50 protein-coding genes and 2 tRNA genes (2 of these 52 only partly in view) are annotated in these 56,599 nt (G+C 71.1%); 27 read left to right on the top strand and 25 right to left on the bottom strand.

Annotated features, from left to right (window positions below; translation table 11 throughout):
* The 3 genes from CW359_RS12150 to CW359_RS12140 all read left to right on the top strand — a co-directional run.
* Positions 1 to 1,452, top strand: the 3' portion of a protein-coding gene (locus tag CW359_RS12150; RefSeq protein WP_157968526.1) for a rhamnogalacturonan lyase family protein. 447 nt of this gene lie to the left of the window's left edge; only the last 1,452 of its 1,899 coding nucleotides appear in the window; its start codon lies beyond the left edge, outside the window; its stop codon occupies positions 1,450 to 1,452.
* Positions 1,449 to 2,174: a DUF6250 domain-containing protein gene (locus CW359_RS12145; protein ID WP_105969875.1), complete on the top strand. Its 726-nt coding sequence runs from the start codon at positions 1,449 to 1,451 to the stop codon at positions 2,172 to 2,174. The genes CW359_RS12150 and CW359_RS12145 overlap by 4 nt, the downstream gene beginning before the upstream one ends.
* Before the next feature lie 122 nt (positions 2,175 to 2,296).
* Positions 2,297 to 3,082, top strand: a complete 786-nt coding sequence (locus tag CW359_RS12140; RefSeq protein ID WP_105969874.1) for an SGNH/GDSL hydrolase family protein — start codon at positions 2,297 to 2,299, stop codon at positions 3,080 to 3,082.
* Between the two features lie 118 nt (positions 3,083 to 3,200).
* Here the strand turns inward: CW359_RS12140 and CW359_RS12135 are convergent, their stop codons facing one another.
* Entirely contained in the window at positions 3,201 to 3,815 is a 615-nt protein-coding gene (locus CW359_RS12135) for a TetR/AcrR family transcriptional regulator (protein WP_198655187.1), read from the bottom strand.
* Between the two features lie 87 nt (positions 3,816 to 3,902).
* Positions 3,903 to 5,093: a glutamate dehydrogenase gene (locus CW359_RS12130; protein WP_105969872.1), complete on the bottom strand. Its 1,191-nt coding sequence runs from the start codon at positions 5,091 to 5,093 to the stop codon at positions 3,903 to 3,905.
* A 240-nt stretch (positions 5,094 to 5,333) separates the two neighbouring features.
* Here CW359_RS12130 and CW359_RS12125 point away from each other — a divergent pair, with 240 nt between their 5' ends.
* From CW359_RS12125 to CW359_RS12100, 6 genes are all read left to right on the top strand, one after another.
* Positions 5,334 to 6,581 carry an MBL fold metallo-hydrolase gene (locus CW359_RS12125; protein ID WP_105969871.1) on the top strand — a complete coding sequence of 416 codons (1,248 nt, stop codon included), beginning with the start codon at positions 5,334 to 5,336 and terminating at the stop codon, positions 6,579 to 6,581.
* Between the two features lie 344 nt (positions 6,582 to 6,925).
* Complete coding sequence (locus CW359_RS12120; RefSeq protein ID WP_105969870.1) at positions 6,926 to 9,106, top strand: sensor histidine kinase; 2,181 nt, start codon at positions 6,926 to 6,928, stop codon at positions 9,104 to 9,106.
* A 92-nt stretch (positions 9,107 to 9,198) separates the two neighbouring features.
* Positions 9,199 to 9,630: a roadblock/LC7 domain-containing protein gene (locus tag CW359_RS12115; protein ID WP_105969869.1), complete on the top strand. Its 432-nt coding sequence runs from the start codon at positions 9,199 to 9,201 to the stop codon at positions 9,628 to 9,630.
* Between the two features lie 2 nt (positions 9,631 to 9,632).
* The gene (locus CW359_RS12110; RefSeq protein WP_105969868.1) at positions 9,633 to 10,004 is read left to right on the top strand and encodes a DUF742 domain-containing protein; all 372 of its coding nucleotides are present in this window, start codon (positions 9,633 to 9,635) and stop codon (positions 10,002 to 10,004) included.
* Positions 9,982 to 10,590 carry a GTP-binding protein gene (locus CW359_RS12105; RefSeq protein WP_105969867.1) on the top strand — a complete coding sequence of 203 codons (609 nt, stop codon included), beginning with the start codon at positions 9,982 to 9,984 and terminating at the stop codon, positions 10,588 to 10,590. Before CW359_RS12110 ends, CW359_RS12105 begins: the two co-directional genes overlap by 23 nt.
* Positions 10,587 to 11,147 carry a GAF domain-containing protein gene (locus tag CW359_RS12100; protein WP_105969866.1) on the top strand — a complete coding sequence of 187 codons (561 nt, stop codon included), beginning with the start codon at positions 10,587 to 10,589 and terminating at the stop codon, positions 11,145 to 11,147. The genes CW359_RS12105 and CW359_RS12100 overlap by 4 nt, the downstream gene beginning before the upstream one ends.
* Positions 11,148 to 11,223: 76 nt before the next feature.
* On the opposite strand, the gene CW359_RS12095 is transcribed toward CW359_RS12100, so the two are convergent.
* Positions 11,224 to 13,110: a DUF2264 domain-containing protein gene (locus tag CW359_RS12095; protein ID WP_105969865.1), complete on the bottom strand. Its 1,887-nt coding sequence runs from the start codon at positions 13,108 to 13,110 to the stop codon at positions 11,224 to 11,226.
* Between the two features lie 328 nt (positions 13,111 to 13,438).
* Here CW359_RS12095 and tdh point away from each other — a divergent pair, with 328 nt between their 5' ends.
* The 4 genes from tdh (at position 13,439) to CW359_RS12075 (ending at position 17,162) form a co-directional block, all read left to right on the top strand.
* Positions 13,439 to 14,467, top strand: a complete 1,029-nt coding sequence (tdh, locus tag CW359_RS12090) for an L-threonine 3-dehydrogenase (RefSeq protein ID WP_105969864.1) — start codon at positions 13,439 to 13,441, stop codon at positions 14,465 to 14,467.
* 50 nt (positions 14,468 to 14,517) lie between these two features.
* Positions 14,518 to 15,711 (top strand): glycine C-acetyltransferase, encoded by a 1,194-nt coding sequence (locus CW359_RS12085; protein ID WP_105969863.1) that lies wholly within the window; start codon positions 14,518 to 14,520, stop codon positions 15,709 to 15,711.
* Between the two features lie 73 nt (positions 15,712 to 15,784).
* The gene (locus CW359_RS12080) at positions 15,785 to 16,687 is read left to right on the top strand and encodes a LysR family transcriptional regulator (RefSeq protein ID WP_105969862.1); all 903 of its coding nucleotides are present in this window, start codon (positions 15,785 to 15,787) and stop codon (positions 16,685 to 16,687) included.
* A gap of 115 nt (positions 16,688 to 16,802) precedes the next feature.
* A complete protein-coding gene (locus CW359_RS12075; protein ID WP_105969861.1) occupies positions 16,803 to 17,162 on the top strand; it encodes an MmcQ/YjbR family DNA-binding protein in 360 nt (119 codons plus the stop codon).
* Between the two features lie 18 nt (positions 17,163 to 17,180).
* On the opposite strand, the gene CW359_RS12070 is transcribed toward CW359_RS12075, so the two are convergent.
* Together CW359_RS12070 and CW359_RS12065 are read right to left on the bottom strand one after the other, a co-directional pair.
* On the bottom strand, positions 17,181 to 18,107 hold the full coding sequence (locus tag CW359_RS12070) for a transketolase family protein (RefSeq protein WP_105969860.1): 927 nt from the start codon (positions 18,105 to 18,107) through the stop codon (positions 17,181 to 17,183).
* Between the two features lie 85 nt (positions 18,108 to 18,192).
* Entirely contained in the window at positions 18,193 to 18,915 is a 723-nt protein-coding gene (locus tag CW359_RS12065; protein WP_105969859.1) for a thiamine pyrophosphate-dependent enzyme, read from the bottom strand.
* Positions 18,916 to 19,064: 149 nt separating this feature from the next.
* Between CW359_RS12065 and CW359_RS12060 the strand changes: the two genes are divergently transcribed.
* A tRNA-Pro gene (locus tag CW359_RS12060) sits at positions 19,065 to 19,138 on the top strand.
* A gap of 64 nt (positions 19,139 to 19,202) precedes the next feature.
* On the opposite strand, the gene CW359_RS12055 is transcribed toward CW359_RS12060, so the two are convergent.
* Positions 19,203 to 20,222 (bottom strand): glycoside hydrolase family 43 protein, encoded by a 1,020-nt coding sequence (locus CW359_RS12055; protein WP_105969940.1) that lies wholly within the window; start codon positions 20,220 to 20,222, stop codon positions 19,203 to 19,205.
* Between CW359_RS12055 and CW359_RS47085 the strand changes: the two genes are divergently transcribed.
* The 3 genes from CW359_RS47085 to CW359_RS12045 all read left to right on the top strand — a co-directional run bounded on the left by CW359_RS47085 (position 20,221) and on the right by CW359_RS12045 (position 25,740).
* Entirely contained in the window at positions 20,221 to 20,349 is a 129-nt protein-coding gene (locus CW359_RS47085) for a hypothetical protein (RefSeq protein WP_269805587.1), read from the top strand. The genes CW359_RS12055 and CW359_RS47085 overlap by 2 nt on opposite strands.
* Positions 20,350 to 20,379: 30 nt before the next feature.
* A complete protein-coding gene (locus CW359_RS12050) occupies positions 20,380 to 22,203 on the top strand; it encodes an ABC transporter ATP-binding protein (RefSeq protein WP_105969858.1) in 1,824 nt (607 codons plus the stop codon).
* A 162-nt stretch (positions 22,204 to 22,365) separates the two neighbouring features.
* The gene (locus CW359_RS12045; RefSeq protein ID WP_105969939.1) at positions 22,366 to 25,740 is read left to right on the top strand and encodes a pyruvate carboxylase; all 3,375 of its coding nucleotides are present in this window, start codon (positions 22,366 to 22,368) and stop codon (positions 25,738 to 25,740) included.
* Between the two features lie 30 nt (positions 25,741 to 25,770).
* On the opposite strand, the gene CW359_RS12040 is transcribed toward CW359_RS12045, so the two are convergent.
* The 7 genes from CW359_RS12040 to CW359_RS12015 form a co-directional block, all read right to left on the bottom strand.
* Complete coding sequence (locus CW359_RS12040) at positions 25,771 to 27,726, bottom strand: ABC transporter ATP-binding protein (protein ID WP_408647473.1); 1,956 nt, start codon at positions 27,724 to 27,726, stop codon at positions 25,771 to 25,773.
* Between the two features lie 247 nt (positions 27,727 to 27,973).
* Positions 27,974 to 28,129, bottom strand: a complete 156-nt coding sequence (locus CW359_RS45200) for a hypothetical protein (RefSeq protein WP_157968525.1) — start codon at positions 28,127 to 28,129, stop codon at positions 27,974 to 27,976.
* Between the two features lie 208 nt (positions 28,130 to 28,337).
* Positions 28,338 to 28,865: an NUDIX hydrolase family protein gene (locus CW359_RS12035; protein ID WP_105969856.1), complete on the bottom strand. Its 528-nt coding sequence runs from the start codon at positions 28,863 to 28,865 to the stop codon at positions 28,338 to 28,340.
* A gap of 103 nt (positions 28,866 to 28,968) precedes the next feature.
* Positions 28,969 to 29,682 carry a response regulator gene (locus CW359_RS12030; RefSeq protein ID WP_105969855.1) on the bottom strand — a complete coding sequence of 238 codons (714 nt, stop codon included), beginning with the start codon at positions 29,680 to 29,682 and terminating at the stop codon, positions 28,969 to 28,971.
* 79 nt (positions 29,683 to 29,761) lie between these two features.
* Positions 29,762 to 31,768, bottom strand: coding sequence for an FtsX-like permease family protein (locus tag CW359_RS12025; protein ID WP_105969854.1), 2,007 nt, complete (start codon positions 31,766 to 31,768; stop codon positions 29,762 to 29,764).
* 128 nt (positions 31,769 to 31,896) lie between these two features.
* The gene (locus tag CW359_RS12020; RefSeq protein WP_105969853.1) at positions 31,897 to 32,583 is read right to left on the bottom strand and encodes an ABC transporter ATP-binding protein; all 687 of its coding nucleotides are present in this window, start codon (positions 32,581 to 32,583) and stop codon (positions 31,897 to 31,899) included.
* Positions 32,584 to 32,626: 43 nt separating this feature from the next.
* A complete protein-coding gene (locus CW359_RS12015; protein WP_105969852.1) occupies positions 32,627 to 32,995 on the bottom strand; it encodes a DUF4333 domain-containing protein in 369 nt (122 codons plus the stop codon).
* Between the two features lie 152 nt (positions 32,996 to 33,147).
* Here CW359_RS12015 and CW359_RS12010 point away from each other — a divergent pair, with 152 nt between their 5' ends.
* A complete protein-coding gene (locus tag CW359_RS12010) occupies positions 33,148 to 34,323 on the top strand; it encodes a sensor histidine kinase (protein WP_105969851.1) in 1,176 nt (391 codons plus the stop codon).
* A gap of 254 nt (positions 34,324 to 34,577) precedes the next feature.
* Here the strand turns inward: CW359_RS12010 and CW359_RS47080 are convergent, their stop codons facing one another.
* Entirely contained in the window at positions 34,578 to 34,712 is a 135-nt protein-coding gene (locus CW359_RS47080) for a hypothetical protein (protein ID WP_269805586.1), read from the bottom strand.
* A gap of 164 nt (positions 34,713 to 34,876) precedes the next feature.
* Between CW359_RS47080 and CW359_RS12005 the strand changes: the two genes are divergently transcribed.
* The 7 genes from CW359_RS12005 (at position 34,877) to CW359_RS11975 (ending at position 41,975) form a co-directional block, all read left to right on the top strand.
* Positions 34,877 to 35,521, top strand: a complete 645-nt coding sequence (locus tag CW359_RS12005; RefSeq protein WP_105969850.1) for a helix-turn-helix domain-containing protein — start codon at positions 34,877 to 34,879, stop codon at positions 35,519 to 35,521.
* A gap of 52 nt (positions 35,522 to 35,573) precedes the next feature.
* The gene (locus tag CW359_RS12000) at positions 35,574 to 36,908 is read left to right on the top strand and encodes a M24 family metallopeptidase (RefSeq protein WP_105969938.1); all 1,335 of its coding nucleotides are present in this window, start codon (positions 35,574 to 35,576) and stop codon (positions 36,906 to 36,908) included.
* A complete protein-coding gene (locus CW359_RS11995; protein WP_105969849.1) occupies positions 36,908 to 37,888 on the top strand; it encodes a thiamine pyrophosphate-dependent dehydrogenase E1 component subunit alpha in 981 nt (326 codons plus the stop codon). The genes CW359_RS12000 and CW359_RS11995 overlap by 1 nt, the downstream gene beginning before the upstream one ends.
* Positions 37,876 to 38,889: an alpha-ketoacid dehydrogenase subunit beta gene (locus tag CW359_RS11990; RefSeq protein WP_105969848.1), complete on the top strand. Its 1,014-nt coding sequence runs from the start codon at positions 37,876 to 37,878 to the stop codon at positions 38,887 to 38,889. The genes CW359_RS11995 and CW359_RS11990 overlap by 13 nt, the downstream gene beginning before the upstream one ends.
* Positions 38,890 to 38,989: 100 nt before the next feature.
* On the top strand, positions 38,990 to 40,369 hold the full coding sequence (locus CW359_RS11985) for an amidohydrolase family protein (RefSeq protein WP_105969847.1): 1,380 nt from the start codon (positions 38,990 to 38,992) through the stop codon (positions 40,367 to 40,369).
* Positions 40,366 to 41,289: a cupin domain-containing protein gene (locus tag CW359_RS11980; protein ID WP_105969846.1), complete on the top strand. Its 924-nt coding sequence runs from the start codon at positions 40,366 to 40,368 to the stop codon at positions 41,287 to 41,289. Before CW359_RS11985 ends, CW359_RS11980 begins: the two co-directional genes overlap by 4 nt.
* Complete coding sequence (locus CW359_RS11975) at positions 41,286 to 41,975, top strand: SDR family NAD(P)-dependent oxidoreductase (protein WP_105969845.1); 690 nt, start codon at positions 41,286 to 41,288, stop codon at positions 41,973 to 41,975. Before CW359_RS11980 ends, CW359_RS11975 begins: the two co-directional genes overlap by 4 nt.
* A gap of 91 nt (positions 41,976 to 42,066) precedes the next feature.
* Here CW359_RS11975 and CW359_RS11970 read toward each other — a convergent pair whose 3' ends face one another.
* The gene (locus tag CW359_RS11970; RefSeq protein ID WP_105969844.1) at positions 42,067 to 42,549 is read right to left on the bottom strand and encodes a Dps family protein; all 483 of its coding nucleotides are present in this window, start codon (positions 42,547 to 42,549) and stop codon (positions 42,067 to 42,069) included.
* Positions 42,550 to 42,725: 176 nt separating this feature from the next.
* Entirely contained in the window at positions 42,726 to 43,577 is an 852-nt protein-coding gene (locus CW359_RS11965) for an alpha/beta hydrolase (RefSeq protein WP_105969843.1), read from the bottom strand.
* Between the two features lie 261 nt (positions 43,578 to 43,838).
* Here CW359_RS11965 and CW359_RS11960 point away from each other — a divergent pair, with 261 nt between their 5' ends.
* Positions 43,839 to 44,699 (top strand): sulfite exporter TauE/SafE family protein, encoded by an 861-nt coding sequence (locus CW359_RS11960; RefSeq protein WP_105969842.1) that lies wholly within the window; start codon positions 43,839 to 43,841, stop codon positions 44,697 to 44,699.
* 10 nt (positions 44,700 to 44,709) lie between these two features.
* Here CW359_RS11960 and CW359_RS11955 read toward each other — a convergent pair whose 3' ends face one another.
* The 3 genes from CW359_RS11955 to CW359_RS11945 all read right to left on the bottom strand — a co-directional run bounded on the left by CW359_RS11955 (position 44,710) and on the right by CW359_RS11945 (position 48,261).
* Positions 44,710 to 46,812: an MDR family MFS transporter gene (locus CW359_RS11955; RefSeq protein ID WP_198655186.1), complete on the bottom strand. Its 2,103-nt coding sequence runs from the start codon at positions 46,810 to 46,812 to the stop codon at positions 44,710 to 44,712.
* Between the two features lie 63 nt (positions 46,813 to 46,875).
* Positions 46,876 to 47,679 (bottom strand): precorrin-6A synthase (deacetylating), encoded by an 804-nt coding sequence (gene cobF / locus CW359_RS11950; RefSeq protein WP_232838356.1) that lies wholly within the window; start codon positions 47,677 to 47,679, stop codon positions 46,876 to 46,878.
* A gap of 48 nt (positions 47,680 to 47,727) precedes the next feature.
* The gene (locus tag CW359_RS11945) at positions 47,728 to 48,261 is read right to left on the bottom strand and encodes a DUF309 domain-containing protein (protein WP_105969839.1); all 534 of its coding nucleotides are present in this window, start codon (positions 48,259 to 48,261) and stop codon (positions 47,728 to 47,730) included.
* A gap of 101 nt (positions 48,262 to 48,362) precedes the next feature.
* Between CW359_RS11945 and CW359_RS11940 the strand changes: the two genes are divergently transcribed.
* Positions 48,363 to 48,436, top strand: a tRNA-Pro gene (locus CW359_RS11940).
* Between the two features lie 116 nt (positions 48,437 to 48,552).
* On the opposite strand, the gene CW359_RS11935 is transcribed toward CW359_RS11940, so the two are convergent.
* The 6 genes from CW359_RS11935 to CW359_RS11910 all read right to left on the bottom strand — a co-directional run.
* Complete coding sequence (locus CW359_RS11935; RefSeq protein ID WP_105969838.1) at positions 48,553 to 49,053, bottom strand: hypothetical protein; 501 nt, start codon at positions 49,051 to 49,053, stop codon at positions 48,553 to 48,555.
* A 45-nt stretch (positions 49,054 to 49,098) separates the two neighbouring features.
* Positions 49,099 to 50,022 (bottom strand): hypothetical protein, encoded by a 924-nt coding sequence (locus tag CW359_RS11930; RefSeq protein WP_157968524.1) that lies wholly within the window; start codon positions 50,020 to 50,022, stop codon positions 49,099 to 49,101.
* 93 nt (positions 50,023 to 50,115) lie between these two features.
* A complete protein-coding gene (locus CW359_RS11925; RefSeq protein ID WP_332874971.1) occupies positions 50,116 to 51,144 on the bottom strand; it encodes an ArsR/SmtB family transcription factor in 1,029 nt (342 codons plus the stop codon).
* A gap of 201 nt (positions 51,145 to 51,345) precedes the next feature.
* Positions 51,346 to 53,289 (bottom strand): potassium transporter Kup, encoded by a 1,944-nt coding sequence (locus tag CW359_RS11920; RefSeq protein ID WP_105969835.1) that lies wholly within the window; start codon positions 53,287 to 53,289, stop codon positions 51,346 to 51,348.
* A 147-nt stretch (positions 53,290 to 53,436) separates the two neighbouring features.
* Positions 53,437 to 54,045, bottom strand: a complete 609-nt coding sequence (locus CW359_RS11915) for a nitroreductase family protein (RefSeq protein WP_105969834.1) — start codon at positions 54,043 to 54,045, stop codon at positions 53,437 to 53,439.
* 298 nt (positions 54,046 to 54,343) lie between these two features.
* Positions 54,344 to 56,599, bottom strand: the end of a protein-coding gene (locus tag CW359_RS11910; RefSeq protein WP_105969833.1) for a family 43 glycosylhydrolase. Its footprint extends 2,964 nt past the window's final position; the window shows 2,256 of its 5,220 coding nt (coding positions 2,965–5,220); the start codon falls outside the window, past its right edge; it ends in the stop codon at positions 54,344 to 54,346.

The raw sequence follows: 56,599 nt of genomic DNA, 5'->3' as shown, positions 1-56,599 counted from the left end.
CCCGGCGACCTCGACGGTGATGGACGGTACGAACTCGTCGTCAGTCGACTCTCCCAAACCCGTGACAGGCCCGACCTGTTGGAGGCGTACACGCTCACGGGTGAGCGCCTGTGGCGGGTCGACCTGGGTCCCGGCTCCTACGCCCAGGTGGGCGGAAACGGCGCCAACGACCCTGCCCCGGCGGCGATCAGCGGTTCCACGGCCATCGGCGGCTACCGCAACGACGACAACGTCACGGTGTACGACCTCGACAGCGACGGCAGGGCCGAGGTGCTGGTGCACACGGCCGACGGCACCACCTTCGCGGACGGTTCGAAGGTCACCGCCGACTCGCCCGCCAACCAGTTCGTCTCGGTGATCGACGGCGCCACGGGAACAGAACGCACCCGTCAGCCGGTGCCCGACGACCTGGTCGCCGACGGCCCGTCCGGCGGACACTTCGGCATCGCCTACCTCGACGGCGAACACCCCAGCCTCGTCACGAAGTTGGTCACCCGGGTCGGCGCCAGGCGAGGCGCGTTCCGCATTCTCATCCAGACCTGGGACTTCAACGGCCGCGAGCTGACCGGGCGTTGGAAGTACGCGGTCCCGGCGGCGAGCGGCGCGACCAGTTTCCACCAGATCCGCACGGTCGACGTCGACCAGGACGGCCGCGACGAGATCGCCGACGGCAACTACGTGGTCAACAGCGACGGCACCCTCCGCTATGTTGTCGACGGCGCCGGACACGGCGACCGCTTCGACATCGCCGACCTCGACCCCGACCGCCCGGGCCTGGAGGGATTCGCCATCCAGCAGGCCGAGTTGGGCGTCGTACCGAACTTCCCCTGGTACTACTACGACGCCGACACCGGTGAGCGTCTGGTGACCGGGCAGCACCCGGCGAGCTGGGAGAACGACACGGACATCGACGTCGGCCGGGGCAACGCCGCCGACATCGACCCCGGCCACCCCGGCTACGAGTACTGGACCTCCACCGCCGATGTCACCGCCCCCGGCGCGGGCGTACGCAACGTCCAGGACGGCAAGGTCTCCACGACCACCCCGAGCGTCAACTTCCGTATCTGGTGGGACGGCGACAAGGCGGCCGAACTCCTCGACTTCACGCACGTGGAGAAGTGGAACCCGGCGACGGAGACGAGCACGCGGATCTTCGAGCCGACCGGAGTGGTGTCGGGCCCGCGCAACGCAACCCCTTTCTACGGCGACCTGATCGGCGACTGGCGCGAGGAGATCCTCGCCGAGACCGCCGACCACACCGCACTGCGCCTCTACACCACCACCGAGCCGACGGCGACGCGCGTCTACACGCTCGCGCAGAACCCCGCGTACCGCCTCGGCTGGACCGTGCGCGGCTACCTCCAGTCGACGTACACGGACTACTACCTCGGCACCGAGACCCGTCGGGTGCCGAAGCCCTCGATCACGACCACCAAGGGAGTTGCCTCGTGACGACCACCCGCAGAGCCTTCGGAGCACTGGCGGCCGGCGCGGCCATCACCGCGCTCGCCCCGGCCGCGAGCGCCAGTGCGCACGCAGGCCGGCACGGACGCCTGATAGCGCGCGACGACTTCCGGCGCGGTCTCGGCCAGTGGGCCGTCGAACTCCAGGACGGCGGCACCGTCACGGCGGCCCGGGGAGTGCTGGAGGTGGACGTGCCGAGCGGCGCGACCATCTGGTTCAAGCGCCGGCTGCAGGGCCCGTACGTCATCGAGTACACGGCGATGCCGGTCGCGGCGGGCGGGGTCAACGACCGCGTCTCCGACCTGAACAACTTCTGGAACGCCCTCGACGTCCGCTCCCCGGACGACCTCTTCGCCACCCCTCGGGGCGGCGCCCTCGCCGAGTACGACTACCTCAAGACCTACTACGTCGGCTACGGCGCCAACACCAACACCACGACCAGGCTGCGCCGTTACGTCGGCGAGGCCGGCGTACGCCCGCTGATCTACGACTACACCGAGCCGCTGCTCGTCCCGAACAAGCCCCACCGGGTGCGGATCGTCTCGGCCGGTTCGACGGTCCGCTGGTGGAACAACGGGCGGCTCGTCTTCGACTACAGCGACCCGGAGCCGTACACGAGTGGGCACTTCGCCTTCCGGACGACCTGGAGTCACTTCCGGATCACCGACTTCAGCGTCCGTGAGCTGCGTCTTCCCATTATTCCGGGTTGACCAACACTTGACGAGTGGCTTATCTCACCGCGAGTCAACCCCTTCCTACGGTCGCGTAGCTCACATCGGAAGGTGAATCATGGACCGATGTGGCAGACGATTCGAAGAATGGCAGTAGAGCAGTGATCGGGTCGTACGTGGCGGTGGGGGACAGCTTCACCGAAGGCGTCGGCGACCCCGGCCCCGACGGGGCGTTCGTCGGCTGGGCCGACCGGTTCGCGGTACTGCTCGCGGACCGGCGCCCGGAGGGCGACTTCGACTACACCAACCTCGCGGTACGCGGGAGGCTGCTCGACCAGATCGTGGCCGAGCAGCTTCCGCAGGCCAGGGAACAGGCGCCGGACCTGGTCTCCTTCTGCGCGGGCGGCAACGACGTGATCCGGCCCGGCAGCGACCCGGACGAACTCGCCGAACGCTTCGAGCGGGCGGTCGTCGACCTCACGTCGGCGGTCGGCCAGGTGATGGTGACGACGGGCTTCGACACCCGCAACGTCCCGGTGCTGAAGCACATGCGCGGCAAGATCGCGACGTACAACGGCCATATCCGGGCCATCGCCGACCGCTACGGCTGTCCGGTGCTCGACCTGTGGTCCCTGAAGACCATCCAGGACCGCCGCGCCTGGGACGGCGACCGGCTGCACCTCTCACCCGAGGGGCACACACGCGTGGCACTGCGCGCGGGCCAGGTCCTCGGCCTGGAGATCCCGGCCGACCCTGACCAGCCCTGGCCGGTGCTGCCGCCCCGGGGGACTTTGGAGATCCGCCGCGACGACGTCCACTGGGCGCGGGAGTATCTGGTGCCGTGGATCGGGCGGCGGTTGCGGGGGGAGTCGTCGGGCGATCATGTGACGGCGAAGGGGAGTCTGTCGCCGGACGACATCAAGAGCCGGATCGAGTGGGTCGCGTGAGTACTTTTGAGCGCCGGTCGGCACCATCCAGCCCGTCCGGCGCTTGAGGACGAGGCCCCTTCAGGGCCGAAGCGGGGGTCTGGGGGCGGCAGCCCCCAGGTCCGGCGGCCACACCGGCCTACCTACCGGACGTCAACGCCGCCCGCTCAAGCCCCAGTTCCCCAGCCAGCGCAGCGTCCACCCACTGCTCGGCCCGCGCACGCGAAACCCCTTCGTACGCCGTCACCTGGACCGCCAACCCGTCCAGCAGCGCGGTGAGTCGCATCGCCGTGCCCGTCGGGTCGGGGCACTCGAACTCGCCGGCGGCGACACCCTCCGCGATGACCTCGGTGATCGCGGCCTTCCAGCGCCGGTCCAGGTCCCCGGCGACCTCCCGCAGCGCCGGGTCGCGCAGGGACACCGCCCAGCCCTCGATCCACAGCCGCCAGCCCTTGGCCTGACCGGTCGGCGCGTACCAGCGCACCGCGGACCGCAGTCGGCGTAGCGCCGGGGAGCGGCGTCCGAGGAGCTTGGCGAGGTGGGTGAGGTCCGCCTCGGCGGCGTACCGGAACGCGGCGGCGACCAGCTTCTCCTTGGTCGAGAAGTGGTACAGCACCAGTGCGTTGCTCACCCCGAGGACGGCGGCCACGTCGGCGATCCTGACCGCCGCCACGCCCCGTACCTCGATCTGCTCGATGGCGGCCCGCAGCAACTCCTCGCGCCGCTCGCCCACGCTCAACCGCACCCTTGCCACGCGGCCACAGTAATCCGTCACCGGCCACGATGTCGGGGCAGGTCCGTCAATGCCTGCAAATCCCCACCCAGTCACCCCCTCAACCCCTCACCGGTACCACCCGAACCGCTCCGCGATCACCGGCAGCCGGTCCTCGACGATCGCGTGCGCCGCCGCCCGCGCGGTCGTCCCGTCGGCCTCCGCGCGCGCGAGCACCTGCTCGATCAGGGCCCGCATCGAGCGCCTCGTGTACGCGAACGCCTCCTCCGCGTCCGCCCCGATGTCCCCGAACAGCGTCCACCACCACCAGGCGTTCGTCCCGGAGTTGACGACCACATCGGGCAGTACGACGATCCCGCGCGCGGCGAGCAACTCCTCGGCCTCCGGGAGTACGGGCATGTTGGCGGCCTCGACGATCCAACGCGCGGTGATCCGCTCCTGGTTCCCGGTGTCGACGGCGTACGAGACGGCCGCCGGCACCAGCACCTCCGCCGCCACGGACAGCCAGTCCTCGCCCGGCAGTTCGCGGTCCTCGGGGCGCAGCACCGCGCGGTCCACGGTCCCGTACGAGTCGCGGGCCGCGAGCAGCGCCTCGACGTCGAGGCCGGCCGGGTTGGCGATCGTGCCCTTGATGTCGGAGACGGCCACCACCGTGAGTCCCGCGCGCGTGAGGAAGCGCGCCGTGGCCCCGCCCATCGTGCCGAGCCCCTGGACGGCGACCCGGGTCCCGGCGTACGGCACCGAGGCCCGGTCGAGCGCCGCGAGCACGGACTCGGCGACCCCGCAGCCGCCGACCAGTTCGTCGAGCCCGATGCCGTCCACCTCGACCGCGAACGCGTCGGCGAGCCGCGCGCGGGCCTCCGTCTCGTCGTCCAGCAGCGGGTAGACGGCCTGGATCGACGACACGAGCCCGGCCTCGGCCGCCGCCCGGTCGACCAGGTCCTGGGTGAGCCCCAGGTCCTCGCCCGTGGTCCAGAAGCTCTCCACGTACGGCCGCATCGCGCGCAGGTAGCGCACCAGCAGGTCGTACGAGCCCGGGTCCCGGGGGTCGCAGTCGACGCCGCCCTTGGCGCCGCCCAGGGGGATGTAGCGGCCCTCCGGGTTGTAGTGCAGGGCCTCCTTCATGGTCATGCCTCGGGCCAGTCCGGCGACCTCGTCGAGAGTGCAGCCCGGGCGCATCCGCAGACCGCCGCTGGAGACGCCCCGTACCAGGCGGTCCACGACGAGGAAGCCCTGGCGGCCGGTGACGTGGTCGGTCCAGGTGAGGGAGAGCAGGGGAGCGCCCTGAGGGGTTGCCATGCGGGCAATATACTGACTCGCCGTTCAGTTGTGTGCCGCGGTGCGCCCTTGTTCCCGGGCGTCCTGTCCGTCGCCCGCACCCCAGGTGTCCGTGCGGTCGCTCTCCGTCGCCCCGGAATCGATCGGCCGTCCGGAACGTTGGACTTTCCTTGGAATGACCCCGCCGACACCCGCACGACGCCGGAGTGTCGCAGGGGGCGCCCATAATGGAATGTCTGACCGACTCCACCTGGAGGTACCGTGACCGGATTCCCCTCTCCGAGCTCGCGGCTGCGCGCCCTGCGGCCCGCGGCCTTCGGCGCGGACCCGAGTGGGGAGCGCCTGGCGCGGATCCGCAGATCGCCGCACTTCGCGAACGGGATCTTCCAGAACCCGCCGGGCACCCCGCGGCCCGACGGCGCCATGCTCGAGTTCGCGAAGTCCTCCCTGCGCAAGGAGGACCGGGTCCGCCGCGCCCCGTCCGGCACGGTGCCGGTGCACGCCACGACCCTCGCGGACCTCGCCAAGCCCCCCGTCACCGGGCTGCGGCTGACCTGGATGGGCCACTCCAGCGTGCTCGCCGAGATCGACGGACAGCGGGTGCTCTTCGACCCCGTCTGGGGCGAGCGCTGCTCGCCGTTCGCCTTCGCCGGGCCCAAGCGGCTGCACCCGGTGCCCCTGCCGCTGGCCGCGCTCGGCCCGGTCGACGTCGTCGTCATCTCGCACGACCACTACGACCACCTGGACATGCCCACCATCAAGGAGCTGGCCGGCACGGACACCCTGTTCGCGGTGCCTCTCGGGGTCGGCGCCCACCTGGAACGCTGGGGCGTCTCCGCCGACCGGCTGCGCGAACTGGACTGGCACGAGTCGACGAAGGTCGGCGGCCTCACCCTGACCGCCACCCCGGCCCGCCACTTCTGCGGCCGGGGCCTGCGCAACACCCAGCACACCCTGTGGGCGTCCTGGGTCGTCGAGGGCGCCGAGCACCGCGTCTACCACAGCGGCGACACCGGGTACTTCGAGGGCTTCAAGGACATCGGCGCGGCCCACGGCCCGTTCGACGCCACGATGATCCAGATCGGCGCCTACAGCGAGTTCTGGCCGGACATCCACATGACCCCGGAGGAGGGCATGCGCGCCCACCTCGACCTCCAGGGCGGGACGCCCGGCGGGGTGATGCTGCCGATCCACTGGGCGACCTTCAACCTGGCGGCGCACGCGTGGTCGGACCCCGGCGAGGGCACGATCGAGGCCGCCCGGGCCGCAGGCGCGCGGATCGCGCTGCCGCACCCGGGGGAGCCCTTCGAGCCCACGGCGGAGACCGTCCCCGCGGAGCCCTGGTGGCGGGGCGTGGCCCTGACCCCGGAGGGCGGCTGGCCGGCGCTCGACGCGGCCGATGTCACTCGTACGGCTGATGTGGAGGACACCCGGACCGACACGCCCGGTGACATTCAGGGGTCTGCCGCTGACGGCAGCGGGGAGGCCAAGGCGGTGTCCGCGGGCTGACCGCGAGGGGCGAGAACGGACGACAGTCGGACAGTAGTACGGACGGCGAGGGCCGGGGAGCAACTGACTCCCCGGCCCTCGTCGTCTGTTCGTGACCGGTTCTGACCAGCCCTGATCGATTCACCGGGGCAGGGGAACGTGTGTCCGAGGTGCTTATCGGTCTGCCGTGCGAGGCCTCATACCAGAGCGGGACTCTTCGTGGGGGAGTTTGTCAACTGCCCACCGCACATATTGCGTTGCCGACTACTGTGAGTGGCCGTCGGGCGACACAGGGCTGGTTTCTTTGGTTCTTCGGCTCTCGACGCGCGATCCCCAGGTCCCGACGCACCAGTACGAGGACGAAGATGTCTCACCTCCGAGCACCGGCCCCGCGCGCAGACCGCCGTGAGGGCGGACGGCACGGTCGGCCGGTCGCGCGTACCGTCCCCTCGCTGCCCGAGACCCATATACGGCCGCAGCTCATGCGGCTCGCCGTGCTGCCGCCGCTCGCCGTCGCCCTCAGCGCCTGCGCCGCCCTCCTCTTCCTCGTCCGCTCCGGCGGGGTCCGGCCCACCCTCACCCTGTTCGCCGTCCTCGCCGGGGCTGCCGTCGTCGCCGCCGGGGGCGTAGTGATCGCCCTGGTGGCCGCCGACCGCACCGCGAGATCCGTGCACGAACGCCTCGGCGCCCTGCGCCGCACCAGCGCCCGGGGCGAGGCCGACCTGCGCGCCCTCGTCGAGACGCTGCGGCGCGGCGACGCACCGCCGGCCCGCCGGACGCGCGGGGTGCCCGCGGACGACGCCGACGACTTCGAACTCCTCGGCGCCGACCTCGCCCGGGCCCACGACGGCGCCCTGACCGCCGTCGTCCAGGCCTCGCAGCTCTCCAGCCAGGCGGGCAGCGAACAGAAGGTCGAGGTCTTCGTCAACCTCGCCCGGCGCCTCCAGTCGCTCGTGCACCGCGAGATCTCCATCCTCGACGAGCTGGAACACGAGATCGAGGACCCGGACCTCCTCAAGGGCCTCTTCCACGTCGACCACCTCGCCACCCGCATCCGGCGCCACGCCGAGAACCTCGCCGTGCTCGGCGGCGCCGTCTCCCGCCGCCAGTGGAGCAACCCGGTCTCCATGACGGAGGTGCTCCGCTCGGCCATCGCCGAGGTCGAGCAGTACTCGCGGGTCAAGCTCGTGCCCCCGATCGACGGCACCCTGCGCGGGCACGCCGTCGCCGACGTCATCCACCTGCTCGCCGAACTCGTCGAGAACGCCACCGTGTTCTCCGCCCCGCACACCCAGGTACTGCTGCGCGCCAACCTCGTCACCTCGGGGCTGGCCATCGAGGTCGAGGACCGCGGCCTCGGCATGCCCGTGGGCGAGCAGCACAAGATGAACACGCTGCTCACCGACCCCGACCAGGTCAACGTCGCCAGCCTCCTCCAGGACGGCCGCATCGGACTCTTCGTGGTCTCCCAGCTCGCCCGCCGTCACGGCATCCACGTCCGGCTCCAGAGCAACATCTACGGCGGCGTACAGGCCGTACTCGTCGTCCCGCAGGGGCTGCTGGGCACGGACACGGCACCGGGCGGGACAGCGGCCCTCCCGCAGCCCCGGCCCCAGGAACCGGCCCAGCCCCCCGTCCAGGACACCGGCGGCATGCGGCGCGTGGCCGAGCCGCCCCGGCAGCGGCCCTCGGCCGCGGGCCACGAGGGCCGGCCGTCGGCGCCCGCAGCACCGGACGGCGGTTCGACGCACCGGCGCCCGGAGGCGGCCCGGCCCGCCGCACCGGCGCCCCATGGCCAGGGTCCCGCACCGCTCCCCGTACGCGGGAGTCACCGTGAGCGGCCCAACCCCGCGGAGGCCATGCCCGGCATCCGCCCCGGCGACCGGCGGACCGTCGCGGAGAACGTGGCCGCGTCGACCGGCCCCCGCACCGGCACCGTGCGCGGCACCATGGGCAAGCCCCAACTGCCGCGCCGCCGCGCCCAGGAACACATCGTGCCCCAGCTCCGCGGCGGCCCGGCGGCCCCCCGTCCGGAGAGCGAACCCGTCGGACACGACCCCGGCCTCATGGCCGCCTTCCAGCGCGGCATCGGACTCGCCGAGGCCCGCCAGCTGGAGCCGGGCTACACCGACCCGGCCATCGCGGCGATGGAGCGCGAGTACGCGGCGCAGTACGGGGACCAGGCCCGCCCGGCGACGCCCATCAGGCCACCGGCGCCCGCGGAACCGACGTACACGGAACCCTCGTACACGGAACCCACGTACGCGGAGCCCTCTTACACCGAACCGGCGTACCCGGGGACCACGTTCCCGGAGGCCACCTACGCGGAGCCCTCGCACACCGCTGCACCAGATGTCGTACCCCTGGAGCCGCTGTCCATGGAGCGGGTCTCCGCGCGGCCCGCCGGACCGGACATCCCCGCGCCGCCCACCGGCGACGCACCCGCCATGGACACGTCCCGGATAGCCGAGGCGCACCGGCTGCGCGCGCCCGGACACGACCTGGACCTCACCGCCCGGCACGACGGGAGCGCACCGGCCGGATGACCACCCCCCACTGTTCCAGCCCCCACCGGGCCAACCCAGCACCCACCCCCACCGCTCCCGCAGACCTTCGTACCCCAAGGAGTCGATCCACCATGGCGAGCGACGTGCCCACCGGCCATGTATCCGATCTCGACTGGCTGATGAGCGGCCTCGTCCAGCGCGTACCGCACACCACCAGCGCGGTACTCCTGTCCTGCGACGGACTCGTGAAGTCCGTGCACGGACTCGACCCGGACAGCGCCGACCACATGGCCGCCCTGGCCTCCGGTCTCTACTCCCTCGGACGCAGCGCGGGCGTCCGCTTCGGCGACGGCGGTGAGGTACGGCAGGTCGTCGTCGAACTCGACTCGACCCTGCTGTTCGTCACCACCGCGGGCTCCGGCACCTGTCTCGCCGTCCTGGCCGGCCGCGAGGCCGATGCCGCGGTCCTCGGCTACGAGATGGCGATGCTGGTCAAGAGCGTCCGCCCGTATCTGATGACCGCGCCCCGGCAGTCCGCCGAACCCTCGGCGATGAGGCCTTGAGCGTGACGGCGGCCGGCGACGGGCCCTGGCTCGACGACGCGGCCGGACGGCTCGTGCGCCCCTACACCGTCAGCAACGGCCGGACCCGGCCGACCACCGCCCTCGACCTCATGTCCCAGGTGATGGCCACCGGCAACACCCCGCTCGGCTACCTCGGCCCCGAACACGCCCAGGCGATCGACCTGTGCCGGGTGCCCGTCTCGGTCGCCGAGGTGGCCGCCCAGCTGAAGCTGCCGGCGGCGGTCACCAAGGTGCTGCTGTCCGACCTCGTCGACTGCGGGGCCCTCACGACCAAACCGCCCGAGTTCTACCACAACCCCACTGACCGGTCTCTTCTGGAGGCAGTGCTCGATGGACTACGACGACAGCTCTGATCCCTTCCCCACCGCGTTGAAGATCCTGGTGGCGGGAGGGTTCGGAGTCGGCAAGACGACCCTCGTCGGCGCGGTGAGCGAGATCGCGCCGCTCAGCACGGAGGAACTGCTCACCACGGTGAGCGCCTCGACCGACAGTCTCGAAGGCATCGAGAACAAGGTCGAGACCACCGTGGCGATGGACTTCGGCCGCATCACCCTGGACCCGGAACACGTCCTCTACCTGTTCGGTACGCCCGGACAGGAGAGGTTCTGGTTCATGTGGGACGAGCTGTCCGAAGGTGCGCTCGGCGCGGTGATCCTCGCCGACACCCGGCGCCTGGAGGACTGCTTCGCGGCCGTCGACTTCTTCGAACAGCGCGGCCTCGGCTTCATCGTGGCGATCAACGAGTTCGACGGCTCGTACCGCTACGACCCCGAGGAGGTGCGCGCCGCCATCGATCTCGACCCCGACATCCCGATCGTGCGCTGCGACGCCCGGATCTCCAGCTCGGGCGTGCAGACCCTGCTCGTCCTCGTACGGCATCTGCTCGCCCACGCGCCCGCGCCCGCGCCGAGCGCCCACAGCGAGGGAGCCCGCCCATGAGCTACGACCCGCCACGCCCGGCCGGTCGTCTGCTGCTGACCCCCGACGACAAGGACGCACCCGCGCGCGTGCGCCGACTGCGCGGGCTCGGCCTCGGGGACCGGCCCGAGCCCGCCCTGGACGCCTTCGCGGACCGTCTCGCGGAGCTGGTCGGGGCGCCCTACGCGATGGTCAACTTCATCGGCGAGGAGCGGCAGTTCTTCGCCGGGCTGCATGTCCCGGCCGACACCGGTACGGGTGGCGCCGACCCCGACGACGTCAAGCCGCGCGTGGGCCGCCGGCTGCCGCGCGACCACGGGTTCTGCCCGCATGTCGTGGTCCGGCGCAAGGCGCTCGTCCTGGAGGACGTCCGCGACTATCCGCGCTTCGCGGGCAACCCGGTCGTCGACGAGTTCGGCATCCGCTCGTATCTGGGCGCACCGCTCATGGACGCCTCGGGCATGGCGCTGGGCACGGTGTGCGCCGCCGACCTCGAACCGCGCCCCTGGGGAAGGGCGGGCCTGGAGACCATCAAGGCGATGGCGGCGGAGCTGGCCGGGCAGCTCGCCCCCGGGTAGGTCCTTTCCCGAAGCGGGACTTCCACGTCGTCGTCCCGGGTGGGGCCTGCGCACCGTACCGACCAGGACTGCCGCGTCATACGGAGACCGTCTCGCCGTCCGGGAACATGATCAGGGCGCGGCCCTCCTCCGTCACCGCGCACGACACCGCCTCGCGCAGGGCCTGCGGATGTACGGCGTCCCGGGTCAGCGCGACCAGGGACACGAACAGCCTGCTCGCGCCCGGGGACTCGGCCGCGCGCCGGAGATACGGCGTCGCCGAGTGCGGGCCGAAGGCGTTCGCGTCGACCTCGCGGGCCACGCCCGAGACCTCGTCCCAGCCGTGCAGCGCGACGATCACGCTGGTCAGCCCGGAGCCGTTGCGGGTCAGGGCCCAGCCGTCACCCCGCTCCGACTCGGGCAGAGCCGTGTCGGCCACCGCGTAACCGCCCTCCCGGACCGCCGCCTCGGCCGGTGCCTGCACGCGGTGCACACGGATCTCCCAGGAACCGTGCAGCACGCTCGTCGACTCGACCTGGAACTCCCCCTCCACACCGGGGAGTTCGGCCTCGTAGCGGGAGGCGGCGACCTTCCCCGAGCAGTGCAGCGGAAGGATTCTGCGGCGGCGGGACGCGGTACCGTCGGGCGCGAGCAGCGCCAGGTGCCCGTCCACGTTCCGCTGCCAGGCCACCTCGCCCGTCTCCGGCGCCGTGGCGGTCGAGTAGCCGAACTTGGCGTAGTGCGGATCGTCGGCGGCGGGTCCCTCCATCGGGTTGCGGTCGCTGCCGTGGTTGACGAGCCGCACGAGGCCGTCGTGCCGGGTGCCGTGCAGCAGCCAGCCCGGCCCCGGGAGCGCCGTGTACTGGTCGGACTCCTCGACGGGCAGCGGGCGTTCGTGCGCCGTCCACACCAGGTGCTCCGGGGGCAGCAGGAGGCCCAGGAAGGCCATGCTCGACCAGTACGGCGAACCGGGCCCCGCGTCCGCCTGGGTCGCCGGCAGGAACGTGCCGTACCAGCCCAGCGGCTGCAGCCCGCGCTCGTCCGGCACCCCGCGCTCCACGAAGTGCGCCACCGTGCCCGAGGCCAGCCGCCGGGTCAGCCCCGGGGCGAGGGGAGTGCACTCGGCCAGGGCGCCCAGCCAGACGGGAGCGGTGGCGGCGAAACGGTACGTCAGGGAGCGCCCCTGGTGGACGGGGGCGCCGTCCGCCCCGAAGAAGTGCGGGTAGGAGGCGAGGAACTGGGCCAGCCTGCGCCGCAGGACCCGGCCGCGTCCGCCGTCCTCGCCGCCCGTCATCCGGGACCACAGGAGCGGGTACAGGTGCAGCGCCCAGCCGACGTAGTAGTCGAACGTACGGCCGTCCCCGTCGCTGTACCAGCCGCCGCCGACGTACCAGTCGTCCAGCCGGTCGAGGCCGCCGTCGATGTCCTCCTGGCGGTGCGGAGCGCCCACCGAGGCCAGGAACTGCTCGGCGACCACCTGGCACAGCCGCCCGCTGTCGTCGCGGGTGCGGCGGCCCACGAAACCCCACAGCCAGTCGACGATCCGCTCCTGGACGTCCACGTCGAGCCGGTCCCAGATCCACGGGCGGGTCTCGTGCAGCCCGATGGCGATCGAGGCGGCCTCGTTCATCGGCTGGGAACGGTCGGTGAGTTCGGGCCAGGCCTCGCCGCTGTCACGGTCCGTGCCCGTTGTCAGACCCTGCGCGTAGCGTTCCACGAGACGGGAATCCACCTCGCCCGTCGCTCCCGCGATCCGGAAGGAGGCCAGCAGGAATGACCGCGCGAAACCTTCGAGCCCGTCCGACACCACGCCCGCCGAGGAACCCCGGCCCGGCAGCCGGTACTGCGCGAGACCCGGCGTCGCGTAGGGGGCCAGCGCCTCCAGCTGCCGGTCGGCGAGCGTCTCCCAGTGTGCCCGGGTCCAGCCGGTGAACAGCGACAGGACCCGGTCGTTGGGCGGGAGCGCCAAGTGCGGTGCGGGCATGTCGGGTTCCTGGCTCCTTCGTCGGCTTCGCCTGTGCGCGCGTTCGCATATGAGTTCGCGCGGTTTCTCAGAAGGGATACGGCTGCCGGTACCGGTCGGATCAACACCAGTGCCGCCGTTGTCGCTCATCCGGCCATCGCGGATATGCCGGCCGCCGTCCGGCGTGAAGGAAAGCTGCGGCGGCGCTTAAGAAAACCTCGATGGACCGGGGAGTCGTCCGTACGGCAGATTTCTTCTCGCGGCCCATGTTCCCGGCCTCACCCCTCTCCCCGCCACGGGCACCTTCGGTGCGCCCTGCCCCGGGGTGCTACCCACAGGAGCCGTTGCGTTGAAGGCGCTCGTGAAGGAGAAGGCGGAGCCCGGGCTGTGGCTCGTGGACGTACCGGAACCGGCGGTCGGCCCCGGGGACGTACTGATCAAGGTGCTCAGAACCGGCATCTGCGGCACCGACCTGCACATCCGGGCCTGGGACGGCTGGGCGCGGCAGACGATCCGTACGCCGCTGGTGCTCGGGCACGAGTTCGTCGGCGAGGTCGTCGGGACCGGCCGCGATGTCGCCGACATCGGTGCCGGCGACCGGGTCAGCGGCGAGGGGCACCTGGTGTGCGGAAAGTGCCGCAACTGTCTCGCCGGGCGCCGTCATCTGTGCCGGGCCACGGTCGGGCTCGGCGTCGGCCGGGACGGTGCCTTCGCGGAGTACGTCGTGCTGCCCGCCGCCAATGTGTGGGTGCACCGGGTGCCGGTGGACCTCGACGTGGCGGCGATCTTCGACCCGTTCGGCAACGCCGTGCACACCGCGCTGTCGTTCCCGCTGGTCGGCGAGGACGTCCTGATCACCGGGGCCGGTCCGATCGGGCTGATGGCGGCGGCGGTGGCCCGGCACGCGGGCGCCCGGAACGTCGTCGTGACCGACGTCAGCGAGGAACGGCTCGAACTGGCCCGCAAGATCGGCGCGAGCCTGGCCCTGAACGTCTCCGGCGCGACCATCGCCGACGGCCAGCGCACCCTCGGCCTCCGCGAGGGCTTCGACATCGGCCTGGAGATGTCCGGCCGCCCCGAGGCCATGCGCGACATGATCGCCAACATGACGCACGGCGGACGCATAGCCATGCTGGGCCTGCCGGCCGAGGAGTTCGCGGTCGACTGGGCCCGGATCGTCACCTCGATGATCACCGTCAAGGGCATCTACGGCCGGGAGATGTTCGAGACCTGGTACGCGATGTCGGTCCTGCTGGAGGGCGGCCTGGACCTCACCCCGGTCATCACCGGCCGGTACGCCGTCGCCGACCACGAGGCCGCCTTCGCGGACGCGGCGAGCGGACGGGGCGGCAAGGTCATCCTGGACTGGACCGCGTGAACCACCTGCTGGAGACCGGGTAAGTCACCTGCATTCTGAGGAGCTTTGAGATGTTCGACTCCGTGCGCGACGACCTGCGCGCCACCCTCGACGAGATCCGCGCCGCCGGTCTGCACAAGCCCGAGCGCGTCATCGGCAGCCCGCAGTCCGCGACCGTCGCCGTCACCTCGGGCGGACGCCCCGGCGAGGTGCTCAACTTCTGCGCCAACAACTACCTCGGCCTCGCCGACCACCCCGAGGTCGTGGCCGCCGCCCACGAGGCACTCGACCGCTGGGGCTACGGCATGGCCTCCGTGCGCTTCATCTGCGGTACGCAGGAGGTGCACAAGGAGCTGGAGGCCCGCCTCTCGGCCTTCCTCGGCCAGGAGGACACGATCCTCTACTCCTCCTGCTTCGACGCCAACGGAGGCGTCTTCGAGACTCTCCTCGACGCCGAGGACGCGGTGATCTCCGACGCCCTCAACCACGCCTCCATCATCGACGGCATCCGCCTCTCCAAGGCCCGCCGCCTCCGCTACGCCAACCGCGACCTCGCCGACCTGGAAGCGCAGTTGAAGGACGCGTCCGACGCACGTCGCCGACTGATCGTGACCGACGGCGTGTTCTCCATGGACGGCTACGTGGCCCCCCTCCGCGAGATCTGCGACCTCGCCGACCGCTACGACGCGATGGTCATGGTCGACGACTCGCACGCCGTCGGCTTCGTCGGCCCCGGCGGCCGGGGCACCCCCGAGCTGCACGGCGTCATGGACCGCGTCGACATCATCACCGGCACGCTGGGCAAGGCGCTGGGCGGCGCCTCCGGGGGCTACGTGGCCGCCCGCGCCGAGATCGTCGCCCTGCTGCGCCAGCGCTCCCGCCCGTACCTGTTCTCGAACACCCTCGCCCCGGTGATCGCCGCCGCCTCCCTGAAGGTGCTCGACCTGCTGGAGTCGGCGGACGACCTGCGTACCCGGCTCGCCGAGAACACCGCCCTGTTCCGCCGCCGCATGACCGAAGAGGGCTTCGACGTCCTCCCCGGCGACCACGCCATCGCCCCGGTGATGATCGGCGACGCGGCGAAGGCGGGCCGCCTGGCGGAGCTGCTCCTGGAGCGGGGGGTGTACGTGATCGGCTTCTCGTACCCGGTGGTGCCGCAGGGCAAGGCCCGGATCCGCGTCCAGCTGTCGGCCGCGCACTCCACCGAGGACGTGAACCGGGCCGTGGACGCCTTTGTGGCGGCGCGTGCGGAGCTGGAGGGCTGAGCTGGGAGGGCAGGGGGCTTGACGGCTGAGCTGGAGGGCGGGGCGGCCTGAACACATTGCGATAATCGATCTCATGATCGAAGCGCGGCGACTCCACATCCTCCGTGCGCTGGCGGACCATCGCACGGTGACGGCGGCTGCCGCCGCGCTGTACCTCACCCCCTCCGCCGTCTCCCAGCAGCTGGCCGCCCTGGAGCAGGAGACCGGCCACCGTCTGGTGGAACGGGGCGCGAAGGGCGTACGGCTGACCGCGGCGGGCGAGATCCTCCTCGCCCACACCAACGTGGTCCTCGCCCAGCTGGAGCGCGCGGAGGCCGAACTGGCCGCGTACGACTCGGGCGTCGCGGGCACGGTCACCGTCGCCGCCTTCGCGACCGGCATCGCCCTGGTCGTCGCCCCCGCCCTGGCCCGCCTCGCCGGCACCGCCCCCGGCATCCGGGTCCGCGTCCAGGACGCCGAGGGCGACGCCAGCCTGCCGATGGTGCTGGACCGGCAGGTCGATGTCGCGGTGGCCGTCGAGTACCGGGGGGCGCCGCCCGCCGACGACCCCCGCCTCACCCACGTCCCGCTCTACGCCGAGCCCTTCGACGCGGTCGTCCCGGTCGCCCACCGCCTGGCCGGCGCCGCCGAGGTGCCGCTCGCGGAACTGGCGAAGGACGCGTGGATCGGCCCGTACCCAGGCAACCCCTGCCACGAGGTGGTCGTCCTGGCCTGCGAGAACGCCGGTTTCCGGCCCCGACTCGAACACTCCTCGGACGACTTCCGCGCGGTCGTCGCCCTCGCCTCGGCCGACGCGGGCGTGGCCCTCGTACCGCGCTCGGCGCTGCGCGGCATGGACCTGACGGGGGTGGTCGTGTGCCCGGTCGACGGGGTCGCGCCGACGCGCCGGGTCTTCGCGGCGGTTCGCCGGGGAGCGGAGGAACACCCGCTGATCCGCCCGGTGTTGGAGGCGCTGGGGACGGTGGCGGAGGGGTAGGGGCCGTGCGGGGGAGGGAGGAGGGGGATCGGGTCGCGGACGTGAGGGTTTCCGCGCCGGTCGGCGGCGGTGACCCGCCGGGTGATTGTCAGTGGCATTGGCTACGGTGCCATGCATGCCGGAAGCCGAAGACGTACGCCGTATCTCCCTCTCCCTGCCGGACACCACGGAGAAGATCGCCTGGAGCATGCCCACCTTCCGGGTCGCCGGGAAGATGTTCGCCACGCTGCCCGAGGACGAGACCTCCATCGCCGTGCGCTGCCCGAAGGAGGAGCGCGACGAACTGGTCCTCGCCGAGCCGGGGAAGTTCTGGATCGCCGACCACGAGGCGGGGTTCGCCTGGGTGAGAGTGCGCCTGGCCGCGCTGGAGGACGAGGGCGAACTCCGCGACATCCTCGCCGACTCCTGGCGCCAGGCGGCCCCGCCCCGACTCATCGACGCCTACCCGGAGTTGGGGATGCCCGACGCCGACTGAGCCAGAGGAGCGGCCGGCTCACGTGCGCACGTAGGAGGAGAGGTGACCAGCCCCCACGAACCCCCGGATCCGCTCCCGCAGCGTCCGCGCGTCGAGCCCGTGCGCGGCGATGTGCTCGTCGACCTCACCGTACTTGCGGAGTTCCCGGCGACCCACGCCCAGGCCCAGCACCCGGTGGGGCACCTCGGCGAGCGCGTCGTTCACGGCGGCCGTCGACGTGCCCGCGAGATACGGCTCGACGAGGACGACGTCGGTGCCCGCCGCCTCTGTGGCCCGGCGTAGGCCGGCCGTGTCGAAGGGCCGCACGGTTGTCGCGTACAGGACGGTGACGTCGAGCCCTTCCGTGGCGGCGAGCACCGCGTCGAGCATCGGCCCGACGGCGATCACCACACCGTCGCGACCCTCGCGCAGGGTGAGGAAGCGCGCGCCGTCGACCGCCAGCCCCTCGGTGTTGGACTGCGTCGACAGCCGTACGTACACCTTGTCGTCGCCCGCCGCGACCGCGTGCCGCAGGAGGGTCTCGGCCTCGTCGGGGTGGCCCGGCACATGGACGGTCCAGCCGTCCAGGGTGTCGAGAAGGGCCACGTCGCCGGGTGCCATGTGGGTGAAGCCGCCCGCGGGCCAGTCGAAGGAGGCGGCGGCGCTCACGAGGACGGCGCCGACGTCCTGGTGCCCGAGGTCCAGCTTGACCTGCTCGAAGGGCCGCTCGACGAGGAAGCTCGCGAAGGTGTGCAGGACGGGACGCATCCCGGTGAGCGCCAGACCCGCGCCCGCGCTGACGAGCAGCTGCTCACGGATGCCGACGTTGATCACCCGGTCGGGATGCCGGGCCTGTGCCTCGGTGAAGTTGGCCGTCCCGATCTCGGCGAGTACGACGGCGACGCGCGGGTCCTCGTCGAGCAGCCGGGAGACGACGGGGGCGAAACGGTCACGCATGGTGTCCATGGGGGAGCGGATCCTTTCGGTTCGGTGGGAAGGAAGGGAAGAAGGAAGGGAAGGGAGAGCTGGGATGAGCCGCAGGTGTGCGGGGTCAGTCGTCCTTCGGTTCGACCCGTGCCACGACCACGTGCGGACGGCCGGAGTGCGGAGCGGTGAAGGCGCTGTACAGGGCAGCGTGGTCACGGCCGTCGACCGTGACCGTGGACCAGCCCGCGGCCTCGAAGCGGGCGGCGATACCGCCGGGCCGGGCATGGCTCGCGGACGAGTTGTCGACGACGACGGCGTGCAGACGGTCGAGCCCGGCGGGACCGGCGAAGGCGATGGCCTCGTGGTTGCTGCCCTCGTCGAGTTCGGCGTCGCCGACCAGCACCCACACCGCGGGCCCGTCGAGCCCCTGGGCCCGCAGCCCCAGCGCCGTGCCGACGGCGATCGGCAGCCCGTGCCCGAGCGAACCGCTGCCGATCTCGGCGCCCGGCACCAGCACCCGGTCGGGGTGGTGGCCGAGCGGGGAGTCGTAGGAACCGAAGCCCGGCAGCCACTCCACGGGCAGGAATCCCTTGGCGGCGAGGACCGCGTAGTACGCCATGGGCCCGTGCCCCTTGGACAACAGGAACCGGTCCCGCCCGGGGTCCGACGTCCGCTCCGGGCCGACCCGCAGGACCCGGTCGTAGAGCACCCAGAGCACGTCCAGGGTGGAGGTCGCCGCGGGCCCGTGCTTCTCGTCGCCGGTCATCAGCCCCATGAGCCGGGGCAACTCGGCGTAGTCGTACGGATGGCTGTGTGCCGTACGGCTCTGTGCCGCTGTGGTCGTCATGCGGACGATCGTGCTACCTCGACCAAACTTGAGGTCAAGGAGTCGCGCTGGGGATACCGGCACGGACAAAGTCGTGCGCGACCATCGACCCGAGTGCGGTATTGTTTCAATGCGCGTTCGGCCAGGGGAAACCCCAGGTCAGACGGCACCGGGACGTGGCGCAGCTTGGTAGCGCACTTGACTGGGGGTCAAGGGGTCGCAGGTTCAAATCCTGTCGTCCCGACTTGTTCTGCAAGTCGCAGCTCAGAGGCCGTCTTCTCAGCGATGAGAGGGCGGCCTTCGGTGTGTCAGCCGCCGCCGTCGAGGTCGGCGCGGCGGCGCAGTACGCGTAGCTCCTGGCCCGCGAACTCCATCTCGTACAGCTTGCCCCGCGCGTTCTCGAAGGGGCGGTGGAGGACCAGCATCAGGCGGCCGTCGAAGGTGTGGAAGAGCATGCCGTGGCCGCTGTCCTCCCGGACCAGCGGCCGGTGCTGCCGCCACGGGCCCTCGACGTCGCCGGACTCCGAGGTGGCGTAGGTCTGGACGTAGCCGCCGCTGATCGTCCCGTCCACGCCGACCGTGTTCTTCTCGTACGTCGACCACAGCATGAGCAGGGTGCCGTCGGGGGCGCGGTGCAGCTGGGGGCCGTCGGTGATGTAGGGCGCGAGCTGGTTCGGTGCGCCTGCGGGGATCTCCTCGGTCAGCCAGGGCGCGTCCGAGGCCTTGAACAGGAAGACCGGGTCGCCGATCGTCCGGGACAGGTCCGGGGCCAGCCGGATCGCCTCCATCGTGCCGTCGATGGTCTGCAGCCACTCGTGCGCGTACACCATCCACGGCTGCCCAGACCGGTCGACGTAGAGCGTGCCGTCGAGGGTCATCAGGTTCGCGGGCGGGGTGGGGCGCGCGGGGTCCACGACGGTGAACGGGCCCAGGAGTGACGAGGAGACGGCCGTGATCGTGCCGCGCATGTACGCCGGGACCTGGAACGGCGTGCCGTAGCGGTTGGGCGGCGGCAGCGGAAGCGGTCTGTCCTCGTTGTGGAGGGTGGTGAACAGGTAGTACCGGCCGTTCCGTTCGTGCACCTCCGGCGCCCAGCCGCCGTCGGTCGCCCAGATCCCCCGCTGCTCGGCGGCGCGGAAGACCACGACCGGCCGGGTCCAGTCGCGCAGGTCGTGGCTGCGGTAGACCATCGTGCCGGTGCCGTCCACGCCGGACACGGACGCCTCGTTGGACGTGTAGAGGTAGTACGTGCGGGTCTTCTCGTCGGCGACGACGAACGGATCGTGCAGCGGCATGTCGGGAAGCCGCAGCGGTTCGGTGTCAGCCATGGCCGAAGAATACGTGGCCGGGCGGACGGCCCGGCAGATGGCCGAGTCGAGGGCCTGGTCGGTGGCCGAGAAAAACGCTTGGACGGTGCTGTCGGCGGCGCGGGACACTGCGATGCCCGAAATGTGACGGGCTTCCGCACGACGACACAGGGTTGACATGGGATCGCCTGAATCGCGCGGGCACACGCCGGGCCGGGGCCCGGTGCTGCTCGCACTTCGTTACTACGGACGGGAGTTGGCCCGCCTCCGGCGGCTGACGGTACCCGCGATGCTGCTGCCGGCGATGGGCAACATCGGTATCAACTACATCGCCCCGCTGATCGTCGCCAAGCTCGTCGGCAAGATCGCCGGAGACGACGACATCACGGTCGGCTCGACGATGCCGTACGTCCTCGGCTTCGCCGGTGTCCTGCTGGTCTCCGAGGTGCTGTGGCGCCTGGGCCTGCACTGTCTGAACCGTGTCGACGCGGGTGGCATCGAGCACCTGTACGTGATCGGCATGGACGAACTGTTCGCGAAGGACGCCGCGTTCTTCCACGACAACTTCGCCGGGTCGCTGACCAAACGGGTGCTGAGCTTCGCCTCCCGCTTCGAGGAGTTCGTCGACACGCTCACCTTCCAGGTCGTGGGCAGTCTGGTGCCGCTGATCTTCGGTTCGGTCGTGCTGTGGCGCTACGAACCGCTGCTCGTCGTGGGCCTGTTGGCGATGATCGCGCTCACGGCGGTGTGCGTGGTGCCGCTCATCCGCCGCAGGCAGGCGATCGTCAACAAGCGCGAGGAGGCCATCGCCCGGGTGTCGGGCCATGTCGCCGACAGCCTGATGAACATGGACACCGTCCGGGCCTTCGCGGCCGAGGAACGCGAGGCCGCCGAACACCGGTCGCGCGTCGCGGCCTCACGACGGCTCATGCTCAGGTCCTGGGACTACGGCAATCTGCGCATCGACACCCTGGTCGCGCCCCTGTCCGTGCTGACCAACTCCCTCGGCCTGCTGCTCGCGGTCACGCTCGGCGGCGGCGAGCACGGGGTGGAGGCGGTCGTCGTCGCCTTCACGTACTACTCGAACGCGACGCGGATCATGTTCGAGTTCAACCAGATCTACCGTCGGCTGGAAAGTTCGATGACGGAGGCCGCGCAGTTCACCGAGCTGCTGCTGACGTCTCCGACCGTGCTCGACCCGGAGTCGCCGGAATCGCCGCAGTCCCCGCGGTCCCGGGCCGCCGACGTCCGCTTCGAGAGCGTCACCTTCGCCCACGCTGGCGCCGAGCCGCTCTTCGAGGGGCTCGACCTGGCCGTGACCGGCGGCGCCAAGATCGGCCTCGTCGGCAGGTCCGGCGGCGGCAAGACCACGCTCAGCCGGCTCCTGCTGCGGATGACGGACATCGACTCCGGCCGCATCCTGATCGGCGGCCAGGACATCCGCCGGATGCGGCAGACGGACCTGCGCGGTCTGATCGCGTACGTGCCGCAGGACCCGGCGATGTTCCACCGCAGCCTGCGGGACAACATCGCGTTCGCCCGCCCGGACGCCACCGACGCCGAGATCCGCCGCGCGGCCGAGGCGGCGCACGTCACGGAGTTCGCCGACGCGCTGCCCGACGGCTTCGACACCATGGTCGGCGAGCGCGGGGTGAAACTGTCCGGCGGCCAGCGCCAGCGGGTCGCGCTGGCCCGGGCGATCCTGCGTGACGCGCCGATCCTGCTGCTCGACGAGGCGACCAGCGCCCTGGACTCCGAGAGCGAGATCCTCGTCCAGGAGGCGCTGTGGCGGCTCATGGAGGGGCGGACGGCGCTGGTGGTCGCGCACCGGCTGAGCACGGTCGCGGGCATGGACCGGCTGGTCGTCCTCGACCGCGGCCGGATCGTCGAGCAGGGCACGCACCACGAGCTGCTCGCGGCGGAGGGCGCGTACGCCAAGCTGTGGCAGCACCAGTCGGGCGGCTTCCTCGACGACAGCCCGGAGCGGGCGGACCTGCTTTGAACACGGTCTGGAGGGGGCCGGCCTGCTCTGGAACACGGTCTGGAGCGGGCCGGCCCGCCCTGAACTCGGCCTCCGCGGGTGCGAGTGGCCCGGTTCACATGGCGTAAGCCGGGCCGGGCCGACACCATGGGGCGCGTCACCGGCAGGCTGAAGGGATCCATGATGTTCCGCAAGGTGCTGGTCGCCAACCGTGGTGAGATCGCGATTCGCGCGTTCCGAGCCGGCTATGAGCTGGGCGCGCGGACCGTGGCCGTCTTCCCGCACGAGGACCGCAATTCACTGCACCGGTTGAAGGCCGACGAGGCGTACGAGATCGGCCTGCCGGGACACCCGGTCCGGGCGTACCTGTCCGTGGAGGAGATCGTCCGCGCGGCACGGCAGGCGGGCGCGGACGCCGTCTACCCGGGCTACGGCTTCCTGTCGGAGAACCCCGACCTGGCGCGGGCCTGCGAGGAGGCCGGCATCACCTTCGTCGGGCCGAGCGCCGACACGCTGGAGCTGACCGGCAACAAGGCCCGTGCGGTGGCCGCCGCCCGCGCCGCCGGCGTACCCGTGCTCGGCTCCTCGGAGCCCTCCTCCGACGTGGACGAACTCGTCCGCGCCGCCGAGGACATCGGCTTCCCGGTGTTCGTCAAGGCCGTCGCCGGTGGTGGCGGTCGCGGTATGCGGCGGGTCGAGGACCCCGCCCAGCTGCGCGAGTCCATCGAGGCGGCGGCGCGCGAGGCGGCCTCCGCGTTCGGCGACTCCACGGTCTTCCTGGAGAAGGCCGTCGTCGAACCCCGCCACATCGAGGTCCAGATCCTCGCCGACGGCCAGGGCAACGTCATCCACCTGTTCGAACGCGACTGCTCGGTCCAGCGCCGCCACCAGAAGGTGATCGAGCTGGCCCCCGCGCCCAACCTCGACCCCGAACTGCGCGACCGCATGTGCGCCGACGCCGTGCGGTTCGCCCGGGAGATCGGCTACCGCAACGCCGGCACCGTGGAGTTCCTCCTCGACCCCGAGGGCAACTACCACTTCATCGAGATGAACCCCCGCATCCAGGTCGAACACACGGTCACCGAAGAGGTCACCGACGTCGACCTCGTCCAGTCCCAGCTGCGCATCGCTTCCGGCGAGACCCTGGCCGACCTGGGGCTCTCCCAGGAGACGGTCACCCTGCACGGGGCCGCGCTCCAGTGCCGTATCACCACCGAGGACCCGGCCAACGGCTTCCGCCCGGACACCGGCCGGATCAGCGCCTACCGTTCGCCCGGCGGCTCCGGCATCCGGCTGGACGGCGGAACCACCCACGCCGGTACGGAGATCAGCGCGCACTTCGACTCCATGCTGGTCAAACTCACCTGCCGGGGCCGCGACTTCGGGACCGCGATCGGCCGCGCCCGGCGTGCCGTGGCCGAGTTCCGCATCCGTGGCGTGGCCACCAACATCCCCTTCCTCCAGGCCGTGCTCGACGACCCGGACTTCCGGGCCGGCCGGGTCACCACGTCGTTCATCGAGAAGCGCCCGCACCTGCTCACCTCGCGCCACTCCGCCGACCGCGGCACCAAGCTGCTCACCTATCTCGCCGACGTCACCGTGAACAGGCCGCACGGCGAACGGCCCGAGCTGAGCGACCCGGTCACCAAGATCCCGGCCCTGACGGCCGGCGAACCGCCCGCGGGCTCCCGGCAGCGGCTCGTCGAACTCGGCCCCGAGGGCTTCGCCCGCTGGCTGCGCGAGTCACCGGCCATCGGCGTCACCGACACCACCTTCCGCGACGCCCATCAGTCGCTGCTGGCCACGAGGGTCCGTACGAAGGACATGCTCGCCGTCGCCCCCGTGGTGGCCCGGACCCTGCCCGAACTGCTCTCCCTGGAGTGCTGGGGCGGTGCCACGTACGACGTCGCCCTCCGCTTCCTCGCCGAGGACCCCTGGGAACGCCTGGCCGCCCTGCGCGAGGCCGTCCCCAACATCTGCCTCCAGATGCTGCTGCGCGGACGCAACACCGTGGGCTACACGCCGTACCCCACCGAGGTGACCGACGCCTTCGTGCAGGAGGCGGCGGCCACCGGCATCGACATCTTCCGGATCTTCGACGCGCTCAACGACGTCGGGCAGATGCGGCCGGCCATCGACGCCGTACGGGAGACGGGAACGTCGATCGCCGAGGTCGCCCTCTGCTACACCTCGGACCTGTCCGATCCCGCCGAGCGGCTCTACACCCTCGACTACTACCTCCGCCTGGCCGAACAGATCGTCGAGGCGGGCGCACACATCCTGGCCGTCAAGGACATGGCGGGACTGCTGCGGGCGCCGGCCGCCGCGACCCTCGTATCGGCGCTGCGGCGGGAGTTCGAGCTGCCGGTGCACATCCACACCCACGACACGGCGGGCGGTCAGCTCGCGACCTACCTGGCCGCGATCCAGGCGGGCGCGGACGCGGTCGACGGGGCCGTGGCCTCGATGGCGGGGACCACTTCGCAGCCGTCGTTGTCGGGCATCGTCGCCGCGACCGACTACTCCGAGCGGTCCACCGGGCTGAGCCTCGCCGCCGTGGGCGACCTGGAGCCGTACTGGGAGAGCGTCCGCAAGATCTATGCGCCGTTCGAGGCGGGTCTGGCCGCGCCGACCGGGCGGGTCTACCACCACGAGATCCCCGGCGGGCAGCTCTCCAACCTGCGCACCCAGGCGGTCGCGCTGGGCCTCGGCGACCGCTTCGAGGCGATCGAGGCGATGTACGCCGCCGCCGACCGCATCCTCGGCCGGCTGGTGAAGGTCACCCCGTCCTCGAAGGTGGTCGGCGACCTCGCCCTCCACCTGGTGGGCGCCGATGTCTCGCCGACGGACTTCGAGGCCACGCCCAACAGGTTCGACATCCCCGACTCCGTCATCGGCTTCCTCCGCGGCGAACTGGGCAACCCGCCCGGCGGCTGGCCGGAGCCCTTCCGTACCAAGGCCCTTGAGGGCCGCGCCGCCCCGAAGCCCGTCGAGGAGCTGACGGCGGACGACCGCGAGGGACTGGTGAAGGAGCGGCGGGCCACCCTCAACCGGCTGCTGTTCCCCGGACCCACCCGCGAGTTCGAGACCCACCGGCAGACCTACGGCGACACCAGCGTGCTGGACAGCAAGGACTTCTTCTACGGGCTGCGGCCGGGGAAGGAGTACGCCGTCGACCTCGAACCGGGCGTACGGCTGCTCATCGAGCTGGAGGCGGTCGGCGAGGCCGACGAGCGCGGGCTGCGTACGGTGATGTCGACCCTGAACGGCCAGCTGCGGCCGATCCAGGTCCGCGACACCTCGGTTGCCTCCGACATCCCGGCGACGGAGAAGGCCGACCGGGCCAACCCCGGCCATGTCGCCGCGCCCTTCGCCGGGGTCGTGACCCTCGCGGTCGCCGAGGGCGACGAGGTGGCCGCCGGTGCGACGGTGGCCACCATCGAGGCGATGAAGATGGAGGCCTCGGTCACCGCCTCGAAGGCCGGGCGGGTCACGCGGCTGGCCATCAACCGGATCCAACAGGTGGAGGGCGGCGACCTGCTCGTCGAGATCGGCTGAGGCCGCCACCGGGCTTCAGGCCTGTGAGTTTCAGGACGCCTGGCCGCCGTAGTAGTAGCCCTCGGGGCCGCTGAACACGGCGTACGGGTCAGGCGTGAACATCGGCGGGAACGGCTCGGCCGGTCCCGCCGATGTCTCTTTCCGGGAGCTGTACAGGTGGGCGTAGGTGCCGCCCAGGGCGAGGAGTTCGTCGTGGCGGCCGGTCTCCGCGATGCGGCCCCGGTCGATGACGAGGATGCGGTCGGCGTCGGGGGCCAGGTCCAGGTCGTGGGTGATCACGATCGTGGTGCGGCCGGCCATCAGCCGGCGCAGCGGTTCGACGATACGGCGGGCGGCGATGGCGTCGAGGCCGGTGGTCGGCTCGTCGAGCACGAGGACCGGTGCGTCGCGGAGTACGGCCCTGGCGATGGCGAGGCGTTGTAGCTGACCGCCGGACAGCCGCGCCGAGTTGGGGTCGACCCGGGTGTCGTAGCCGTCGGGGAGCGCGGTGATGAAGTCGTGCGCGTCGGCCGTGCGGGCCGCCTCCTCGATGGCGTGGTCGCTGGCGCCGGGCCGGCCGCAGGCGATGTTGGCGCGGACCGTGTCGTGCAGGACCAGCGTCTCCTGCGGCAGCAGGGCGATGTACTCGCGCAGCCGGTCCAGGGGGAAGTCCCTGAGCGGGGTGCCGTCGAGGAGGACGGCGCCGGAGTCGGGGTCGTAGAAGCGCAGGAGGAGCTTGGAGAGGGTGGACTTGCCGGCGCCGCTCGGGCCGGTGACGATCACCAGTTCGCCGGGGCGCACGGTGAAGGAGAGCGAGTCGAGCGAGGTGGCCTCGGCGCCCGGGTAGCGGAAGGAGACGTCGCGGACCTCGACGCTGCCGTCGGGCCGTCCGGTGCCGGTGCGGGCGGGGCCGGTCGGGTCGCTGACGGCGGGGCGGGCGTCCAGCACCTCGATCAGACGTTCGGCGCCGGCCGTGGCGGCGGTGACGACCAGGCCCAGCTGGGCGAGGCTGCGGATCGGCGGGTAGAGATAGCTGAGCAGCGCGGCGAACGCGAGCAGCTGACCGAGCGTCATCTGTCCCTCGGAGATCTCCCAGACGCCGATACCGATCACGGCGAGCACGCAGATCGTCTCGATGACCTGGACGAGCTGCCCGTACGCCTGGTTGAGGCGGGCCGAGCGCACGGAGGCCCGGAACCACGCCGTCGCCTCCTGCTTCAGCTTGCGCCGCTCGGCGTCCTCGCGGCCGTACGCCTGGGTGAGGACGAGATTGCCGAGGGACTCCTCGACCACGGACGTGACCGCGCCGTCGGCGACCCGACCGTCCCGGGCGGTGGACTTGACCCCGGCGGAGAACCTCCGCGCGGCCAGCCAGAACAGCGGGGCGAGCGCGAAGGTCACCGCGGCGAGGTCCCACTGCAGCCAGAACGCGGCTGCCGCGTAGAAGACGGCGCTGAACAGCGCGGACGCGGTGCCGATGAGACCGGAGACCGCCATCTGCTCGATGGCCTCGATGTCACCGGTCAGCCGGGACAGCAGATCGCCCTGGCGGTGGCGCTGGAAGAAGTGCGGGGGCAGCTTCTGCACATGGTCGAAGACGCGCTCGCGCAGCCGCATCACGAACCGCTCCGACACCCATACGGAGAGGGAGCCGCCCGCGTACCCGATGGCCGCGCCCACCACGGCGATGGCCAGCCACTGCGCGGCCGGCGTCCAGAAGGCGTCCAGAGAGCCGTTCTGGAGCGCGTTGTCGGTGAGGTCGCCGAAGAGCAGGATCGCGGACGTCTCGGCGAGCGCGCCGAGCACCGTGCACAGCCAGACGGCCACGAGCCAGCGCCGCAGCCCCTTCGTCAGCGGCCAGAAACGACGGAATGCGGTACGGGCGGGGACGGTGGGGGCGGCGGACGATTCGAATGCGTCGTAGCCGTCGTCCGGTTCGTCGTATATCTCGTCCGGATCATTCCCCCTGTTCTTTTCCGAATAGATCGGGAACCCGTATTCGGACAATTCAATACCCGGCGGGACGCTTCGCGGATGATCGGTCCTTGAATTGCCCCTGCTTTTGGTCGCACGCATGACTCTCCTGTGCTGCATGACATTACGGAGCAGGCGCCCGCGGTTTCCGGGACTTTGCCCGATCGCCAGGTTTTTCCGGGGAGATCCACAGTCCGCGCACAGTGCCGCGGTGGGCGCGGAAACGCCGGGAGGGCCGGTGGAACACCACCGGCCCTCCCGTGTGAGCAGGGCTTGTACGTCAGTTGCCGGCTCGGGGCGGCAGGGGCTCCCCGGGACGCGGGCGCCGGCGGCGGGCCTGCTGCGCGTCCTGCGGGGGCTGCGGGAACTGGTTGGCGTTCGGGTTCGTGTTCGCGTTCCGCTGGGGGGTGAGCGGGGCAATGATCCTGAAGCTCATACTGACTCCTTCTGAGTTTCCAGTACCGCACGGGACGATTCCGCGTGGACGGGCAGGGGCTCGGGGCTTTCGCCCCGGGCTTTCCCGCCGCCCGATGAAAGAAAACTTAACACGGACCGTGCGGCGTAAGTCGAAATCTCAGAATTCAATTGCCATGGAAATGCTGTGAGAACCTTGGTGATTCCTGGGTCTTGATTGTCCGCCCAGCTCAGGACAGTCGGCCGACATGGGCGAGGGCCTGCTTGAGGAGCATTCCCTGACCGCCCGGCATCTCGTTCTGCACCAGCGGCGAGGAGGCTTCCTCCGGGCTGAACCAGACCAGGTCGAGGGCGTCCTGGCGGGGACGGCAGTCGCCGGACACCGGGACGATGTAGGCGAGGGACACCGCGTGCTGACGCGGGTCGTGGAACGGGGTGACCCCCAGCGTCGGGAAGTACTCCGCGACGGTGAAGGGCTGCGGGGAGGCCGGCACCCGGGGCAGCGCCACCGGGCCGAGGTCCTTCTCCAGGTTGCGCAGGAGGGCGTCGCGCACCCGCTCGTGGTGCAGGACGCGGCCCGACACCAGAGCGCGGCTGACCGTGCCGTCCGAGCCGATGCGCAGGAGCAGGCCGATGCTGGTGACTTCGCCGTTGTCGTCGACGCGCACCGGTACGGCTTCGACGTACAGGATCGGCATCTTCGCGCGAGCCTGTTCGAGCTCGTCGGGTGCCAGCCAGCCGGGCGTGGTATCGATCATGTCAGACATTGGCTGATCGTACTTTCAACTCGTCCTGTTTCTGCAGTGCGCGCCCACGTCGAACGCGCCACATCCGGGCTCCGCCCGGGCCCGGGCCCCCTCCTCACTCCCTCGGGCCCACGTGCCCGTACTGCCAGGCCCAGGCCGCGATCTCCACCCGGTTCCGGGCGGCCAGCTTCTGCTGCACGCTCGACAGGTGCGTCTTGACCGTGGAGAGGGAGACGTGCAACTCGGCGGCGATCTCGGCGTTGGTGCGGCCGACGGCGACCCGCCCGACCACGTCGAGTTCCCGGTCGGTGAGCGGTTCCGTGAGCTTCGCGGTGGAGATCGGGGGCAGTGGCGCCGCCGGACGGCGACCGGCGGCCAGCCCGGCGGTGATGTGCTCAAGGAGCCGGACGGTGACCGGCGGCGACACCAGGGACTCACCGGCCGCGGCGGCCCGGACCGCCTCCGCGAGCAGGACGGGCCCCGAGTCCTTGAGCAGGAATCCGCAGGCGCCGCCGCGCAGTGCTCCGTACACATATTCGTCGAGGTCGAAGGTGGTGACCACGACGACCCGCAGGGGGTCGGCGACCCCGGGACCGGCCAGCAGCCGGGTCGCCTCCAGGCCGTCGAGCCGGGGCATCCGGATGTCCAGCAGGCACACGTCCGGACGCTCACGGCGGGCCAGCGCCACGGCCTCCTCGCCGTCGGCGGCCTCGGCGACCACGGTGATGTCGGGCTGGGCGTCCAGGAAGAAACGGAAGCCCGTACGGACCATCTCCTGGTCGTCGGCGATCAGGACACGGATCGGGGGACTGGGCGGCGCGGGGGTCATGGCTCGATCATGCCTCAGGGGTGAGAGGGGACAGGGACGGTGTGCGCGGGGGAGGCGGAGGGCGCGGTCCCTCGCCGGTTCAGTCCGCCGTCTGGGCCGGGTCCTGCGTGACCGCCCGCAGCAGCGGCCTGCTCGCTCCGATCGCCGCGAACATGGCCAGCGCGCCCAGGCTCACGCACACCGCCAGGGTCACCGCGCCGGAGGTGCTTATCGTGCTGCCGAACAGCTTGTTGACCTGGAAGGCGGCGTACACACCGGCCGTCGTGGTGCCGCCCGCGAGGACGACCAGCGGGAGGACCGTCTCGCGGAACCTCGCCCGGTCCAGGAGCTTCAGCGGGGTGCCGGCCAGCCGCAGCAGGGCGTAGACACGGCGCCGGTCGAGGACGTTCGCAGCGGCGGTCAGTCCGGCGGAGGCCGTGGCGACGAGGAAGCTGACCGCGAGGGCGGCGGTGCCCAGTTCGCCCAGCCGGCCGGTGAATGCCTGGTTCTCCGCGTTGACGTACTCCTGGGTGTACGGGAGCTGACCCGGAACCAGGTTCGACAGGGTGGTGGCCGCGGTGTCGAGTTGCCCCGCACCGCCGGAGACGTGGACGACGACGCCGGTCGTGCTGCCGAGTATCTCGTCGGCGCCGTCGCTCGCGGTGACGGTCGCCCGCACCCCGGCCGCCCGGAGGAGCGTGCGGGCCTCGGTGGCGGCGGTACGGGCCGTGGCGGTGCTCGTGGTGGCGACGGCGACCTGGTCAGGGAAGCGGTAGTCGTCGATGCCGACATTGCCCACCGTGAAGAACCCGGCCACGAACCCGGCGAGGACCAGGCCGCTGACGGTGCGCCAGGAGCCGCGCGGGTCGTCGCTGAGCCGGCGTGCCGCCAGCAGGGTCGCCGGACGGCGGGCGAAGCGGGCCGTGATCCGGCCGAGCCGGTCCACCACCCAGGGGCCGAGCAGCCAGAAGGTGCCGTAGAACATGAGCAGCATCGCCAGTTGCTGACGGGAGCTGCTGCCGCCCGACGAGGCCGACAGGTAGATGTAGAGCACGACCGCCACGAAGAGGACCAGCCGGATCAGGTTGGTGCGGCGCGGGTCCGCCTGCTGGGCCACACCCAGCGGAGAGGTCGCCACCTGGCGCAGCGTCAGCATGGCGCTCACCGCGATGAGTCCGGCCACGAACGCCACGATCCCCAGCAGCCAGGGCAGCCCCACCCACAACTGGCCCGTGTACCAGGTGCCGATGCCGAACGGGATCTCCGCGAGCGCGGGCAGCAGCAGGACGTAGGCCAGCGCGCCGGTGACGGCTCCGGCCGCGCCGACGGCCGCCGACTCCAGGCCGGTCATCGCGAGGATCTGGCGCGGGGTCGCCCCGGCCAGCCGCAGCGCCGCGAGCCGCTGTTCACGCCGGGCCGCGCCGAGCCGTCCCGCCGCAGCCGCCAGCACGATCACGGGGACGGCGACGATCGCCACCCCGATCGACACGGCGGGCTTGTCGGACGAGGTGAACACGCTGACCTCGGTGCCGTCGAAGCCGGACACCACCGCGCGTGCGGTCTGCCCGCCGAACTGGCCGAACATGCCGAGCGGTTCGGCCGCGGCGGAGACCGCGGGGTCGGACGCCGCCCGCCCGACGACGGCCACCAGCTCCTGGGGCGCCGCCAGCCCGGCGGCGCCGATGGTGCCGTACGAGGCGACCTTCGGGAAGCGGTCCGCGAGTTGCTTCGCCGGGGTGCTGTGCAGCAGGTCGGCGAGGGCGGGCGAGACGTACACCTGCCCCGGTTCCGGGAACTTCTTCAGTCCCGGGGGCGCCGGAGTCGCCGCGCGGCCGGGCAACTGGGCCAGCGACACGACGGTGATGGGCCGGTCGCCGAGGTAGGTCGTGCCGAGGGTCTGTACGGCGGTGCCGTGCCGGTCGGGGGCCGGGGTGCGCCAGGCCGTGGCCTGGGAGCGGGCGTCGCTGCCGAAGTAGGCCGCCGTCAGCACGAGCAGGATCAACGCGCCGACGGCCGCGGCACCGGCCGCGAGCAACTGGCTGTGCAGTCCCCGACGACCGGAACGGCGCGCGAGGAACCACGTCAACTGGGGGACTGGCGAGGACATGTGGGCTCCGGGATCGGGAGGGGTTCTGGACGCAGGCGGGATGGCGGGCGCGCGGAGGTGGGCTGCGGGCTCAGGGCGTCGCTGAGGTGGGCTCCGGGGCCAGGGCGTCGGCGAGGCGCGCCCCGGGTTCAGGGTGTGACGGTGTACTGCTGGTGGCCCGAGATGCGGCCGTCGCGGACCTGGAGGACGCGGTCGCAGTGGGCGGCGACGTCCGGGTCGTGTGTGACCATCACCAGGGAGGCGCCCTGCTCGCGGGTGACCGAGGTCAGCAGCCGGATGACCTCCTCGCTGGTGACCTGGTCCAGCGCGCCGGTCGGTTCGTCGGCGAAGACCACGTCCGGCTGGACGACCAGGGCACGGGCTATCGCGACACGCTGGGCCTGGCCGCCGGACAGCTGACCGGGGCGGCGCTTCTCCAGACCGTCGAGGCCGAGCGGGGCGAACCAGCGGCGGGCCAGGGAGACGGACCGGGCGCGGGGCATGCCGTCCAGCATCAGCGGCAGGGCGATGTTCTCCTCGGCGGGCAGTTCGGGCAGCAACTGGCCGAACTGGAAGACGAATCCGAACCGCTTGCGGCGCAGTTCGCTCAGCCGGTTCTCGCCCAGACTGTCGATGCGCTCGCCCTGCAGCAGTACCTCACCGCCGTCCGGGCGGACGACTCCGGCCAGGGTGTGCAGGAGGGTCGACTTCCCGGACCCCGAGGGACCCATGATCGCCAGCGACTCCCGGACGCCGACCGCCACGTCGACGCCGTGCAGCGCGGTGGTGGAGCCGTACTTCTTGGTGAGGCCGCGACCGGCCAGGACCGTACTCATGTTCTTTTCCCCTACTCCTTCGCCTGCGTCTTCTCGCCGTCGCTCAGCGCTCGAACTTCCAGGTCACCGAGGTGGCCGTCGCCTTGACCACCGTCACGGGTATCTCGATGTCCTTGCCCTTGCCGCTGTGTCCCGTGCACGTGATGCGTGCGCCGGCCACCGCCTTGAGGCCGGTCGGGCAGGAGACGCCGGACACCTTCGTGCCCACCCAGGGGAGCGGGTGGAACTTGCTCTGGGCGCGGCCCGCGACGATCTCTCCGGACAGGGCCGGGTGACCGTCCACCTGCACCGTCGTGAACTTGTCCAGCGAGGTCGTCGACTCGGTGCCGGCGAGCAGATAGGTTCCGACGCCTGCGAGGGCGACAGCGGCGGTCGCACCGCCGATCACGCTGATGAGGGCCTTGCGTTGCATCTCGTACTCCTGAAGTGGTGCCGGTCGGGTTCTGGCTCCACTCTGTCCGGCGGGCAGGGGCCCGCGCCTCGGCCGTCCGGCCATGCTTCACGGACCGCTCCTCGACCATTCGGCCGATCCGGTCGTCGCCGTCGGCGCATACCGTGAATCGCATGAAATCGGAATCGCCCCGCGGCTGCACCCGGGGTTTCGTCGTCACGCTCCTGGTCCTGGCCGGGTTGCTCGACGTCCTCAACGCGGACGAGGGCGGTTATGCGGTCTGGCCGCACCTGGTCGTCCTCGGACTGGGGTACGCCGCCCTGCTGTGGCCGGTCCCGCGCCGCCCCGACTGGCTGACCCCACAGCTGCGCACGGGCGCACCTGCCGTCGCCTCGCTGCTGTTCACCGCGGGTTCGGTGCTGCTGGGCCAGGAGGCCCCGTTCGGCTTCGGCGAGACGGCGATCCTGCTGTGCCTGCTGTTCGTCGCGGTACGGCACTGTCCCCAGCCGTGGGCCGTCGTCTGCGGGCTGCTGAACGGCACCGCGGTGCTGGTCTCGCCCGCCCGCTTCTATCAGCACGACATGTCCAGCCTCATGGGCTTCATGCTGCTGGCGCTCATCCTGACCGGCTTCGTCGGCGGCATGGCCGCGTTCCTGCGCTCGCAGGACTACCGGCGGGCCGTGGCGGTCAGCGAGACCCGGCGGTCGGAACGGGTGGCGATCGCCGCCGATCTGCACGACTTCGTCGCCCACCACGTCACCGGCATCCTCGTCCAGACCCAGATGGCCCGCATGATGGCGACCACCCAGCCGGAGAACCTCGACACCGTCCTGGCGGGTATAGAACGCTCGGCCACGGAGGCCCTGGCCTCGATGCGCCGTACGGTCGGCGTGCTGCGTGACACCGGTCCCGAGGCGGTCGACCGCAGACCCGTCGGCGACCTGGTCGGCATCGCGGAGCTGGCGGACGGCTTCGCGAGCCCGGCCCAGCACGTCACCCTGGACCGTGACCCCGCCGTACCGGCCGATCTTCCGCACGAGGTGCAGGCCGCCGCGTTCCGGGTGGTGCAGGAGGCGCTGACGAACGTACGACGGCACGCGGCCGACGCCACCGAGGTCACCGTCCGGCTCCGCCACGACGGCCACCGACTGGAGGTCGGCGTGACCGACGACGGCCGGGGCGGCACCCAGCTCCCGGCCGCAGCACACGGCGGCGGCTTCGGCCTGGTCGGCCTGAAGGAGCGGGTGACCGCACTGGGCGGCGAGCTGTGGGCGGGGCCGAGGGGCGAGGTGGGGTGGGAGGTGCGGGCGGTGTTTCCGGCAGACGGTGCTGACGGTCGGGCGATATGACCGACCGGTGCCGGTGCGGGGATTGGTGGCGAGGAAGTGCGTCGGTCGCGTCGGGCAGTGCATGCAGCGGCAGGAGGTGCAGAAAGGTGCAGTGGGCCGTGGGGAGCGATGCGCAGCAGGTCGGCGTCACGGACCGGCGTGAGCAGGGCGGCGATGTCCCGGTCGAGTGCGTCGCGCACGACCGCCCGGCCGGTTGCGGCGGATCGGCGGATACGGCGCCAGTAGGCGGGCACACCGTTGAACCGCCGTGGCCGTCACGGGGCGAGGTCCGGACCGCGTGCCGACAGTTCCAGGAACCGCCGGGCCGAAGCCCGCGCCGCCCCGCGCGAAGCCGGCAAGTCGTCGGCGCCCAGGGCGTGGATTCCGGCCCCGGCGGGAAGCTGCGCCACGGCAGCACCACGTGCGTCCGTCTCCACCGGCAAGTCCGGGCGCCCTCAATGGAAGGCACACGCAACGGCCGCAGACGATCCGCTACGACTCGGCCACTCTGGCGTCCAAGGGCGGCCCAGCTGTTCAATGGAGCTGCACAGTCCCATCCCGAGAGGAGCCGCCCGTGTCACCCGCCGCCGTGCCGCCCGTAGGGGCGCGGATCCGGCAGGCACGCCTCGAACGGGGGGTGAGTCTGCGTGGGCTCGCGCGTGAGGTCGGGGTCTCCGCCAGTCTCGTCTCCCAGATCGAGACCGGCAAGAGCCAGCCGTCCGTCAGCACGCTGTACGCGATCACCACCGCCCTCGGCATCTCCGTCGAGTCCCTCTTCGACGCGTCGGCGGACACCGTGCGGGAGTCCCCGCTGGTCGCCGGAGCCACGGTCGTGCACGCCCTCGCCGCCTTCGCCGCCGACCCGGGCCGACGTATCGGTCCGCTGGTGGGAGCGGGTGGGCGGGAGAAGATCGAGCTGGACTCGGGAGTGGTGTGGGAGCGGCTCGGGCATGTCCCGGGTACGGATGTCGACTTCCTGCTGGTGACCTACCGGCCCGGTGGCTCGTCGTCGAGCAGCGACGGGCTGATGCGGCACGCGGGGACCGAGTACGGCTATCTGACCTCGGGCGAGCTGGTCCTCACCCTCGGTTTCGACGAGCACACCCTGCGTCCCGGCGACGCCGTGTGCTTCGAGTCGACGACCCCGCACCGCTACCGCAACGACAGCGCCGAGCCGGCCGTCGGGGTGTGGTTCGTCCACAGCGAGAGTGTTCAGTAGAGGTTGACAGTCGGGCTGTGGAGTCGTTCACTCCAAAGTGGGGGTGGTCGCCATGGCGATCCGCACTTTCGGACCCAATGCCGTCGACTGGGAACAGCGCGTCGACCTGGACAGGCTGCGCAGGGAGCGGCTGACCAGGCTCAACCAGGCCCTGAACCGATCCGAGCTGGGCGCGGTCCTCAGTTTCGACTTCGCCAACATCCGCTACATGACGTCCACCCACATCGGCACCTGGGCCATGGACAAGCTGATCCGCTTCGCGCTGCTGGTGCGCGGCGGCGAACCGATCCTCTGGGACTTCGGCTCCGCCGCCCGCCATCACCAGCTCTACAACCCGTGGCTCGACTACAGCGACGGCAAGGACGGCCCGCCCACCGGCGCCCGCGCCGGGATCTCCACGCTCCGTGGCGCCTTCCACCCGGACGCGGGCATCGCCGAGGACGTGGCCCGCAAGATCGCCACCGAACTGCGCGCCCACGGCCTGGCGGACGAACCCCTCGGCGTCGACCTCGCCGAGATGCCGATCCTGATGGCCCTGCGCGCCGAGGGCATCGACGTCGTCGACGGCCAGCAGGTCTTCCTCCAGGCCCGCCGTACCAAGACCCCGGACGAGATCTCCCTGCTCACCCAGGCCTGCTCGATGGTCGACGCGGCCTATGAGGAGCTGTACGGGTATCTCCGGCCCGGCGTCCGCGAGAACGAGTGCGTCGGACTCGTCAGCAAGGTCCTGTACGACCTCGGCAGCGAGTACGTCGAGGGCGTCAACGCCATCTCCGGGGAACGCTGTTCGCCCCACCCGCACGTCTACAGCGACCGCCTGATCCGCCCCGGCGACCCCGCCTTCTTCGACATCCTGCACAGCCACCTCGGCTACCGCACCTGCTACTACCGCACGTTCGCCGTCGGTAGCGCCTCCGGCGCCCAGCGCGACGCGTATGTCCGCTGCCGGGAGTACATGGACGAGGCCATTTCCCTGGTCAGGCCGGGCGCGACCACCGCCGACATCGTCCAGGTGTGGCCGCGCGCCGAGGAGTTCGGCTTCCCGGACGAGACGGCCGCCTTCGCGCTCCAGTACGGCCACGGGGTCGGCCTGTCCATCTGGGAGAAGCCCATCTTCAGCCGCCTCGTCTCCCTCGACCATCCCGAAGTCCTCGAAGAGGGCATGGTGTTCGCCCTGGAGACCTACTGGCCGGCCGCCGACGGCTGGACGGCGGCCCGCATCGAGGAGGAGATCGTCGTCACCGCCGACGGCTGCGAGGTCATCACCAAGTTCCCGGCCGAGGAACTCCTGGTGGCGGGCCGCAAGTACTGGACGGTCGGCGGCGAACTGAACACCCGCCGCGAATCCCAGTCCCACCTCAACACCCGGAAGAACGGGAGCGGTTGATGGTCACCGGTGACGAACTCCTTCTCCTCTACGAGCAGATGGCCGTCATCCGCCGTACGGAGAAGGCGGCCCACGACCTCTTCCTGTCCGGGCTGGTCAAGGGCACCACCCATCTCGCCGCCGGGCACGAGGCGATCGCCGTCGGTGCGAGCGCCGCCCTGCGCGCCGACGACTACGTCTTCGCCACCTACCGGGGCCACCACCATGCCCTCGCGCGCGGCGCCACCCCCGAGGAGTGCCTCGCCGAGCTGATGAGCCGGGCCACCGGGCTCTGCGGCGCCAAGGGCGGCTCCATGCACCTCACCAAGGCGTCCGCCGGGATGCTCGGTTCGTACGCCATCGTCGGCGCCCATCTCCCCATGGCCGTCGGCGCCGCCTGGTCGGCCCGGCTGCGGGGCACCGGCCAGGTGGCGGTCGCCTTCTTCGGGGACGGCGCGACCAACATCGGCGCCTTCCACGAGGCGCTCAACCTGGCCGCCGTATGGAAACTGCCCGTGCTGTTCGTCTGCGAGAACAACCTCTACATGGAGTACACGGCGATCGCCGACGTCACCGCGGTGGCCCGGCCGGCCGCCGACCGGGCCCCGGCGTACGGCATTCCTGGCGAGGTCGTCGACGGCAACGACGTGGTGCTCGTCCAGGAGGCGGTGGACCGGCTCGCCCGGCGGGCCCGGGCGGGAGACGGGCCCGCCCTTCTGGAGGCGTCGACCTACCGGCACTACGGGCACAGCCGCGCCGACCCGGCCGCCTACCGGCCCGCCGAGGAGGTCGAACGCTGGCTCAAGCACGACCCGTTGGACCTCGCACGCGGCCGGCTCGACGGGCTCGGTGTCTCGGCAGAGGCGATCGGCGCGGCCGACGAACGGGCAACCGCCGTCGTGCAGAAGGCTGTCGAGGCCGCGAAGGCGGCGCCCGCGCCCGATCCGGCCGAGGCGCTGACCGACGTATGGGCGGACGGAGGTGCGGCATGGCGGAACTGACGGCCACTCAGGAAGCCTTCGGGCAGCGGCAGATCACGTATCGCGAGGCCGTCGCCGAGGGCATCGCGCGGGAGATGAGGCGTGATCCGGCCGTGGTGTGCCTGGGGGAGGACATCGGGGCGGCCGGTGGGGTGTTCAAGACGACCGCCGGGCTGTTCGAGGAGTTCGGGCCGGGGCGGGTGTGGGACACGCCCATCTCCGAACAGGCCATCGTGGGCGCCGCGATGGGCGCCGCCATGACCGGGATGCGGCCCGTCGCCGAGATCATGTTCTCGGACTTCCTGGCCTGTTGCTGGGACTACCTCGCCAACGAGATACCGAAGGTACGGTATATGACGGGTGGTCAGGTGACCGTGCCGCTCGTCGTGCGCACCGCGAACGGCGGTGGGCTCGGCTTCGGGGCGCAGCACTCGCAGGCCACCGAGAACTGGGCGTTCACCGTGCCGGGGCTGAAGATCGCGGCGCCGTCGACCCCCGCAGACGTCGTCGGCATGATGGCGTCCGCCATCCGCAGCGACGACCCCGTGGTCTTCTTCGAGCACAAGGGGCTCTTCGCGAGCAAGGGCCCGCCCGCGCCGCCGGACCATGTGGTGGAGCTGGGGAAGGCGGCCGTCGTCCGCGAGGGCGCCGACATCACGCTCGTGGCCCTCGCCTCGATGGTCCCGGTCGCGCTCGCCGCCGCCGAACGGCTGGCCGCGGAGGGCATCGACGCGGAGGTCGTCGACCTGCGCTGCCTGATACCGCTGGACGTCTCCACCGTGCTCGCCTCGCTGGCGAAGACCTCGCGGCTTACGATCGTGGAGGAGAACCCCTACCAGGGCGGATGGGGCGCGACCCTCGTGTCCGTCGTCGCCGACGAGGGGTTCGGACTGCTCGACGCGCCGGTTCGGCGGGTCGCGGGGGAGTGCGTCCCGCTGCCGTTCGCCGACGCGCTGGAGGAGCGGGTCATCCCCACGGTGGACAAGGTCATGACGGCTGTCCGCACCCTCACCGCCTACTAGCACCCGCCTACCGACACCTGCCCGCCGGCGCCCGCCCGCTGAGGCCCGCCTACCGAACACCTGCCGAGATCCGTACCAACTCTCCATGGGAGGAAGGGCGATGACCGATCGTCTGCTTCTGCGCTCCGGCCATGTGATCTCCATGGACCCCGACATCGGCGAACTGCCCCAGGGCGACGTCCTGATCGAGGACGGGAAGATCGTCGCCGTCCAGCGCGAGATCGGCGCCGACGCCGAGGTGCTCGACATGACGGGCCGCATCGTGATCCCCGGCTTCGTCGACACCCACCGCCACACCTGGGAGGCGCCGATCCGCGGCTGCGCCCCCGACGCCACCCTCGACGACTACTTCGTGGACGTCCTCGACACCTTCGCCCCCCTCTACACCCCCGACGACGTGTACGCGGGAAACCTCGCGGGCGCCCTGGAGTGCCTCAACGCGGGCATCACCACCCTCGTCGACTGGTCCCACATCAACAACACCCCCGAGCACCCGGACGCCGCCGTGAAGGCCCTCGCGGAGACGGGAATCCGCGCCCAGTACGCCTACGGCAGCGCCAACACCTCCCTCTCCGACTACTGGTTCGAGAGCAAGATCGCGATACCGGGCGACGACGTACGCCGTATCCGCTCGGCCCATTTCGCCTCCGACAGCGGCCTGTTGACGATGGCGCTGGCCACCCGGGGCCCCGGCTTCTGCATCAACGACGTCGTCACCGCCGAATGGGCCCTCGCCCGCGAACTCGACATCCCGATCACCGTGCACGTCGCCATGGGCCGGCTCGCGGGCCGCTTCGGCATGGTGAAACAGCTCCACGAACTGGGCCTGCTGGGCGCCGACACCACCTACATCCACTGCTGTTACCTCAGCGAGGAGGAGTGGCGGATGGTCGCCGACAGCGGCGGTACGGTGTCGATCGCGCCACAGGTCGAGACGCAGATGGGGCACGGCTGGCCGCCCGTGATGAAGGCGATCGAGCACGGACTGCGGCCCTCGCTCAGCATCGACGTCGTCACCACCGTGCCCGGCGACATGTTCACCCAGATCCGCGCGGCCTTCGGCGCCGAACGCGCCCGCGTGAACGCCGCCTCCTGGGAGGCCGATGTCCCCGTCCCCGCAACGATGCTGACGGCACGTCAGATGCTGGAGCTGGCCACGCTCAACGGCGCCCATGTCGCGGGCCTCGAAGACCGCACCGGCTCCCTCACCCCCGGCAAACGCGCCGACGTCGTCGCACTCGACGCCACCGCCCTCAACATGGCGCCCGTGCACGACGCCACCGCCGCGGTCACCCTCTCGGCGGACGTCTCCAACGTCGAGACGGTGATCGTCGACGGCGTCGTCCGCAAGCGCGACGGAAAGCTGCTCGCCGACACCGCACGGGCCCGGCGGCTCGTCGAGGAGTCCCGCGACCGGCTGCTGGCGGCGAAGGCCGAACACGCGGCGAAGGCGGCGAAGGAGGCGGGCAACCAGGCATGACGGACTTCGCGGTGCGGTACGCGGCGGACGCGCCGCAACTCCCGTACGACAGCGGCGGGTTCCGGCGCCGTGCGGTCATCGGCGAGGCGGACGGGAGCGTCCACACCGGCTTCGGGCTGTGCGAACTCCGACCGGACGGAGCGGTGGGCGCCCATGTGCACTCGTACGAAGAGAGCTTCCACGTGCTCGACGGGAGTGTGGTCCTCGATGTGCCCGAGGGCTCGTATCTGCTGGAGGAGGGCGACTACGGCCTCCTCCCGACCGGTGTGCCGCATGCCTGGCGCGGGGGCAACTCCGTTGGTGCGGGCGGGCGTTGGGCCGACATGCTCGCGCCCGTGCCGCGCGCCCGCTACGGGTACGACACCTGGGCCGTGCCCGCGCTGCCCGAGCGCGAGCCCGTCCGGATCGACGTACGCGATCCGCGCACCCGGTCGTTCGGGCACTTCGAGCCCGCCCAGATGGACCCCGGCAAGCAGTCCCAGGATCTCCTGGCCGTGTCGGCCAGCATGCGCACGGCGCTGCTCGTCTACAGCGGGATCACCGTGAAGATGATGGTCGACAGCGACCTGGGCGCCGTCGCCTCGACGATGTTCATGGTGCAGTACGCGCCCGACGGCGTCGCCGGGACGCACGACCACCCCTTCGAGGAGACCTACCTGATCCTCCAAGGGGTGGTCGACGCCACCTTCGACGGCGAGCGCCACCGCCTCGGCCCCGGCGACGCCGCCTGGGCGGGCGCCGGTTGTGTGCACGGCTTCACCAACGCCGGTGACGGGCCGGTCCGTTGGCTGGAGACCCAGGCCCCGCAGCCACCGCCGCGCCACTCCTACCGGTTCACCCGAGACTGGGACCATCTGCGGGGCGTGCTGGGGGACTTGGGCAATTCGGGCGACTTGGGTGATGGGGAGGGACGGGCATGAGCAGTGTGGTCGTGATCGGCGGTACGTCCGGAATCGGCCGGGAGTTCGCCCGCACCCGCGTCGAACTCGGCGACGAGGTCGTCCTCACCGGCCGGGACGCCCGGCGTGCCGACACGGTGGCCAAGGAGATCGGCGCCCGGGGTCTCGCGCTCGACCTCGCACGGCCCCGGGACATCGCCGACGCCCTCGCCGACGTCGGACAGGTCGACCATCTCGTCCTCGCGGGCGTCTCGCGCGACGAGAACCGGGTCACCGCCTACGACATCGACGCGGCCCTCCATCTCGTCACCCTCAAACTCGTCGGCTACACCGAGGTCGTGCACACCCTGCGCCCCCGGCTCCACGACGCCAGCGCCATCGTGCTGTTCGGCGGCCAGGCCAAGGAACGGCCCTACCCGGGGGCGACGACCGTGGCGACCGTCAACGCCGGGGTGACCGGCCTCGTCCGCACCCTCGCGGTCGAACTCGCGCCGGTCCGGGTCAACGCCGTACACCCGGGCGTGGTCGGCGACAGCCCGTACTGGCGGGACAAGCCGGCCGAGGTGCTGGAGGGGCTGCGCGCCCGCACTCCCGCGGGCCAACTCACCACGATGGCCGACGTGGTGGACGCCGTGGACTTCCTGCTGCGCAACCGGTCCGTCAACGCGGTCGACCTCAGTGTGGACGGGGGCTGGCTGCTGGGGTGAGAAGGACCCGAGCCCAGGTGTTGGCAGCCCAAGTCCTGGGTGGGCAAGGGCAGATCCTCGGTGCGCAAGAGCAAGTCCTGGTGGAGTGCGGTCAGTTGGTGCGCTGGGCGTTCTCCGCCTCGAACATCCACCGCTGCTTCTCCAGTTCGGCCGTGATGCCGATCAGCAGATCCTGGGTCACCGGGTCGGCCTTCTCGGTCGCCCCGATGCGCTCGCGCAGCCGGCCGATCGCCGTCCCCAGGGCGTCGACAAGGAGTTGTACGACCTCCGTGTCCTGCAGCCAGCCCTCCTTCGGGTCCTGGAAGGGGAGGGACGAGGCGATGGTGTCGGGGCGGCCGTCGGGCGGCACACCGAGTGCCGCCGCGCGCTCCGCGACCGTGTCGGAGAAGCCGCGCGCGGCCGTCACCACCTCGTCGAGCTGCAGATGGATCGAACGGAACCGCGGCCCCACGATGTTCCAGTGGGCCTGCTTCCCGATCAGCGACAGCGCCAGCAGATCCACCAGCGTCCCCTGCAGGGCGTCACCGGTCACCCGGCGCTCCGCCTCGGGCAGGCTGCTCTTCACCACAGTCATGGGGTTCTCCTCCTCGCTCGTGATTCCTCGCTCGTGATGCGGCGGCCCGGCTTTCCGGCGCCGGACCCCCGTGAGGACGCGGGTTCCCAGGACGGATGGGCGGAAACGTGAGGCAAACGACTGTCCGAGGCGCACGAGGTGCGGGAGGGGCGCACGGGCCCGGCGGGGGAGCCTGGTCAGTCGGTCCGGGGCGCGAGGACCCGGTCCACGAAGGCGGTGAGTTCGGCGAAGGCCGCCGCCCGGTCCGTCTCCAGGAAGACATCGTGCCGGGCGCCCGGAAGGATCCGCTCGGTCCAGTCGGTGCCCCGCAGCTCCTCCACGCCGACGCGGCTCCCGGCGAGCGGGACCAGCCGGTCGTCGTCGCCGTGCAGCCACAGCAGCGGCAGCGCGCCGATGTCACCGCTCTTCGCCACGGTCTCCAGGGTCCGTACGAACGCCTCCAGCGTCGGCCGCCGCATCGGACCGTGCCAGACCAGCGGGTCCGCCGCGTACGCCGTCTGGACCGCGGGGTCGCGGGAGAGCGCGGCCGGGTTGATCGGCCGGTCGGGGATCTCGTCGAGGGCGAGCAGCCGCCCCGGGAAGTCCCAGCTGCCGAGCACGGGCGCCGAGAGCACGAGGGCGGCGAGTTCGTCGCCGTACCGCTGGGCGAAGCGGGCCGCGATCAGACCGCCGGTGGAGTGGCCGATCAGGACGACCGGTACGTCCGGGTGGGCGGCCCGGGCGTGGTCGACGACGGTGTGCAGATCGGTGACGACGTCCTCGAAATCCTCGATCACGGCCCGTTCGCCCGCCGAGCCGCCGTGTCCCTGGTGATCGGGGCCGAGGACGGTCGCGCCGTGGGCCACCAGGACGCCGGCGAGTTCCGCGTAACGGCCCGTGTGCTCGGCGTACCCGTGGGAGAGGAGGGCGAGGAAGCGGGGCGGTTCGAGCGGGCGTTCGGAATCGCTCCCGGTGGTGTGCCGGGACCATTCGCGGACGGCGATCTTGCCTCTGGTGCCGGTCAGGGCGTACTCGCGGAACTCGGCCATGGCTCCTCCGGCTGGGGCGGGAACGGCGGGCGTGGAATGCGGGTGTGGAGGACGTGCGCGACGGGTGTGGGTGGATCTTCCCAGGGGCGGGGCGGCCGGTCCACGGTGACGCGTCGGCCACTGCGGCGGTGGGACTCGGACAGCCGGACATGGGGGCTGCTCGGACAGGAGCCGGGTGGGCCAGGTGCCTGATGGGGCAGGGGTCACCTGGCGAGACGCTCCTTACGAGGCGGGTTGGGTGGGCATAGCATCGGTCTCCGCATGAACACGATGACGCTCTGGCACATAACGCACTGGGAGTTCGCCGCACTGGCCGCCGCGGCGCTGCTCGTCGGCTTCTCCAAGACCGCCGTCAGCGGGGCCAACACGGTCAGCCTGGCGATCTTCGCGGCCGTCCTGCCCGCCCGTGAGTCGACCGGCGTACTGCTGCCGATCCTGATCGCGGGCGACGTCCTCGCCGTCCTCACCTACCGCAGACACGCCCACTGGCCGACGCTGTGGCGGCTGTTCCCGGCGGTCGCGGTGGGCGTGGTCGTCGGCACGGTGTTCCTGGTGTGGGCGGACGACGAGGTCGTACGGACCTCGATCGGGGCGATCCTGCTGTTCATGGCCGGGGTGACGGTGTGGCGCCGACGGCGGGCGGATGCCGAGGCGAGGGCGGACGCGAGGGCGGACGCCGAGGGAGGAGTGGAGGCGGGATCGGAACCGGGAGGGGCGTCGGCGTCGGAGTCCGCGGAGTCCGAGCCGGATGAGGTGAGCACCCCGGCCGGGCGGCTCAAGGCCCGCTCCTACGGCGTCCTCGGCGGCTTCACGACCATGGTCGCCAACGCGGGCGGCCCGGTCATGTCGATGTATCTCCTGTCGGCCGGCTTCCGGAAGCTCGGCTTCCTGGGCACGTCGGCCTTCTTCTTTCTGATCGTCAACGTCTCGAAGGTGCCCTTCAGCGCGGGACTCGGCCTGATCGACGGCCACTCCCTGCTCCTTGACGCCGCGCTCGTGGTGTTCGTGGTGCCCGGGGCGTTGATCGGCAAATGGGCTGTGAACCGAATCAACCAGCGATTGTTCGAGCAACTCGTGATCGCGGCGACGATCGTGGGCGGGGCGCAACTGCTGCTGCGCTGACGCCCGACTTCTAAGACCCGGACGTGCCCCCGGACGACCCCGCCCCCGACCCCGCCAGCGCCGCGGGCCTGCGCGGCAGGCTGCTGCTGAGGTCCTCCACCAGGAGCCGCTTGGCGATCGCGTCCACCGCGCCGCGCAGTTCCTCGCCCGACGGCCGGCCCAGGTCCTTCTCCACCTGCGCGGTCAGCCAGGTGGACCAGGCGTTGCCGATCACCTGCGCCTCCCGGGTGCCCGCCGCCGTGTGCGAGAAGAAGGAGCCCGTGCGGGTCAGATAGCCCTCCTCGACCATGCGGTCGAAGACCGGCAGGAGCACCTCGGGCGGCATGTGACGGCGGGCCGCGATCAGGCCCAGTCCGGCGTGCCCGACCAGGCGCGTGAACAGCTCGACCTGCATCACGGCCCACGCGCCCGCGGTGTCGAGCCGGGTGTCGGAGTCGCTGACGATCCGGCGCGCGGTGTCCAGGTCCGTACGGCCGATGATCTTTCCGACGGAGGCCTCCAGCAGGCGCCGCGAGTCCGCCGTGGACGGCTTCGCGAAGCCGTCGCCCATGTCCGTCGACGCCATCCGGGCGCTGTCGCGCAGCTGGACCTGCTTGAGGAACAGCGCGACGACGAAGCCGACCAGCGCCACCGGCACGGTCCACAGGAAGACGGTCTGGATGGTGTCCGCGTACGCGTGGATGATCGGCTCGGCCGCCTCGGAGGGCAGTTCGTGCAGACCGTCCGGGCTGGTCGCCGCCTTGGTGATGGTGGCCGCGTCCGCCGCCCCCGTACGCGCGGCCTCCGCGATGCCCTCGGAGAGGTTCGGGGTCAGCGAGTTGGTGTACAGCGTGCCGAAGACGGCGGTGCCGAAGGAACTGCCCAGCGTACGGAAGAAGGTGACGCCGGAGGTCGCGGTGCCGAGGTCGGCGTACTCGACGGTGTTCTGCACGGCGATCGTCAGCACCTGCATCCCCAGGCCGATCCCGGTGCCCAGGACGAACATGTACAGCGAGGCCAGCCAGGTGTTCGTCGACGCGTCCATCAGGGAGAGCAGATACAGGCCGAGGCCCATCACCGCCGAGCCGACGACCGGGAAGTAGCGGTACTGGCCGGTCTTGCTGACCACGTTGCCGCTGAAGACGGACGCGATGAGCAGGCCGATCACCATCGGCAGGGTGCGTACGCCGGAGATCGTCGCCGAGTCGCCGTCCACGTACTGGAGGAAGGTCGGCAGGTACGTCATCGCGCCGAGCATCGCGAAGCCGACGATGAAGCTGAGGATCGAGCAGACCGTGAAGACGGGGTTGGCGAACAGCCGCATCGGCAGTGTCGGTTCGGCCGCGCGGGACTCGGCCCAGCAGAACAGGCCGAGCGAGACGGCGCCGCCGACGAACAGCGCGATGATGACGCCCGAACCCCACGCGTACTCGGTGCCGCCCCAACTCGTCGCCAGGATCAGCGCGCTGGCCCCGATCGCGACGAACGCGATGCCCATGTAGTCGATGACCGGCCGTACCGCCGACTTCACCACCGGGATGGTGCGGGCCGCCGCGATCACCACGACGATCGCGATCGGGACGTTGACGTAGAACGCCCAGCGCCAGGTCAGATGGTCCGTGAACAGGCCGCCGAGCAGCGGGCCGATGACCGTCGCGACCCCGAACACGGCCCCGATCGCGCCCTGGTACTTGCCGCGCTCCCGCAGTGGGATCACGTCCGCGATCAGGGCCATCGCCGTGACCATCAGCCCGCCCGCGCCGATGCCCTGCATGGCCCGCCAGGTGATCAGCAGCGTCATGTTCGTCGACAGCCCGCACAGGAACGAACCGGTGATGAAGACGATCGCCGAGACCTGGAAGACCACCTTGCGGCCGAACAGGTCGCCGAACTTGCCGACCAGGACCGTCGCGACGGTCTCCGCCAGCAGATACGACGTCACCACCCACGACATGTGCTCGGCACCGCCGAGGTCCGACACGATCGTCGGCAGGGCCGTGCCGACGATCGTCTGGTCCAGGGCCGCGAGCAGCATGCCGAGCATGATCGTGACGAAGATGACGTTCCGGCGACGGGAGTCCAGCACGGGCGGCTGTGCGGCGGCGGGGGGCGCGGTGTCCTCGGCGACTGTCACGAGGTCACGATCACACCGGCGGTACACCCGTGCAAGGGGTGGTGGGCCGGTCGTGTGGGACCCCTACGGCTGCTCCGGACGGCCCTCCCGGGGCCGGTGTCTCCCGGGGTTCCGCCGCAGCAGATACGTGTCCATGATCCAGCCCTTGCGCTCCCGGGCCTCCGCGCGCAGCCGCTCGATCCGGGGCGCGGCCTCGGCGATCGGCCCGGAGACCAGGATCTCGTCCGGGGTGCCCACATAGGCGCCCCAGTAGATGTCGATGTCCTCGTCGGCGTACTCCCGGAAGGTCTGCTGCGCGTCGAGCATCACCACCACGTCGTCGACACCGGCCGGGAATCCCTCGGCCAGCCGCCGCCCGGTGGTGATCTGGACGGGACGCGCGACCCGGTTGATCGGCGTGCGGTGACGGGCGAGCAGCGCGGAGACACTGCTGATGCCGGGCACCACGTCGTACGTGAACTCCACCGCGCCCCGGTCGAGGATCTCCTCCAGGATGCCCAGCGTGCTGTCGTACAACGCGGGGTCGCCCCACACCAGGAAGGCGCCGCTCTCGTCCGCGCCGAGTTCCCCGGCGATCAGCCGCTCGTAGATCTCGGCCCGCGCGCTGCGCCAGTCCTCGACCGCGGGGGCGTACGCGGCGCCCCCGGCCGTCCGGTCCCGGTCCGGGTCGCGCGCCTCGACCAGGCGGTACGTCCCCTCCGGCACATGGGCGTCGAGTATGTCCCGGCGCAACCGCACCAGGTCGGACTTGGTCTCGCCCTTGTCCAGGACGAAGAACACGTCGGTGCTCCGCAGCGCCCTGACCGCTTGCAGGGTGAGCTGCTCGGGGTCGCCCGAGCCGATACCGATGACATGAATCTTCCGCACGCCCCCGAGTCTGCCCCACCCCACTGACAACGCGGCCATCGCCCCCGGTCAGCCGCCGTCCGGAGGGCTCGTCAGCCGAGGCGCCCGAGCAGCGGCGTCGATGGCCTCGCCCTCCCGCTCCACCGCCGCCGCCAGCTCCCGCGCCCAGGAGACGACCCCGGCGAGATCCATCCCGTACGGCCGCGTCGGTACGTCCCCGGCGGCCCACTCCTCGACGGCGTCGGCCCCGCGCCGCAGCAGTCGTACACCGCCGGTGAGGTTCCCGCGCGCGGCGTGCGTGAGGCCCACGGACAGCTGTGCGAGCCCCCGCCACAGCCCGCGGTCCGCCGTCCGCCCCGACTTCCAGGCGTCCTCGAAGACCTCGTGCGCGTGGAACGGTTTCCCGGCGTCCAGCAGCGCCTGGGCCTCGGCGACGGTCTCCCCGGGCCGGCGTACGACGCCTTCGGGTTGCCGCTCGACCCCGGGCTCGCCGTACGGCAGCGGGCGCCCGAGCCCGTCCCGGGGCCGGGCGTTGCGCGCCCGCCCCTCGCCGTCCCGATCCCGCCCGCCGACCGTTGCCCGATCCTCCGCCGCTCTGCCCATGCGTCGATTGTCGCGCGGATCCCACCGCCTTCGGGGCAGCCCCTGACGTGGGGTAAAGTTCTGCTCGCGTGATCACACGGGGCAACCGCGGGTGAACGCATCGGGACGTGGCGCAGCTTGGTAGCGCACTTGACTGGGGGTCAAGGGGTCGCAGGTTCAAATCCTGTCGTCCCGACTCGAACGAGTCGTAGATCAAGGGGCGGTTTCGGAGGAATCCGAAACCGCCCCTTGATTGTTTTCGGGGACCAGTTGGGGACCGGCCGGAGTTCGGCCGGAGACCGGCGTCGGCCGCTACGGGCAGCTGTTGGCCCAGATGTGCGAGCTGATCTTGTCGTTCGCGTGCTCGCCGTTGTTGAACACTTCCCAGCCGAGGTCGAGGTTGCCCCAGCTGTCGCCGAGACCGATACACATGTTGGGGCCGCTGTACGCGTAGTCCCGGTGCAGACGGACGTCGTCGAACACGGCCACGTATCCGTTGTTCCAGACGGACGTGGTGAGGTTGTCCATGTTGGGACAGTTGCTGATGCTCCGGTAGTCGCGCTCGTTGCCGCCCATGCCGCACCAGGTACCGGTGAAGTTGAGGTGCTCGTACACGTAGACCCTGCCGTCGGCCGCGGCACCTCGCTGTGTCGACGGCCTCGGCGCCGCCGCCTCCGACGTGGATCCGATGGACGCCGTTCGCACGGAGTCCGCCGCACCGGGGGCGCGTTCGTCCGCCGTGCTGAAGGGGGCTGTGGCGACCACCAGTCCGATCGTCGCAAGGCCCAGCAGGGTGCTCCGTAGTGTTCTCATGGCTCTCCTTGATGATGGTTATGGGCTGATTTTCTCCGGCTGACCTCAGGCGGTTATGTCAGCGGCACGGAACAGTGCCTCGGATTCCATGGTGTTCCTTTTTCCGAATTCCGAGGAATACTCTTTCTCAAGCGCCGCTTTGTGTTCGCTGTCCAGGCGGCGCACGGTCTCGCTCAAGCCGGTTCCGGCCGCACATCTCGCCTCGGCGATCGCGGTCCGTATTTCTTCCGCCCGGCCGCCCCGCTCGTCGGCACCGAGCAGGGCCGCGCTGCGTGCCTTCTCGGGTGTGGAGTACGGATATCCGTGCTCGCGCATGCACGACGCCCAGGGGCGGATGGCTTCCCTGAAACGTCCGTCCTTGAGGACGTTGCCGATTCGGAGACTGGAAAGGCTTTCGGTGACCTTGTTGACTCGGTACCACGTCCGAAGGTCACCGTAGAGGATAGATTCCGCCTCCGACACACAGCTTCGGTCGCTGCGGCGCAGTACACCGCCCGTGGGCATCCGGGCCTCAAGTCCCACTGGTTTCGCCCCGTTGAGGGCGGTCAGGGCGGCTGCACGCTTCTCCGGTGGCAGTTTCGCGAAATAGATCTGATTGGGATCCTGCTGCCGCAGGCGAAACATGCTCTCGTGGATGTCGCTTCCGTAGCCGTGACGACTCGCCCATTTCTCGTCGGTGACGACGTAGGGGAAATCGACCAGGTCGGGAAGCGAACTCCGTGCGGAGGTGGGCCACGTCTTGAATCCGTACCGTTTCATGCACCGCTGTATCAGCAGTTGCTCCGCATTGTGCAGTTTCTCTCGGTCGGCGGCGGAAATCTCGTTCCTGCCCGGATCGGAAACCGTCGGGTCGGAAACCGTCGGAGCGGGTGTGCCGTTTCCGGAACAGCCGCAGCACCAGAGGCCGGCCAGAACAATTGCCAGCACGCGCACACGTGACCTTTTCCGCCTGCGGTCCTGGTATCGCATACGCCTGCCCCTTCGAAGGCTCTGCCGACCGACCGATCGCTGTCCCAGATTGCGGGCAGCCCACGGCATGGGTCCACAGAATGAAGCCAGGGCTTAAACGGAATCGGTCCGCCGTCTGCGGGCCGGGCTGCGTGACGTCCCGTCGAGGAGGGCGAGACCCGCAGGAGTGGTGGTGTGCAGGACGTAGTTGCGGCGGCGCACGCTCAGCAGCAGGCCGGCCCGGCGCAGAACGGCGGTGTGCTGGCTGACGGCGGAACCGGAGATGCCCAGCCGTTCGGCCAGTTCACCGGTGGTACGGCCGGTCGCCAGGTCCTCCAGGATCGCGGCCCGGGTGTGACCCATCAGCGCGCCCAGACCACCGGCGGCGGACGCCGGACGCGGCTTCTGGGCCCAGCCGAGGATGTGCTGAATCGGGTAGACGAGAACGGGAGTTCGGTCGCGCGAGGGCGTGGCGAGCATGACCGGCTTCCGGAAGCAGAAGAACGACGGTTGCAGCAGCAGGCCCCGCCCGTCGAGCCGCAGCTCGCGGTGGACCGGGTAGTCGACCTCCAGTACGGGTGCCCGCCACCGCATGACGGGCGCGAAACTCCGTAACAGCCCCTCGGCACCGCCTGCCAGGGCGACCCGTCCGCGCAAGGCGCAGTCGGCGCTCACCTGGGCACGGATGTGCGGCCAGAACTCCTCCATCGCTCGCCCGTAGTAGCCGTGCAGGGCGGCACCCAGGCGGCGCAGCGCCTCGGACTCCCCACTCGCCAGTGCCCGAAGCTCGGTCGACGACGCCCGCGAGCGGGCGGGCGAGGCGGCGAGCCGGGCCAGATCGTCCCGCAGAGCGACCCGCGGTGTGCTGAGCACGGTGTCGACCGCGCTCTCCAGATCCGTGTATCCACCCGAGTCGGGCGTGAGGAAGTCCGCCGAGTAGCCCCGCGGCGGCAGGAGTTGGGTGAGCAGGGCGCGGCCCGCCTGATCCAGGCGCGGCCGGACCCGGCGGCGCCACTGGCTGAACACCAGAGGGTCATCCTTGCCGGTGAGCAGCTGGTAGCTGTTGGCGATCTCCCAGAGAGGATCGGGGGTGACCAGGACACGCAGGCGCGCGATGTCCCCCGACGTGAAGTGCACCCGCATCATCGTGCTCTCCGAACATGGCAGGTCGTCATGAGGGTCGTGCCAACGACAGTGACCAGCGTGGACGGTGCGGACAAGGCGGCATTCGGCCGCTTGTGGTGCGCGGTGGACGACAAGGCCGTCGTCGAGGACCGGTTTCGGAGGGATCCGAGGGCGGCCCTCGGCCGTTGCCCGGGCCGCCGTACCCCGGCGGGCGTCGCCCTACACCTCGATGTGCGACCCCATGATCACCGTCCGGTCGCGGGGCAGGCTGAAGTACTCCGCCGCGTCTGCCGTGATGTAGGACGTGGCGATGAACAGGCGTTTGCGCCACGGGGCCATCGTCGGGGCCTTGCCCCGGCGGAGTTCGATCTTCGAGAGGAAGTACGACGCCCGGTCGAGCTGGAGCGGGCCCTCCGTCTGCGACGGGTCGAGCAGCGCCAGGGTGCCGGGGACGTCCGGGGTCTCCATGTAGCCGAACCTCGCGGTGACATGGACGATGCCGTCGTCGGCGTAGCCCAGGTCGTCCACGACGAGGCGGCGGTCGGCCGGGACGCGGGGGACGGGCTCCGTGGTGAGGGACAGGATGACCACCTGGTCGTGCCGGACGTGGTTGTGCTCGACGTTGGCCCGCATGGCCAGCGGCGCGGTCTCCTTGTCCCGGTTGAGGAAGACGGCCGTGCCGGGGGCCCGCAGCGTCGGCTCCTGGCCGGTCCGGAGCCGGTCGATGAACTCGGGCAGCGGGCCCTCCTGGCGGGCGCGCTCGGCGGTGACGAGGGCGCGGCCACGCTGCCAGGTGGTCATCACGGTGAACGCGGTCAGGCCGATCAGCAGCGGCAGCCACGCGCCGTGCACCAGCTTCGTCATGTTGGCCGCCACGAACAGCAGGTCCACCAGGAGGAGCAGACCCGCGCCGATCCCGAGCAGCCAGCGGGGCGTACCCCACTTGTCGCGGGCGACGAAGAAGAACAGCAGCGTCGTGATGGTGATCGTGCCGGTGACCGCCATGCCGAACGCGTAGGCCAGCGCCGCCGAACTGCGGAAGGCGAAGACCAGCGTGAGCACCGAGAACATCAGGAGCCAGTTGATCCACGGGACGTAGATCTGCCCGATCGTCGACTCGGACGTGTGCGCGATGCGCAGCCTCGGCAGATAGCCGAGCTGGGCCGCCTGGGAGGCGACCGAGTACGCGCCGGTGATCACCGCCTGGGAGGCGATCACGGTCGCCGCCGTCGCCAGCAGGACCATCGGCCAGCGCGCCCAGTCGGGCACGAGCAGGAAGAACGGGCTGCTGATGTTGGCCGGGTCGTCCAGGATCAGCGCGCCCTGGCCCAGGTAGCTCAGGACGCAGGCGGGCAGCACGAGCAGCAGCCAGCCCCGGGTGATCGCCCGGCGACCGAAGTGCCCCATGTCGGCGTAGAGCGCCTCCGCGCCGGTGACCGCGAGGACGATCGCCGCCAGGGCGAAGAAGGCCGTACCCCAGTGGCCGACCAGGAAGCCCAGCGCGTACGTCGGTGACAGCGCCCGGAGGATGCCCGGACGGTCGGCGATACCGACGACACCGCACGCCCCGATCGCCAGGAACCAGGCGATCATGACCGGCCCGAACACCCGCCCCACCGCCGCTGTTCCCCGGCGCTGCACCAGGAACAGCGCCACGATGATCACCGCGGTGATCGGTACGACCGCGCTGTGCAGCGACGGCTCGACGACCTTGAGGCCCTCCACCGCCGACAGCACCGAGATCGCCGGGGTGATCATGCTGTCGCCGAAGAACAGCGACGCGCCGAAGATGCCGAGGGCCGCGAGGACGGCGGTGGCCTTCGCGCCCTGTTTGGCGCTCCACCGGCGCAGCAGGGTGATCAGCGCCATGATGCCGCCCTCGCCGTCGTGGTCGGCGCGCATCGCCAGCAGGACGTAGGTCACCGTGACGATGATCATCACCGACCAGAACACCAGCGACACCACGCCGTACACATTGTCCGTGGTGACCGGGACGGGGTGCGGGTCGTCGGGGTTGAACACCGTCTGGAGGGTGTAGATCGGGCTCGTGCCGATGTCGCCGAAGACGACACCGAGCGCACCGACGACCACCGCGAGCCGCACGGCGTCGCGCGCGCCCGCCCGGCGTTCCTGCGGCGCGGGTTCCTGCCGGCGATCGGTCATGGCGCTCCTCCTCCGTGCCGTCCGCCGGGCCGCGGACCAGGGGCATCGGGGCGGACGATACCCACCGACCGGCGCGACCGGCGGGAGGGGTCGCGGTTCGGACCCGAGTGGCGTCCGCCGATACGGCCCCGCGTGTGTTCCGTGCCCTCAGCCGTCCTGCCCGACGGGGAGGGGAGTACCCCACTGCTCCGCGAAGAACGTCTCCGTCAGGGGGCGCCGTTCGCGGGCGGCGGTCTCGCGGGCACGCAGGTCCGGCGGGAGGAGGTCCGCCGGGGCCAGGGAGCCGATCGCGGTGACGGACTGGGGCTGGTAGCCCTCCGGGACGCCCAGCGAGGCGCGCAGCCGGTCCCGGTCGAAGCCGCCCATCTGGTGCGTGTGCAGCCCCAGCGCGTGTGCCTGCACCGACAGCTGGGCCACCGCGAGCCCGGTGTCGTACGCGGCGCCGTACAGCGGGCTGCCGTCGTCGAGGCGCTCCGCCGCTACCGCCGCGACGAGCAGCGAACTGTTCCCCGCCCAGAAGCGGTTGGTGCTCCCGAGGGCGTCGAGGATCCGCTGGTACGTCGAGTCCCCGCGGCGGCCGACCAGGAAGCGCCACGGCTGCCTGTTGTACGCGGAGGGCGCCCAGCGGGCCGCCTCCAGCAGGGAGACGAGGTCCTCGTCGCCGACCGTGTGGGCGGCGTCGAAGGAGCGCGGGCTCCAGCGCTCGGCGAGCAGGGGGTGGACGGACACAGCGGTGTTCGCGGTACGGGGGGACATGCGGGGAGCCTTTCACGGGCAGCGCGGATCGCGGTGAGGAGAAGGGGGTGAAGGGAGGGGGAGGAGAGGGCCGGAGCGTGGTGTCAGCTCGCGGACGGACAGCCCATGGTGGTGACACGCGCGTAGTCGACGTGGCGGCGGGACACGAGCACGGTCATGCGGCCAGGAAATCACATGATGGCCGCAGGGCACCAGAACGCCGAGGGCGCGCACCTCGGGCGGGCGGTGAGGCCCGGCCCGGGGTACGCGCCCTCGGATCCAGTTGTCGCGGTTTCCCGCCGTGCTCAGGGCATCCGGCCTAGCGGCCGACGACGATGCCCTTCGTCGCGGTCCCGGTGAGGTTGTCGTAGACGACCGCCCCCGAGGACTTCTTCCAGATCACGATCCGGAAGGTGTCGGGCCCGTCCGTCGCCGTGACGCGGAAGGCGTAACCGCTCTTGCCGTTCACCGAGCCGGAGCCCTGGTACACGGCCTTCTTGCCCTTCACCAGCAGCCAGTCGGAGGACGTGGCGCGCAGCTGCACGCTCGCCTTGGACTTGCCGGCCGCCTTGAAGTCGAAGGACAGCCTGCCGGTCGGGACCTTGGCGTCCTTGCGGTAGGAGACGTCGAAGGAGAACGACGCCTTGCCGGTCAGCTTCGGGTCGGCCGGGTAGGCACCGGCCCGGGACGGGATGACTCCCGTGCCCTTCGCGGGTCCCGCCTTGGGGTCGTACACGACCAGCTCGGGGAGCTGGACCGTGGCCGTCGCCTTGTCGTCGTCCGTCACCGTGACCGTCGGGCGGACGATGCCCGCCGACAGGTAGGCGTGGCTCGCCTCGCAGGTGGAGCCGGTGACCCTGCCGGAGGTCGGGGTCGTGCCGTCCTTCCAGTCGATCTTGCAGGTGTGGGTGTCGGACTTGCCCGGGTCGGTGAACTTCACCGTGAGGCGGACCGGGGTCTGCTTGCCCGCCGGGACCGGGGTCTTCGGGCCCTGGACCGAGGTGATGACGGGGGGCGCGTTGCTGACGGTCACCGTGAGGGTGTCCTTGCTGCGGCCTCCGGTCAGCGTGACCTCGTAGGTGCCGTTGTCCGTGCAGGTGATGGACGTCGGGACCGTGGTCCTGCTGGAGAAGGTGCAGGGGACGTTCGCCCCGACGCTCCAACTCGGCTTTCCTGCCCCCGAGATGCTGCCCGTGAGCGGGATCTTGCTGCCTTCCTGGCCCGTGGTGTCCGCGCCGGCGTGGACGATCGTCACCGGGTCGATGCTGGACAGGGTCGGGACGACCTTCTTGATCAGACCGTTGGCGTCGAACTCCAGCTTGTCAATGGTGGTTTCGCGGTGCATGCCGTCGCCGCCGGGGATCGCGAAGCGGTGGTAGGCGATGTACCAGTCGTCGGTGTTCGGGACGTTGACCACCGAGTGGTGGCCGGGGCCCTTGATACCGAGGGAGAGGTCCTTCTCCAGGATCAGGCCCTGCTTGGTCCAGGGGCCGGTGGGCGAGGGGCCGGTGGCGTAGGCGACCTGGTAGTTCTCGTCACGTGTGTCGTTCTCCGACCACATGAAGTAGTAGGTGCCCTTGCGCTTGATGACGAACGTGCCCTCGTTGTAGTTGCTGGGCGTCATGTCGGTGACCTTCGACGCGTCGAAGGAGATCATGTCGTTGTTCAGCGGTACCACGTAGGCCCGGCCGTTGCCCCAGTACAGGTACGACTGGCCGTCGTCGTCGGTGAAGGCCGCCGGGTCGATCATCTGGCCCGGGTAGGCACCGGCCTTCAGCAGCGGCTTGCCCAGGGCGTCCTTGAAGGGGCCCGTCGGGGAGTCCGACACCGCCACACCGATGTTCGCGTCGGCGCAGAAGTAGAAGTAGTACTTGCCGTTGCGCTCCTCGATGGCCGGCGCCCAGGCGCGGCTGTCCGCCCAGCTGATGTCGGGACCGAGGTCGAGGATGACGCCGTGGTCCTTCCAGTGGACCAGGTCGGTGGAGGAGTACGCCTTGAACTGCGTACCGCTCCAGCCCTCGAAGCCGTCGGTGGTCGGGTAGATGTAGAAGGTGTCGCCGAAGCGGACGATGTTCGGGTCGGCGTTGAGCCCCGGCAGCACCGGGCTCTTCATCTCCACGGCCGACACCGTCCAGGTGCGCTTCTTGCCGTCGGAGCCGGTCACCTCGTACGTCACCGGCTTGGTGAAGTCGCGCAGGGTGCCGGAGGCGGGGCTGATGGTCGCGCCGTGGGCCAGGGTGAACTTCGGCGCCAGGGCCTTGAGGTTGCTGCCCGGGACGAGCGGCAGGACGACCTTGCTCAGCTTGTCGGTGATGATCGCGTCGACCTTGAGCGCCGGGTGGGTCACCGCGGCGATCCCGGTGGTGTTGCCGCTGATCTCCAGGACCTCGGCGGGCGTCAGGGCCCGGTTGTAGATCCGGAAGTCGTCGACCTCGCCGCCGAAGTACGGGTCCGGAGAGTACAGGGACTTGCCGATGTAGCCGGAGTAGTCCTTCGCCGAGTCGTACAGCTCGGACGGCTTGATGGTGACGCCGCTGACGCGGGCGATCTCGGCGCCGTCCACGTAGAGGATCGC

This window comes from Streptomyces geranii, from assembly GCF_002954775.1.
In the GTDB taxonomy this organism is placed as follows: Bacteria; Actinomycetota; Actinomycetes; order Streptomycetales; family Streptomycetaceae; genus Streptomyces; species Streptomyces geranii.
This window is presented reverse-complemented; position numbering and strand designations above follow the sequence as displayed.

What these genes read in the sequence shown, in the direction of transcription:
- CW359_RS12130 (WP_105969872.1), bottom strand. Translation starts at nt 5,093, where the DNA reads ATGGCAACCCCTCAGGGCGCTCCCCTGCTCTCCCTCACCTGGACCGAC.
- CW359_RS12120 (WP_105969870.1), top strand. Translation starts at nt 6,926, where the DNA reads ATGTCTCACCTCCGAGCACCGGCCCCGCGCGCAGACCGCCGTGAGGGC.
- CW359_RS12115 (WP_105969869.1), top strand. Translation starts at nt 9,199, where the DNA reads ATGGCGAGCGACGTGCCCACCGGCCATGTATCCGATCTCGACTGGCTG.
- CW359_RS12105 (WP_105969867.1), top strand. Translation starts at nt 9,982, where the DNA reads ATGGACTACGACGACAGCTCTGATCCCTTCCCCACCGCGTTGAAGATC.
- CW359_RS12100 (WP_105969866.1), top strand. Translation starts at nt 10,587, where the DNA reads ATGAGCTACGACCCGCCACGCCCGGCCGGTCGTCTGCTGCTGACCCCC.
- CW359_RS12095 (WP_105969865.1), bottom strand. Translation starts at nt 13,110, where the DNA reads ATGCCCGCACCGCACTTGGCGCTCCCGCCCAACGACCGGGTCCTGTCG.
- CW359_RS12085 (WP_105969863.1), top strand. Translation starts at nt 14,518, where the DNA reads ATGTTCGACTCCGTGCGCGACGACCTGCGCGCCACCCTCGACGAGATC.
- CW359_RS12080 (WP_105969862.1), top strand. Translation starts at nt 15,785, where the DNA reads ATGATCGAAGCGCGGCGACTCCACATCCTCCGTGCGCTGGCGGACCAT.
- CW359_RS12075 (WP_105969861.1), top strand. Translation starts at nt 16,803, where the DNA reads ATGCCGGAAGCCGAAGACGTACGCCGTATCTCCCTCTCCCTGCCGGAC.
- CW359_RS12070 (WP_105969860.1), bottom strand. Translation starts at nt 18,107, where the DNA reads ATGGACACCATGCGTGACCGTTTCGCCCCCGTCGTCTCCCGGCTGCTC.
- CW359_RS12065 (WP_105969859.1), bottom strand. Translation starts at nt 18,915, where the DNA reads ATGACGACCACAGCGGCACAGAGCCGTACGGCACACAGCCATCCGTAC.
- CW359_RS47085 (WP_269805587.1), top strand. Translation starts at nt 20,221, where the DNA reads ATGGCCGAAGAATACGTGGCCGGGCGGACGGCCCGGCAGATGGCCGAG.
- CW359_RS12055 (WP_105969940.1), bottom strand. Translation starts at nt 20,222, where the DNA reads ATGGCTGACACCGAACCGCTGCGGCTTCCCGACATGCCGCTGCACGAT.
- CW359_RS12050 (WP_105969858.1), top strand. Translation starts at nt 20,380, where the DNA reads ATGGGATCGCCTGAATCGCGCGGGCACACGCCGGGCCGGGGCCCGGTG.
- CW359_RS12045 (WP_105969939.1), top strand. Translation starts at nt 22,366, where the DNA reads ATGTTCCGCAAGGTGCTGGTCGCCAACCGTGGTGAGATCGCGATTCGC.
- CW359_RS45200 (WP_157968525.1), bottom strand. Translation starts at nt 28,129, where the DNA reads ATGAGCTTCAGGATCATTGCCCCGCTCACCCCCCAGCGGAACGCGAAC.
- CW359_RS12035 (WP_105969856.1), bottom strand. Translation starts at nt 28,865, where the DNA reads ATGATCGATACCACGCCCGGCTGGCTGGCACCCGACGAGCTCGAACAG.
- CW359_RS12030 (WP_105969855.1), bottom strand. Translation starts at nt 29,682, where the DNA reads ATGACCCCCGCGCCGCCCAGTCCCCCGATCCGTGTCCTGATCGCCGAC.
- CW359_RS12025 (WP_105969854.1), bottom strand. Translation starts at nt 31,768, where the DNA reads ATGTCCTCGCCAGTCCCCCAGTTGACGTGGTTCCTCGCGCGCCGTTCC.
- CW359_RS12020 (WP_105969853.1), bottom strand. Translation starts at nt 32,583, where the DNA reads ATGAGTACGGTCCTGGCCGGTCGCGGCCTCACCAAGAAGTACGGCTCC.
- CW359_RS12015 (WP_105969852.1), bottom strand. Translation starts at nt 32,995, where the DNA reads ATGCAACGCAAGGCCCTCATCAGCGTGATCGGCGGTGCGACCGCCGCT.
- CW359_RS12010 (WP_105969851.1), top strand. Translation starts at nt 33,148, where the DNA reads ATGAAATCGGAATCGCCCCGCGGCTGCACCCGGGGTTTCGTCGTCACG.
- CW359_RS12000 (WP_105969938.1), top strand. Translation starts at nt 35,574, where the DNA reads ATGGCGATCCGCACTTTCGGACCCAATGCCGTCGACTGGGAACAGCGC.
- CW359_RS11995 (WP_105969849.1), top strand. Translation starts at nt 36,908, where the DNA reads ATGGTCACCGGTGACGAACTCCTTCTCCTCTACGAGCAGATGGCCGTC.
- CW359_RS11990 (WP_105969848.1), top strand. Translation starts at nt 37,876, where the DNA reads ATGGCGGAACTGACGGCCACTCAGGAAGCCTTCGGGCAGCGGCAGATC.
- CW359_RS11985 (WP_105969847.1), top strand. Translation starts at nt 38,990, where the DNA reads ATGACCGATCGTCTGCTTCTGCGCTCCGGCCATGTGATCTCCATGGAC.
- CW359_RS11980 (WP_105969846.1), top strand. Translation starts at nt 40,366, where the DNA reads ATGACGGACTTCGCGGTGCGGTACGCGGCGGACGCGCCGCAACTCCCG.
- CW359_RS11975 (WP_105969845.1), top strand. Translation starts at nt 41,286, where the DNA reads ATGAGCAGTGTGGTCGTGATCGGCGGTACGTCCGGAATCGGCCGGGAG.
- CW359_RS11970 (WP_105969844.1), bottom strand. Translation starts at nt 42,549, where the DNA reads ATGACTGTGGTGAAGAGCAGCCTGCCCGAGGCGGAGCGCCGGGTGACC.
- CW359_RS11965 (WP_105969843.1), bottom strand. Translation starts at nt 43,577, where the DNA reads ATGGCCGAGTTCCGCGAGTACGCCCTGACCGGCACCAGAGGCAAGATC.
- CW359_RS11960 (WP_105969842.1), top strand. Translation starts at nt 43,839, where the DNA reads ATGAACACGATGACGCTCTGGCACATAACGCACTGGGAGTTCGCCGCA.
- CW359_RS11945 (WP_105969839.1), bottom strand. Translation starts at nt 48,261, where the DNA reads ATGGGCAGAGCGGCGGAGGATCGGGCAACGGTCGGCGGGCGGGATCGG.
- CW359_RS11935 (WP_105969838.1), bottom strand. Translation starts at nt 49,053, where the DNA reads ATGAGAACACTACGGAGCACCCTGCTGGGCCTTGCGACGATCGGACTG.
- CW359_RS11930 (WP_157968524.1), bottom strand. Translation starts at nt 50,022, where the DNA reads ATGCGATACCAGGACCGCAGGCGGAAAAGGTCACGTGTGCGCGTGCTG.
- CW359_RS11925 (WP_332874971.1), bottom strand. Translation starts at nt 51,144, where the DNA reads ATGCGGGTGCACTTCACGTCGGGGGACATCGCGCGCCTGCGTGTCCTG.
- CW359_RS11920 (WP_105969835.1), bottom strand. Translation starts at nt 53,289, where the DNA reads ATGACCGATCGCCGGCAGGAACCCGCGCCGCAGGAACGCCGGGCGGGC.
- CW359_RS11915 (WP_105969834.1), bottom strand. Translation starts at nt 54,045, where the DNA reads ATGTCCCCCCGTACCGCGAACACCGCTGTGTCCGTCCACCCCCTGCTC.